This window comes from Bradyrhizobium sp. CAR08, from assembly GCF_052871955.1.
The window spans coordinates 1-56,546 of record NZ_JBIXJX010000008.1 but is presented as its reverse complement, the minus strand read 5'-3'; the positions used below and the strand labels follow the sequence as shown (position 1 = coordinate 56,546).

At 62.0% G+C, this 56,546-nt stretch carries 54 protein-coding genes and 3 pseudogenes (1 of these 57 running past the window's edge); 30 read left to right on the top strand and 27 right to left on the bottom strand.

What is annotated here, in order from left to right; translation table 11 throughout:
* Positions 1-354, bottom strand: the beginning of a protein-coding gene (locus ACIPUD_RS17930; RefSeq protein ID WP_018456404.1) for a fumarate hydratase. The gene continues 1,302 nt to the left of window position 1, outside the view; only the first 354 of its 1,656 coding nucleotides appear in the window; its start codon is at positions 352-354; its stop codon lies off the left edge, out of view.
* 246 nt (positions 355-600) lie between these two features.
* Between ACIPUD_RS17930 and ACIPUD_RS17925 the strand changes: the two genes are divergently transcribed.
* The 3 genes from ACIPUD_RS17925 to ACIPUD_RS17915 all read left to right on the top strand — a co-directional run bounded on the left by ACIPUD_RS17925 (position 601) and on the right by ACIPUD_RS17915 (position 2,325).
* On the top strand, positions 601-1,074 hold the full coding sequence (locus tag ACIPUD_RS17925) for a hypothetical protein (RefSeq protein ID WP_446481248.1): 474 nt from the start codon (positions 601-603) through the stop codon (positions 1,072-1,074).
* A gap of 286 nt (positions 1,075-1,360) precedes the next feature.
* Entirely contained in the window at positions 1,361-1,534 is a 174-nt protein-coding gene (locus ACIPUD_RS17920; protein ID WP_007612258.1) for a hypothetical protein, read from the top strand.
* Between the two features lie 116 nt (positions 1,535-1,650).
* On the top strand, positions 1,651-2,325 hold the full coding sequence (locus ACIPUD_RS17915) for a methyltransferase family protein (RefSeq protein WP_204511677.1): 675 nt from the start codon (positions 1,651-1,653) through the stop codon (positions 2,323-2,325).
* Positions 2,326-2,403: 78 nt separating this feature from the next.
* Here ACIPUD_RS17915 and ACIPUD_RS17910 read toward each other — a convergent pair whose 3' ends face one another.
* The 10 genes from ACIPUD_RS17910 to flgB all read right to left on the bottom strand — a co-directional run bounded on the left by ACIPUD_RS17910 (position 2,404) and on the right by flgB (position 11,448).
* Positions 2,404-3,111: a glutathione S-transferase gene (locus ACIPUD_RS17910; protein WP_377789379.1), complete on the bottom strand. Its 708-nt coding sequence runs from the start codon at positions 3,109-3,111 to the stop codon at positions 2,404-2,406.
* A 185-nt stretch (positions 3,112-3,296) separates the two neighbouring features.
* Positions 3,297-3,974 (bottom strand): lectin, encoded by a 678-nt coding sequence (locus ACIPUD_RS17905; RefSeq protein ID WP_446481247.1) that lies wholly within the window; start codon positions 3,972-3,974, stop codon positions 3,297-3,299.
* A 143-nt stretch (positions 3,975-4,117) separates the two neighbouring features.
* On the bottom strand, positions 4,118-5,125 hold the full coding sequence (locus tag ACIPUD_RS17900) for a Tim44 domain-containing protein (RefSeq protein WP_377789381.1): 1,008 nt from the start codon (positions 5,123-5,125) through the stop codon (positions 4,118-4,120).
* Positions 5,126-5,330: 205 nt separating this feature from the next.
* Positions 5,331-7,913 (bottom strand): cell cycle histidine kinase CckA, encoded by a 2,583-nt coding sequence (cckA, locus tag ACIPUD_RS17895; RefSeq protein WP_446481246.1) that lies wholly within the window; start codon positions 7,911-7,913, stop codon positions 5,331-5,333.
* A gap of 154 nt (positions 7,914-8,067) precedes the next feature.
* Entirely contained in the window at positions 8,068-9,147 is a 1,080-nt protein-coding gene (gene flhB / locus ACIPUD_RS17890; protein ID WP_446481245.1) for a flagellar biosynthesis protein FlhB, read from the bottom strand.
* Between the two features lie 11 nt (positions 9,148-9,158).
* The gene (gene fliR / locus ACIPUD_RS17885) at positions 9,159-9,929 is read right to left on the bottom strand and encodes a flagellar biosynthetic protein FliR (RefSeq protein WP_007612283.1); all 771 of its coding nucleotides are present in this window, start codon (positions 9,927-9,929) and stop codon (positions 9,159-9,161) included.
* Positions 9,930-9,946: 17 nt separating this feature from the next.
* Entirely contained in the window at positions 9,947-10,210 is a 264-nt protein-coding gene (gene fliQ / locus ACIPUD_RS17880; protein ID WP_007612284.1) for a flagellar biosynthesis protein FliQ, read from the bottom strand.
* Positions 10,211-10,274: 64 nt separating this feature from the next.
* Positions 10,275-10,583, bottom strand: a complete 309-nt coding sequence (gene fliE, locus ACIPUD_RS17875) for a flagellar hook-basal body complex protein FliE (protein WP_007612285.1) — start codon at positions 10,581-10,583, stop codon at positions 10,275-10,277.
* 16 nt (positions 10,584-10,599) lie between these two features.
* Positions 10,600-11,025: a flagellar basal body rod protein FlgC gene (flgC, locus tag ACIPUD_RS17870; protein ID WP_007602149.1), complete on the bottom strand. Its 426-nt coding sequence runs from the start codon at positions 11,023-11,025 to the stop codon at positions 10,600-10,602.
* Positions 11,026-11,043: 18 nt separating this feature from the next.
* Positions 11,044-11,448 (bottom strand): flagellar basal body rod protein FlgB, encoded by a 405-nt coding sequence (gene flgB / locus ACIPUD_RS17865; protein WP_204511683.1) that lies wholly within the window; start codon positions 11,446-11,448, stop codon positions 11,044-11,046.
* Positions 11,449-11,796: 348 nt separating this feature from the next.
* On the opposite strand from flgB, the gene ACIPUD_RS17860 reads away from it, so the two are divergent.
* From ACIPUD_RS17860 to ACIPUD_RS17850, 3 genes are all read left to right on the top strand, one after another.
* Positions 11,797-12,768 carry a flagellar biosynthetic protein FliO gene (locus ACIPUD_RS17860; RefSeq protein WP_377789387.1) on the top strand — a complete coding sequence of 324 codons (972 nt, stop codon included), beginning with the start codon at positions 11,797-11,799 and terminating at the stop codon, positions 12,766-12,768.
* Positions 12,765-13,526, top strand: coding sequence for a flagellar type III secretion system pore protein FliP (fliP, locus tag ACIPUD_RS17855; RefSeq protein WP_035994574.1), 762 nt, complete (start codon positions 12,765-12,767; stop codon positions 13,524-13,526). Before ACIPUD_RS17860 ends, fliP begins: the two co-directional genes overlap by 4 nt.
* A gap of 197 nt (positions 13,527-13,723) precedes the next feature.
* Positions 13,724-14,938 (top strand): multidrug effflux MFS transporter, encoded by a 1,215-nt coding sequence (locus ACIPUD_RS17850; protein WP_446481244.1) that lies wholly within the window; start codon positions 13,724-13,726, stop codon positions 14,936-14,938.
* Between the two features lie 157 nt (positions 14,939-15,095).
* Here ACIPUD_RS17850 and ACIPUD_RS17845 read toward each other — a convergent pair whose 3' ends face one another.
* The 5 genes from ACIPUD_RS17845 to fliL all read right to left on the bottom strand — a co-directional run bounded on the left by ACIPUD_RS17845 (position 15,096) and on the right by fliL (position 21,877).
* Positions 15,096-18,881 carry a tetratricopeptide repeat protein gene (locus ACIPUD_RS17845; RefSeq protein ID WP_446481243.1) on the bottom strand — a complete coding sequence of 1,262 codons (3,786 nt, stop codon included), beginning with the start codon at positions 18,879-18,881 and terminating at the stop codon, positions 15,096-15,098.
* Positions 18,882-18,943: 62 nt separating this feature from the next.
* Complete coding sequence (locus ACIPUD_RS17840; RefSeq protein WP_446481242.1) at positions 18,944-19,702, bottom strand: MotE family protein; 759 nt, start codon at positions 19,700-19,702, stop codon at positions 18,944-18,946.
* 9 nt (positions 19,703-19,711) lie between these two features.
* Positions 19,712-20,158, bottom strand: a complete 447-nt coding sequence (locus ACIPUD_RS17835; protein WP_446481241.1) for a DUF6468 domain-containing protein — start codon at positions 20,156-20,158, stop codon at positions 19,712-19,714.
* Positions 20,155-21,357: a flagellar motor switch protein FliM gene (fliM, locus tag ACIPUD_RS17830; RefSeq protein ID WP_446481240.1), complete on the bottom strand. Its 1,203-nt coding sequence runs from the start codon at positions 21,355-21,357 to the stop codon at positions 20,155-20,157. Before fliM ends, ACIPUD_RS17835 begins: the two co-directional genes overlap by 4 nt.
* 19 nt (positions 21,358-21,376) lie before the next feature.
* Complete coding sequence (fliL, locus tag ACIPUD_RS17825) at positions 21,377-21,877, bottom strand: flagellar basal body-associated protein FliL (RefSeq protein WP_018456421.1); 501 nt, start codon at positions 21,875-21,877, stop codon at positions 21,377-21,379.
* A 379-nt stretch (positions 21,878-22,256) separates the two neighbouring features.
* Between fliL and flgF the strand changes: the two genes are divergently transcribed.
* From flgF to flgH, 4 genes are read left to right on the top strand one after another with little or no spacing between them, the layout of a single operon-like run.
* Positions 22,257-23,018, top strand: coding sequence for a flagellar basal-body rod protein FlgF (gene flgF, locus ACIPUD_RS17820; protein ID WP_085349414.1), 762 nt, complete (start codon positions 22,257-22,259; stop codon positions 23,016-23,018).
* Positions 23,019-23,034: 16 nt separating this feature from the next.
* Positions 23,035-23,823 (top strand): flagellar basal-body rod protein FlgG, encoded by a 789-nt coding sequence (flgG, locus tag ACIPUD_RS17815; RefSeq protein WP_007602131.1) that lies wholly within the window; start codon positions 23,035-23,037, stop codon positions 23,821-23,823.
* Between the two features lie 10 nt (positions 23,824-23,833).
* A complete protein-coding gene (gene flgA / locus ACIPUD_RS17810; RefSeq protein ID WP_446481239.1) occupies positions 23,834-24,973 on the top strand; it encodes a flagellar basal body P-ring formation chaperone FlgA in 1,140 nt (379 codons plus the stop codon).
* Positions 24,974-24,976: 3 nt separating this feature from the next.
* Positions 24,977-25,744, top strand: coding sequence for a flagellar basal body L-ring protein FlgH (gene flgH / locus ACIPUD_RS17805; protein WP_018456424.1), 768 nt, complete (start codon positions 24,977-24,979; stop codon positions 25,742-25,744).
* A 294-nt stretch (positions 25,745-26,038) separates the two neighbouring features.
* Here the strand turns inward: flgH and ACIPUD_RS17800 are convergent, their stop codons facing one another.
* The 3 genes and pseudogenes from ACIPUD_RS17800 to ACIPUD_RS17790 form a co-directional block, all read right to left on the bottom strand.
* A complete protein-coding gene (locus ACIPUD_RS17800) occupies positions 26,039-26,818 on the bottom strand; it encodes a 2-keto-4-pentenoate hydratase (protein ID WP_446481238.1) in 780 nt (259 codons plus the stop codon).
* A gap of 1,912 nt (positions 26,819-28,730) precedes the next feature.
* Positions 28,731-29,114 (bottom strand): hypothetical protein, encoded by a 384-nt coding sequence (locus ACIPUD_RS17795; protein ID WP_446481237.1) that lies wholly within the window; start codon positions 29,112-29,114, stop codon positions 28,731-28,733.
* A 58-nt stretch (positions 29,115-29,172) separates the two neighbouring features.
* Positions 29,173-29,313, bottom strand: a pseudogene (locus ACIPUD_RS17790) (CsbD family protein); the annotation flags it as partial.
* A 646-nt stretch (positions 29,314-29,959) separates the two neighbouring features.
* On the opposite strand from ACIPUD_RS17790, the gene ACIPUD_RS17785 reads away from it, so the two are divergent.
* The 11 genes and pseudogenes from ACIPUD_RS17785 (at position 29,960) to ACIPUD_RS17735 (ending at position 41,665) form a co-directional block, all read left to right on the top strand.
* Entirely contained in the window at positions 29,960-30,730 is a 771-nt protein-coding gene (locus tag ACIPUD_RS17785) for an AI-2E family transporter (RefSeq protein ID WP_446481236.1), read from the top strand.
* A gap of 151 nt (positions 30,731-30,881) precedes the next feature.
* Complete coding sequence (locus tag ACIPUD_RS17780) at positions 30,882-31,751, top strand: hypothetical protein (RefSeq protein WP_204511693.1); 870 nt, start codon at positions 30,882-30,884, stop codon at positions 31,749-31,751.
* Positions 31,752-31,882: 131 nt separating this feature from the next.
* Positions 31,883-32,179 carry a SemiSWEET family sugar transporter gene (locus ACIPUD_RS17775; protein ID WP_204511694.1) on the top strand — a complete coding sequence of 99 codons (297 nt, stop codon included), beginning with the start codon at positions 31,883-31,885 and terminating at the stop codon, positions 32,177-32,179.
* Positions 32,180-32,224: 45 nt separating this feature from the next.
* Positions 32,225-33,340, top strand: coding sequence for a YihY/virulence factor BrkB family protein (locus ACIPUD_RS17770; RefSeq protein ID WP_377789415.1), 1,116 nt, complete (start codon positions 32,225-32,227; stop codon positions 33,338-33,340).
* Positions 33,341-33,602: 262 nt separating this feature from the next.
* Positions 33,603-33,896: pseudogene (locus ACIPUD_RS17765) on the top strand (NYN domain-containing protein); the annotation flags it as partial.
* Between the two features lie 516 nt (positions 33,897-34,412).
* On the top strand, positions 34,413-35,207 hold the full coding sequence (locus tag ACIPUD_RS17760) for an ABC transporter ATP-binding protein (RefSeq protein ID WP_231190562.1): 795 nt from the start codon (positions 34,413-34,415) through the stop codon (positions 35,205-35,207).
* On the top strand, positions 35,204-35,944 hold the full coding sequence (locus ACIPUD_RS17755) for an ABC transporter ATP-binding protein (RefSeq protein WP_204511708.1): 741 nt from the start codon (positions 35,204-35,206) through the stop codon (positions 35,942-35,944). The genes ACIPUD_RS17760 and ACIPUD_RS17755 overlap by 4 nt, the downstream gene beginning before the upstream one ends.
* Positions 35,941-36,795 carry a branched-chain amino acid ABC transporter permease gene (locus ACIPUD_RS17750; RefSeq protein WP_204511709.1) on the top strand — a complete coding sequence of 285 codons (855 nt, stop codon included), beginning with the start codon at positions 35,941-35,943 and terminating at the stop codon, positions 36,793-36,795. The genes ACIPUD_RS17755 and ACIPUD_RS17750 overlap by 4 nt, the downstream gene beginning before the upstream one ends.
* The gene (locus tag ACIPUD_RS17745; protein ID WP_204511710.1) at positions 36,792-37,769 is read left to right on the top strand and encodes a branched-chain amino acid ABC transporter permease; all 978 of its coding nucleotides are present in this window, start codon (positions 36,792-36,794) and stop codon (positions 37,767-37,769) included. Before ACIPUD_RS17750 ends, ACIPUD_RS17745 begins: the two co-directional genes overlap by 4 nt.
* A 23-nt stretch (positions 37,770-37,792) precedes the next feature.
* Positions 37,793-38,935: an ABC transporter substrate-binding protein gene (locus tag ACIPUD_RS17740; RefSeq protein ID WP_446481235.1), complete on the top strand. Its 1,143-nt coding sequence runs from the start codon at positions 37,793-37,795 to the stop codon at positions 38,933-38,935.
* A 2,397-nt stretch (positions 38,936-41,332) separates the two neighbouring features.
* Entirely contained in the window at positions 41,333-41,665 is a 333-nt protein-coding gene (locus ACIPUD_RS17735; RefSeq protein ID WP_204511712.1) for a hypothetical protein, read from the top strand.
* A 267-nt stretch (positions 41,666-41,932) separates the two neighbouring features.
* On the opposite strand, the gene ACIPUD_RS17730 is transcribed toward ACIPUD_RS17735, so the two are convergent.
* Positions 41,933-42,145, bottom strand: coding sequence for a hypothetical protein (locus tag ACIPUD_RS17730; RefSeq protein ID WP_446481234.1), 213 nt, complete (start codon positions 42,143-42,145; stop codon positions 41,933-41,935).
* Between the two features lie 346 nt (positions 42,146-42,491).
* Between ACIPUD_RS17730 and ACIPUD_RS17725 the strand changes: the two genes are divergently transcribed.
* The 3 genes from ACIPUD_RS17725 (at position 42,492) to ACIPUD_RS17715 (ending at position 43,969) form a co-directional block, all read left to right on the top strand.
* Positions 42,492-42,797 (top strand): hypothetical protein, encoded by a 306-nt coding sequence (locus tag ACIPUD_RS17725; protein WP_204511714.1) that lies wholly within the window; start codon positions 42,492-42,494, stop codon positions 42,795-42,797.
* A 763-nt stretch (positions 42,798-43,560) separates the two neighbouring features.
* Complete coding sequence (locus tag ACIPUD_RS17720; RefSeq protein WP_446481233.1) at positions 43,561-43,749, top strand: hypothetical protein; 189 nt, start codon at positions 43,561-43,563, stop codon at positions 43,747-43,749.
* Positions 43,733-43,969: a DUF7662 domain-containing protein gene (locus tag ACIPUD_RS17715; RefSeq protein ID WP_446481232.1), complete on the top strand. Its 237-nt coding sequence runs from the start codon at positions 43,733-43,735 to the stop codon at positions 43,967-43,969. The genes ACIPUD_RS17720 and ACIPUD_RS17715 overlap by 17 nt, the downstream gene beginning before the upstream one ends.
* Positions 43,970-44,454: 485 nt before the next feature.
* Here the strand turns inward: ACIPUD_RS17715 and ACIPUD_RS17710 are convergent, their stop codons facing one another.
* The 4 genes from ACIPUD_RS17710 to ACIPUD_RS17695 all read right to left on the bottom strand — a co-directional run bounded on the left by ACIPUD_RS17710 (position 44,455) and on the right by ACIPUD_RS17695 (position 47,875).
* Entirely contained in the window at positions 44,455-44,913 is a 459-nt protein-coding gene (locus tag ACIPUD_RS17710) for a hypothetical protein (protein ID WP_446481231.1), read from the bottom strand.
* 7 nt (positions 44,914-44,920) lie between these two features.
* On the bottom strand, positions 44,921-45,142 hold the full coding sequence (locus ACIPUD_RS17705; RefSeq protein WP_377789449.1) for a hypothetical protein: 222 nt from the start codon (positions 45,140-45,142) through the stop codon (positions 44,921-44,923).
* Positions 45,143-46,279: 1,137 nt separating this feature from the next.
* Positions 46,280-46,783: a hypothetical protein gene (locus ACIPUD_RS17700; protein WP_446481230.1), complete on the bottom strand. Its 504-nt coding sequence runs from the start codon at positions 46,781-46,783 to the stop codon at positions 46,280-46,282.
* A gap of 585 nt (positions 46,784-47,368) precedes the next feature.
* Positions 47,369-47,875: a hypothetical protein gene (locus tag ACIPUD_RS17695; protein WP_231190560.1), complete on the bottom strand. Its 507-nt coding sequence runs from the start codon at positions 47,873-47,875 to the stop codon at positions 47,369-47,371.
* Between the two features lie 878 nt (positions 47,876-48,753).
* Here ACIPUD_RS17695 and ACIPUD_RS17690 point away from each other — a divergent pair.
* Positions 48,754-49,023, top strand: a complete 270-nt coding sequence (locus ACIPUD_RS17690) for a hypothetical protein (protein WP_377789456.1) — start codon at positions 48,754-48,756, stop codon at positions 49,021-49,023.
* A 204-nt stretch (positions 49,024-49,227) separates the two neighbouring features.
* On the opposite strand, the gene ACIPUD_RS17685 is transcribed toward ACIPUD_RS17690, so the two are convergent.
* The gene (locus tag ACIPUD_RS17685; RefSeq protein ID WP_377789458.1) at positions 49,228-49,380 is read right to left on the bottom strand and encodes a hypothetical protein; all 153 of its coding nucleotides are present in this window, start codon (positions 49,378-49,380) and stop codon (positions 49,228-49,230) included.
* 772 nt (positions 49,381-50,152) lie between these two features.
* Here ACIPUD_RS17685 and ACIPUD_RS17680 point away from each other — a divergent pair.
* From ACIPUD_RS17680 to ACIPUD_RS17670, 3 genes and pseudogenes are all read left to right on the top strand, one after another.
* A pseudogene (locus ACIPUD_RS17680) lies at positions 50,153-50,322 on the top strand (NYN domain-containing protein); the annotation flags it as partial.
* Positions 50,323-50,554: 232 nt separating this feature from the next.
* Complete coding sequence (locus ACIPUD_RS17675; protein WP_446481229.1) at positions 50,555-50,704, top strand: winged helix domain-containing protein; 150 nt, start codon at positions 50,555-50,557, stop codon at positions 50,702-50,704.
* 157 nt (positions 50,705-50,861) lie between these two features.
* Positions 50,862-51,203 carry a hypothetical protein gene (locus tag ACIPUD_RS17670; protein WP_446481228.1) on the top strand — a complete coding sequence of 114 codons (342 nt, stop codon included), beginning with the start codon at positions 50,862-50,864 and terminating at the stop codon, positions 51,201-51,203.
* 748 nt (positions 51,204-51,951) lie between these two features.
* On the opposite strand, the gene ACIPUD_RS17665 is transcribed toward ACIPUD_RS17670, so the two are convergent.
* Together ACIPUD_RS17665 and ACIPUD_RS17660 are read right to left on the bottom strand one after the other, a co-directional pair.
* Positions 51,952-52,188 carry a PilZ domain-containing protein gene (locus tag ACIPUD_RS17665; protein ID WP_204511721.1) on the bottom strand — a complete coding sequence of 79 codons (237 nt, stop codon included), beginning with the start codon at positions 52,186-52,188 and terminating at the stop codon, positions 51,952-51,954.
* 477 nt (positions 52,189-52,665) lie between these two features.
* Positions 52,666-52,890 carry a hypothetical protein gene (locus tag ACIPUD_RS17660; protein ID WP_204511722.1) on the bottom strand — a complete coding sequence of 75 codons (225 nt, stop codon included), beginning with the start codon at positions 52,888-52,890 and terminating at the stop codon, positions 52,666-52,668.
* A 1,545-nt stretch (positions 52,891-54,435) separates the two neighbouring features.
* On the opposite strand from ACIPUD_RS17660, the gene ACIPUD_RS17655 reads away from it, so the two are divergent.
* Together ACIPUD_RS17655 and ACIPUD_RS17650 are read left to right on the top strand one after the other, a co-directional pair.
* Positions 54,436-54,735 (top strand): hypothetical protein, encoded by a 300-nt coding sequence (locus ACIPUD_RS17655; RefSeq protein WP_204511723.1) that lies wholly within the window; start codon positions 54,436-54,438, stop codon positions 54,733-54,735.
* A gap of 1,007 nt (positions 54,736-55,742) precedes the next feature.
* On the top strand, positions 55,743-56,546 hold an 804-nt coding region (locus tag ACIPUD_RS17650; protein WP_446481227.1), incomplete at its 3' end, for an ISL3 family transposase.

Sequence of the window (56,546 nt, the reverse complement as noted above, 5' to 3'; positions counted from 1 at the left end):
GTCCTGGCACATCGGCAGCACGCCGCCTGCAGCGATGTTGGCGTTCTTGAGGAAGTCCAGCGCGACGAACTTGTCGTTCGGGCTCGCCTCGCCATCCTCCAGGATCGCGCGGAGCTGCTTCAGATGACCCGGTCGCAGATAGTGGTTGATGTCGCCAAAGGCCGCTTCCGACAGGGCCCGCAGCGCGTCGCGGGACACCACCAGCATGTCCTTCCCCAAAACCTTCTCGACCCTGACGCCCTCGGACGAGACCTTCTTGTAGGGCGTCTCGTCCTTGCCCAGCGGAAACAGCGGCGTGTGCTTGTAGGGCGGAACGGGCTTTGCGGGATCGGGAAAGGCGGTAGGAGCGTTCATGGGCGGGAATCTCGGGGTTTTGGAGCCCTCGCATGGGCCCCGTTCATAGAAGCGTTCTAAGCTTTTTTGCTGCAAAGGGAAGGCGCTCTGGTGCGGTCGGGGCATCCCGATTCGGCGACACGGCGACCTATTTTCGGCGGCTGTCGGCGGACACGAGGCCCTCATGACGCCAGTGAAGACCCTGGGTGCACCCCTTGCGCTACGCGCGAGACGACGGTTGAATGCGCCCGCTAAGGGGCTTTCATCATGACATTGAACTTACACGTCCGCGGCGCGATCCTGGTCGCCGCCGCCATCACCGGCCTTGTGACCATCGCCTCGCCCGCCCGCGCGGACCGCTGCGATGACAGCGCCAACGAGCTGGCGAACCAGGTCGATCGCCTCAAGGTGAATTTCCGCGCCGCCAATGTGGTCTACTTGACTCATCCCGCGGCCAAGGAATTGTCCGTGGCTTGCCGTGGCGACAAATATTCGATCGAGCTCTATGCCAAGGGCGATCGCAAGCCCAAGCCGGAGTTCTTTGCGCTGGTGGGGTCGATGGCCGCGATCGTCTTCACCGTGACCAAGGACGATACGACGACGGGCGCGACACGCTGCCTGAAGCGGATGGGGCTCTTGCGCGGCGACAAGATCAGCATGCGCTACCGGCGTCTCAACATGGAATGCACCCGCACCAAGACGGATGCGTCGATCGCGATCACGCGCGGCAAGGACGAATAGGCGGCTCCCGCGCGGTGTGCGTCTGACAGCACACCGCCCATTTCGGACTCCGTCATTGCGAGCGTAGCGAAGCAATCCAGAATCCCTCCGCGGAGACAGACTGGATTGCTTCGCTGCGCTCGCAATGACGAGGAGAGGTCTGTCCTCTCGCGGAAACAGCGCTTGTGGCGGCACGAAAGCGGCCTCCTCTGCCGCACCAGATCCCTCGCATTTTAACGATTGGCTTGAAGGAAATTTCGCGTCTCGCGGCGCAGGGTCAATTGTTTCCATACGTGAGGATTTGTGGATGAGCGTTTCTACCGTTTCGCCGCCGCCGATCGCGATCGTGGTGCCGAGCTACGACACGACCAAGCAGCAGGACGATCAGATCAAGACCAAGGACAACGACCCGACCTACAAGCCGCCGCCGCCTGCGCCGCTGCCGCCGGGTCAGGGTACGCGGATCGATCAGCTCGCCTGATCAGCCGCGTCGAAGATGAAATGCCCGATCCGGTCGATCGGGCTTTTCGCGTGTCCGGCCGCATCTTCGCCGGATAGCGGGACCAATATCGTGCGCGGCTACCCTGAGACCTGCGCATGATCGCAAGACTGCTGTTGCAGAGCACGATCACCACCGCCGCCATGGGCGCGCTGCTGTTCGCGTGCGCCGGAACCCTGCACTGGCCGTCGGCTTGGGTGTTCCTCGCGACCTCCGCCCTGCTCGGCCCGCTCTGCGGCTGGTGGCTTTACCGGGTCGACCCCGCACTGCTCGCCGAACGCCTGCGGCCGGTCCTGCAAAAGGACCAGCCCGCTGCCGACAAGGCGTTCATGGCCGTCTTCGTCATTACGATGCTGGTCTGGCTGGCGGCGATTGGGCTTGACCGGCGTACGCTGTCCTCCGACATGCCGATGGCGCTGCAGATGCTCGGCCTCGCCCTGTTCCTGCTTTCGACGCTGTTCATCCTCTGGGTTTTCCGCGAGAACTCGTTCGCGGCGCCCGTGGTGAAGCTGCAAGCCGAGCGCGCGCAGCGCGTGATCTCGACGGGGCCTTATGCCCATGTACGCCATCCCATGTACAGCGGCATGATGCTGTTCTTCGCCGGCGTGCCGCTGCTTCTGGGCTCATGGTGGGGACTTCTGATGGCGCCCTTGTTCCTCGTCTTGTTTGCGGTCCGCATTCGCATCGAGGAGCGCACGCTGCGCGAGGGCCTGCCGGGCTATGCCGACTATGTGACGCGCGTGCGCTATCGCCTGCTGCCTGGCGTCTGGTGAGCGCGCGCATCACTCTGTAAATCGCAGAAAAGTGTTCCCTCCGATCGACTGACGTCGGCCGAAGCGTTCGCAGGCGCTCTAGCCATCCAATTCGCGGTAGCGGCGGAAGATGCCCTGCTCGTTGAAGGGAATACGGCGCTCGCTTTCGAGATAAGCCTTGATGTTCGGGCGCGCCGACACGCGGTCGTGCATGCCGACGAGGGCCGGGATATCTGTCTCGAACGCCTTCATCCGCTTCGGAAACGCATAGCGTAGTCCCGCGACGAGCTGGAACAGCGAGAGATCGACATAGGTCAGCTTGCGGCCGGTGACATAGGCGCCGCCATTGTCCTGAAGGAGGTGCTCGAAATAGCCGAGATATTTCGGCACGCGCTCGCCCCAGAAGTCGGCGGTGCGCTTCTTTGCCGGCGGTTTCTGATCTTCGTAGTAGAGCGAGGGCCCGAGCGGGTGATGGGTGTCGTGAATCTCGACCACGAAATCGGTGATCGTCAGCTGGAGCTGATGCACCCAGAGTTGACCCGCTTCCGACTTCGGGGCGAGGGCGTGGCGGGCGCCGAGATAGAGCAGGATGTTCGCGGTCTGGCCGATGACGAGCTTGCCGGCTTTGAGGAACGGCGGCGCAAAGGGCGGCGTGCCCTTGTGTGCGTCCATCATCTTCATCATCGCAGCTGTACCGCGTGGGCCACGCGCCACGTCGATGTAAGCCGCGCCAGCCTCCTCGAGCGCGAGCCGCACATATTCACCGCGGCCCTGGATCTCGGGCCAATAATAGAGCTCGTATTTCATGGAAGGGTCCGTGAGCGTGGAAGCGACAGGACCAATCTATCACGCGCGACAAGGTTCCGTCAGGATCGGGCGGAAGGGCGGCACCACACGCTCCGTCATTGCGAGCGCAGCGAAGCAATCCAGACTGTCACCCTGGAGGGACTCTGGATTGCTTCGTCGCTGCGCTCCTCGCAATGACGGAAGCCTCAATTCGACGCGAAGCAATACAGCAGGCCGTCGCCGCCGGTGCTCTTCAGATCGGCCTGCGAGCAGCCGCCGTCGGGTCCGCGCGAGGGGTGTGCGGTGTTCCAGGATTTGACCGTCGGGTTGGTCGCAGGGCCGTTGATGTCGGAGTGGCCGAGCATCGCCGCGCCTTGCGTACTCGACGTCCAGTTTTTGCAGGTGCGGTCGTCGGGACCCGCAAACGCGGTGCCGTCGGACTGCGATCCCGTGAGAATGTCGTGCCGGTTAGGCTGGTCGCCATAGCCGTTTACAATCTCCCCCTTCTCGGTCAGCGCTGTCTCCTTGCTGATCTTGTTGGCGCTGTGCAAATCGGCCACGTCCTTGGCGATTTCCACGCCCTTGGCGTTCTGCCACGGTCCCTTGCCGATGCGGTCGCGCGCGTTGACGGCCGGCTTGCCGTCGGCGGCCTGCGTGGAGAGATAAGCGCGCCAGGTCTTACTGCCGGCGCCGCCGGCCGGGGCTAGCTTCTGGCACTGCGCATCGGCGCCCTCCAGGCCGCCGAGATCGGCGCCTTTGCCAGGACCGTTGGAAGTCACGAAGAACGTCATGTCGGCCGACTGCGCCTGCGCCGATGGCGCCGCAAGCAAGGCCGCAGCGAGCGCGAGGCCTAAAATCGTCACGGATCTCTCAATGCGGATCATCCTGTCCTCCATTTTGTGGTGTCGTTGGCCGCCAGATTTCAACCCGACGCAGGCCCGCTTATTCCGATGCCGCGATGCGAGACGCCCAAAAGAAAAAGGCGCCGTGCAAGAAGCACGACGCCTTGTTCTCATGTCGTCTGCGGTCAGTTGGTCTGCTGGATCGCCGACAGTTCCCAGGCGCCGCCCGGCCGTCGGGCAAAGGTCCAGACTTCGGTGGCCTCGCCCGGCTGCTCGCTGCCGGCGACAATTGCGCCGGTATTGCGGTCGAGCGTCTTGTCAGTCAGCGCGAAGCGCAGCGCCACCGTCGCGTAATCGGTCTCGCCTTCGCGCCAGGATTCCGCGAGGTCGCCCTGCAACAGCGTGACGTCGCTGACCTTGTTGACGACGTTGCGTGCGCGGTTCTGGCCGAGGTCCTGCTCGAAATAGGAGACCATTTCCGGCGTCGCGAGCGTGTGCAGCTTGGCCACGTCCTCGTTGGACCAGGCGGACTGGACGTCGCCGAGCAGGCGCTCGAACGCCTCATAGTCGTCCGGCTTGATCTCGAGCGGCGCGTTGTTGTTGGCGCCGAAGCCGAAGCCGCCGCCAAGACCACCACCAAGACCACTACGGTTGTTCGCCTGCGGTCCCGGACCGGCACTGGCGTCAGCATTGGCATAGGCCGCCTGCGGGCTGTGGCGGCGCTGCCACCAGGACATCGCCAGCCGAACCACGACCACCACGAGCACGATCTGGATGATCAGGCCGATGATCGACGACAGGCCGCCGAGGCCGCCGAACAGGCCACCGCCGAACAGCATGCCGAGCAGGCCCGCGCCGAGGAAGCCGGCCGCAAGGCCGCCCATGAAGCCGCCGGCCCGGCCGAACAGGCCGCCGCGCGCGGGCGCAGCTGCGGCCGAATTCATGCCTGCACCCGGCTGGGTGTAGGTGCGGTTGAACTGCGAGGTCGAGCCTGGCGCGGTCGTGGTTGACGGCGGGGCCGAATAGGTGCGCGAACCGCGCGAACCCGACGACATGCCGCCACCGACGCGCGCGTCGGCGGACGAGATCGCCAGCGCAGTCGGCAGCGCAAGCGCCAGCACGACGGCAATCGTCTTGAAGAGACTGCGGGAGCGTTGCGAGAAATTCATGTTGGTTTCCCAGATCCCCGGCATGGGGACGTGCCCCTAAGATGGGCGGCCTTCCGTAAAAAGGAAGCCACTATCGGAACTTGTGACTGCGGCCCTCAGTCGCGGGGATGTGGCAAAAGCCCATCTTTGGCGGCAGCTTGGCCGGGTATGCGAAGGCGCCGCGGTCGCGGGTTACCGGTGGCTTTTGCGACGGGAATTCCGCTTTTCCGTCGTCATTGCGTTGAGGCCCTCACCCCGCCTTCGCCATCGTCTCCTTCACGGCCGCCACGAGCTGGCTCAGCGTGAACGGCTTGGGCAGGAAGTCGAACTGCTGACCTTCGGGCAGGCTCTTCTCGAATGCGTCTTCCGCGTAGCCGGAGACGAAGATGAACTTGATGTCGGGGTTCTTCTCGCGCATCGCCTTGAGCAGCGTCGGGCCGTCCATCTCCGGCATCACGACGTCGGACACGACGAGATCGATTCCGCCACTCTGCTCTTCCAGCACCTCCAGCGCCTCGACGCCGTTCTCGGCCTCGACCACGGTGTAGCCGCGCGAGCGCAGGCCGCGTGCGTTGAGCGCGCGCAGACCCTCCTCGTCCTCGACCAGGAGGATGGTGCCTTGTCCGGTGAGATCGGTGCGGGGCTTGGCGTCCGCCGCGGACCCGGCGTCCTTCGCGGCACCATTGCTGGCGCCCACGACCGGCGCCGGCTGCTCGACCTGCACCTCCGCCTCGGCATGATGGCGCGGCAGGAAGATCTGGAACGAGGTGCCCTGCCCCGGCTCGGAGTCCACGTAAATGAAGCCACCGGTCTGCTTTACGATGCCGTAGACGGTGGAGAGCCCGAGGCCGGTGCCCTTGCCGACTTCCTTGGTCGAGAAGAACGGCTCGAAGATCTTGTCGCGGATATCGGCGGGGATGCCGGTACCGGTGTCGGCGACCTCGATCCGCACGTAGTCCGCTGCCGGCATGCCTTTGTAGGCCAGCCTGGCCGCTTCTTCGGTGGTGACGTTGGCGGTGCGGATGATCAGCTTGCCGCCGTCGGGCATGGCGTCGCGCGCGTTGACCGCGAGGTTGACGATGACCTGCTCGAACTGGGAGACGTCGACCTTGACCGGCCAGAGATCGCGGCCGTGGATGGTCTCGTGCTTGACCTTCTCGCCGATCAGGCGGCGCAGCAGCATGGCGAGATCGGAGAGCGCATCGCCGAGGTCGAGCACCTGCGGCCGCAGCGTCTGCCGGCGCGAGAACGCCAGCAATTGCCGCACCAGCGTGGCTGCCCGCGTCGCATTCTGCTTGATCTGCATGATGTCCTGGAACGACGGGTCGGTCGGCTTGTGCGCGTTCAGCAGGAAGTCGTTCGCCATCATGATGGCGGAGAGCACGTTGTTGAAGTCGTGGGCGATGCCGCCGGCGAGCTGGCCGACAGTCTCCATCTTCTGCGACTGGTTGATCTGGTTCTCCAGCGCGCGCCGCTCGGTGGTCTCGAGCATGTGCACGATGGCGGCTTCCGCGTCGTTCTCGGCCGCGTCCACCGGCGTGACGAAGAACTGGCCCCAGCGCTCTTTGGTTCCTTCGAGCGCCACTTCGACCGGCGCGACGTCGGCCTGGCCCTCCGCGGCCTGGTTGATAGCCGCGATCAAGAGATGCCGGTCGCGCGAATTGACCGCGCGGAAGATCGACTTGCTGGCGCTGTCGAGCCCCAGCGCCTGCCCGAGCTTGGCGTAGCGCGCATTGGCGCGCACGACATTGCCGCCACGGTCTACCGTCGCGATCGCCATCGGGGTATGATCGAAGAAGCGCATGAACCGCACTTCGGCGGCGCGGTCCGGATCGCTGCGCTCGTCGCGAGCACGGCTGATCACCAGCGTGCGCGACGGCCCCGGCGCGCCGTCGGCGCCGAAGGCGAGCTTGTGATAGAGCCGCACCGGCATGGTCTTGCCGGTGCGCATGCGCAGGTCGATATCAAAGACTTCCGTCTTGACCTCGCCCGGCACCGCCACGATCGCGGTGAGCAGCGAAGCGCCGTCGCCCGAGACGATGTCGGTGAGCTTCAGCCCGCCCGAGCCGATCTCCGCGAGGTCGTAGTCGAGCCAATTCGCCAGCGTCGCGTTGACGTAAGCGAGTTCGCCGGCCGGATTGACCGAGAAGAAACCGCAAGGCGCGTGATCGAGATATTCGATCGCGTGCTGGAGTTCCTGGAACACGTCCTCCTGGCGCTCGCGGTCGCGGGTGATGTCGGCGATCGACCATACCGCGTATCTCGTCTCGCGCTTGCCGGTGCCGAGAGGCCGCACCCGCATGCGCAGCCAGCGGCCCTGGCTGCCGTCATGGCCGGAGATGCGCACCTCTTCCTGCTGCCGCTTGCCTTCGCGCGCGGCTTTCAACAGGCGGAACACCGCTTCGGAGACGTCGGGGTTGCCGATGAAAACGCGTTCCACGGGGCGCACGTCCTGTGGCCCGGCGGCGCCGGTCAGCGTCAGATAGGCCGCATTGGAATAGACCACATGGCCGCGCGGGTCGGTCACGGCGAGGCCATCGAAGGCGTGGTCGGCGATGCGCCCCATCACGGGATCGTCGAGATTGCGGTCGACGAAGCGGATGATGCCGGCGGCGAAGGCGAACAGGTTGAACAGGCCGACCATGGCCAGCACGGCGAGGATGCCGAGGATATAGGGCTGGGCCTGCGCGCGCCCGAGCGTCATCAACCCCACGGCAACGGCGACGAGGCCGGCGGCCACCAGCAGCACCAGCGCAATGCTGCCCGAGCGCGGCGACGGCTCGTGCGCCGCAACGGGCTCGCGTGTGAGGTCGTGGTCGGTCTCGGCAGTCATCTCAAGCTGGCACAGCCTGTCGGCAGAGAATCAACGCGCTACAGGGCGCGCAGGGTCCTCCCTGCCTGAATCGGACCCGCAGGCGCAAGGGCAGCAGGGGCGAAAGGTACGCTGATTCCCAGATTACGGCCATTTCCAGTACTTTTCAGGGGTTTTATTGCCGGCTGGCACCGAATCCGCTCTTCAGACGCATGACGTAGCCGATGACTTCGGCGACCGCATGGTAGTGCTCGGTCGGGATTTCCTCGTCGATCTCGACGGTGGCGTAGAGCGCGCGGGCGAGCGGCACGTTCTCGACGATCGGGATGTCGTGCTCGCGCGCGATCTCCCGGATCTTGAAAGCGAGGTTGTCGACGCCCTTGGCGACGCAGATCGGCGCCGACATGCCGCGCTCGTAGGACAGCGCGATCGAATAGTGGGTCGGGTTGGTGATGATCACGGAAGCCTTGGGAACCGCCGCCATCATGCGCTTCTTGGAGCGCTGCTGGCGCAGCTGCCTCAGCTTGCCCTTGATGTGCGGGTCGCCTTCGGACTGCTTGTACTCTTCCTTGATCTCCTGGAGCGACATCTTCTGCCGCTGGAACCAGCTGCGATACTGGAAGAAATAGTCGCCGATGGCGATGATCGCGAGCGCCGCGACCACCGCGGCGAGCAGATGAATGGTCAGGCTGGTGGAGGCGCCGAGCAGGGAGGCCGGATCGAGCCTGACCATCGCCTCCATGCGATGCCGCTCCGGCCACAGGATCACGGTCATGACCGCGCCGAGCACGATCAGCTTGCCGAGACCCTTGAGGAAGTTCGCCGCCGCTTGCTTGCCGAAGATGCGCTTGAGGCCTTCGGCAGGCGACAGCTTGCTGAACTTGGGCTTGAGGGATTCGGCCGACCAGACCAGGCGGTGCTGCAGCACGTTGCCGGCAATTGCCGCCAGCACCAGCATCAGTAGCGGCACGCCCACCGCCGCCAGCACCGCGACTTCGATCTGCTGCATCAGGGCGAGCAGAGCCCTGCCGTCGGTCTTGATCATCCAGGAATTGGCGAGCAGGTTGCGCATCGGCGCCAGCAGTCCGCTGCCAACCGATCCCGAGAAGCTCGAGACGACGAGCGTGGCGCCCGCGATCATGAACCAGGTGTTGATCTCCTGGCTCTTGGCGACGTCACCGCGTTCGAGCGCCTCTTCGAGACGTTTTTGCGTCGGGTCTTCTGTTTGACTCTCTGGATCGTTGTCTTCCGCCATCGATCACCCGGTCACTTGAGAGGCATCATCTGGTGCATGACACCGATGAAGTAGTCGAGAAAGGTGCCCATCATCGCCGTGAGCACGACGGCAAGCACCAGGAAGCCGGCGAAGATCGACAGCGGCACGCCGACGAAATAGACCTGCATCTGCGGCATCAGCCGCGCCAGCACGCCGAGCCCGATGTTGAAGACGAGGCCGAACACCAGGAACGGTCCGGAAAGTTGCAAGCCCAGGCGGAACGCGGCGGCAAAGGCGCGCGTCGCCAGTGCGGCGACATCGCCGCTCGACACGGTCTCGCCCGGCGCGAAGATCGTGTAGCTGTCGTTCAGCGCCGCGATCACCAGATGATGGCTGTCGGTGGCGAACAGCAATGTCACCCCCAGTATCGTCAGGAAGTTGCCGACCAGCACGCCCTGCTGTCCCTGAGTCGGATCGACCGAAGTGACGAAGCCGAGCCCCATCTGCTGCGCGATCACGGCACCGGCAACCTGCAGCGCCGACAACGTCACCCGCGCGGTCGCTCCCAGCACGATGCCGATCACGATCTCATGCAGCATCAGGACCAGCAGCGGCGCGATCGAGCCCATGTCGACCTGATAGGCATTGCGATGCAGCGGCAGGATGATCAGCGTGAGCAGCAGCGCGATCGACAATTTGATCCGTGTCGGGATATTGGTCTCGCCCAGGCCCGGCAACAGCATCACCATCGCGCCGACCCGGGCAAAGGCGAGCATGAAGGAGGCGGCAAGCGCCGGCAGCAGCGAGACGTCGATGCGCATGATAGGCGCATAGTGCCTCAGCCGCCGATGATTCGCGACGATATCCGCAGCATGTGGGAATGCAGTGCGTCTGCCATGAATGGCAAGGCCAACAGCATTGTGGCAAAGATGGCCAGGATTTTCGGCACGTAGATCAGCGTCTGCTCCTGGATCTGCGTCAGCGCTTGGAACAGCGACACGACGACGCCGACCACGAGGCCGACCACCATCAGGGGCGACGACACGATCACGATCGTCCAGATCGCATCACGCGCGACGTCGAGGGTTTCCGGTCCGGTCATTTCGCAGTTCCTTTATTCAACTCTCATCCCCACCGCTTGATGAGGACCACACGAACCAGAAAAATCAGATCGGCATTTTCATGATGTCTTCATAGGCCGCGATCACGCGGTCGCGGACCGAGACCAGCGTGGACACGGCGACGTCGGTGTCTGCGACCGCCGTCACCACGTCCATCACGTTGGCCTTGCCGGCGGCCATCGCCACCGTCTGCGCATCGGATTTGCGGCCGGACTCCAGGACGCTGCCGACAGTGTCTTTCAGAAGAGAGGCGAAGGACTGCCCGCTCGGCTCGCTGCCCTTGCCGGCACCGCTGTTCTCCAGCACGCGGGCGAGGTTTGCATAGGCATTGGCGGCAATTGTCGGTGTTGCCATGATTCAAATGTCCTGTTCAGCTCTTGAGGATGTCGAGGGTGCGCTGGATCATCCGGCGCGTCGCGCTGATGATGTTGAGGTTGGCCTCGTACGACCGCTGCGCGTCGCGCATGTCGGTCATCTCGACCACCGAGTTCACGTTGGGATATTTGACGTTACCGGTCGCATCCGCCGCCGGATTGTTCGGCTCGTATTTGGTGCGGAAATTGGACTGGTCGGGCTTGATCCTGCCGAGGGTGACGACCTGCGCGTCGAGTGTACGGTCGAGCGCGGAGGAGAAGGTCGGCACCTTGCGCCGGTAAGGATCGCCGCCGGCGGTCTGCGAGGTCGAATCCGCATTTGCGATATTCTCCGAGATCACCCGCATGCGCCCGGCCTGCGCCCGCAGACCGGAGGTCGCGATCGCCATCGAACGGGCAAAGTCGCTGCTGTCATTCGCCATGATGCACTTCCTGTAGCTCTAGCCTTTGCCGATCGCGGTCTTGAGCAGATGCAGGCTCTTCGAATAGAGCGAGGTCGCCGCCGCATAATCCATCTGGTTGCTGGCGGCCTTCATCATCTCCTCTTCGAGATTGACGGCGTTGCCCGCGGGGCGGGTCTCAAAACCCGCATTCTTGTTCTGGTCGAATCCGGAGGCCGCGCCTGACGGCGCCATGTGGGAACCGCTGGTGCGGGTGAGCGCCAAGGGACCCATCGAACCCGTCACGGCGCCGCTCTTGTCCAGCTTCGGCTCGACCAGGTCGCGCGGACGGAATTTGGGCGTGTCGGAATTGGAGACGTTCTCGGACAGGACGCGCTGGCGCTCCTGGTGCCATTGCATCTTGGTGCGAAGCGCCGATAGCACCGGAAGATCGTTGATGGACATCGTTGCGGCTCCTTCCGCCTCTCGGACCAGGTCCGAAGCTAGGCAGAATTTGCCGCCTGTATGGTTAACAGCCGGTTAAGGAGGTCGCAGGCAGTTGTCCCCCGGCGGGACACCACTGCGCGTGCCCCGTGATTCTACGCCTCCAAAAGCGGCATTAACCCAACCGCTTGGCGGGGCATGCACAGGCCAAGAAGTCGTTTTGGATCGAGCGATTCATGGGTTATTAAGAGTTGGGGACGGCAAAACTTGCCGTGGGACGTTAAGAAATCGCAGTTTGGGCAACGTAAGCCGGTGGTTGGCGCATCTGACCACTGGCCCGAGACAAGCCGCCATTTGTCGGGGACAAGTATGCAAGGCAGCCCTATCACCTTCATCGTCGCGTTCATCGTCGTTCTGGCGTTGATCGGCGTCGCTGCATGGCTGGTTCGCCGATTCGCCACCAGCCGGCTTGGCGCAAACACCCAGCGCGGCCGGATGCCCCGGCTCGCCGTGATCGATGCCGCCGCGGTCGACGGCCGCCGCCGTCTGGTGCTGGTCCGGCGTGACAATGTCGAGCATCTTCTGATGATCGGCGGCCCCACCGACATCGTCGTCGAACCCAACATCGTGCGCGCAGCACCCGGCCGCGACCAGCTCCCGCAGCGTTCCAATGCCGCCGAGCCGCCGCGTCTTGCGCCGATGCATGATACCAGCAGCTGGGCCGACGAAGCACCGCGGCCCGAGCTGCTCGATCATCCCGAGCCGCAAATGCCCGAGCCGCCACCGCGGCCCGCGCGCCCCTCCTTCGCCGACGAAGTGCGCCGGCCCGCTCCCGGGCTGGCCGAGCGCCGCAACGAGCCGCCACTGGCCGGCTTCACCTCCGAGCCGATCGCGCCGCGCCCCGAGCGCGAGCTGCGTCCCGATCCTATTCCGCCGCGCGTTGCGCGCAACGAACCCCCACTGATGCCGCGTCCGCCGCGCCACAGCGAGCCCGCGAAGGCGCCTCAAGTGCGCGCCGAGCGCGTAACCGCGCCACCTCCGCCTGTGCCGCAGGGTCCGCCCGTTCCGCCCCCGGCGCCCGCTCCTGGGGCACCATCGAGCGCCGAGCAGAATCTCGCCGAGATGGCGCAGCGGCTCGAAGCAGCGCTGCGCCGCCCCGCTGGCGAGACGCTTGCCCCTCCGGTCGCCCCGGAGCCCCCGGCCGCTCCTCCGCGTGTGGCCCGCAGCGAGCCGCCGGCACCACCGGCCCCTGCCGCAAAGCCAGCCCCGGAAAAGACCAGCTTTGAAAATCTCGAAGACGAGATGGCCTCGTTGCTCGGCCGTCCGAAGCCGTCTTCGTGAGGCTGCCGGCCCTCCCGCGTAGAGTTTTTCTTCTTTCTGTCCTGATCGGCGCGGCTTCGCTCGCGATGCCGGCGCATGCGCAGGACATCAGCATCAATCTCGGCGGCGGCGGCGCTGGCGGTGGCGGCGTCACCGAGCGCGCGATCCAGCTGATCGCGCTGCTGACGGTGCTGTCGATCGCACCGTCGATCCTGATCATGATGACGTCGTTCACGCGCATCGTGGTCGTGCTGTCGCTGCTGCGCACCGCGATGGGCACAGCGACCGCCCCGCCGAACTCGGTGATCATCGCCCTGGCGATGTTCCTCACCTTCTTCGTGATGGGACCCGTCCTGCAAAAATCCTACGACGAAGGCATCCGTCCGCTCGTCGCAAATCAGCTCGGCGTCGAGGACGCGCTTCAGCGCGCCTCCGTCCCCCTGCGCGGCTTCATGCAGAAGAACGTGCGCGAGAAGGACCTCAAGCTGTTCCTGGACCTCTCCGGCGAGCCGCCGCCGGCAACCCCCGACGAGCTCGGCTTACGCATCCTCGTCCCCGCCTTCATGATCTCGGAGCTGAAGCGTGCCTTCGAGATCGGCTTTCTGCTGTTCCTCCCCTTCCTGATCATCGACCTCGTCGTCGCGTCCGTGCTGATGTCGATGGGCATGATGATGCTGCCGCCGGCAACGATCTCGCTGCCGTTCAAGTTGATCTTCTTCGTGCTGGTCGACGGCTGGTCGCTGGTGGCAGGCAGTCTGGTGCAGAGTTACGGGGGGTAGCGGTCCTGGGCAGCGGTCAGCGACCCTATCCTCTCTAGCCCGATGCTTGTAGGCGTGCACTTGAGCTTACCAGCGCAAGGCGGAAGCCTGCCATCGTCAGCGCGTTCGGCGGCTCGTGACATATCGGAATATGCTCAGGTTGCGCATTCAATGGGTCATTGATATGATGGTCATCATCCCTAGATCCGAAGCGGCTTATGACCAGCAACGTCGAAAACCATCTGCTCGCTCGGGTCGTGCCGCTTGGTCTTCAGGTCGCCGTTCTTGCTGCGTTGTCTGCGAGTGGCACGTTGGCCACCAACATTCTGTTGCCTTCGCTACCGAGTATCGCCGTCGCGGTAGGCGTCACCAGCGCTCAGGTAACGTCAACTATCACCATATTCCTCGCCATGTTCGCGGTCGGACAACTCGTTGTCGGTCCGTTGTCGGATCGTTTCGGCCGGCGCATACCCGTGATGATCGGGTTTGCTGTATTTTTCGCAGGTAGCATATGGTGCGCGTTAGCCAATGATTTGGCGGCACTATTGATTGGTCGCGTTGTGCAGGCCGGTGGCGCATGTGCCACGTCTGTCCTTTCGCGAGCTATCGCAAGAGATCTTTTTCAGGGCGAAAAGCTAGCGCGCGTGCTCACCTTTGTTATGGTTGCGATGGCAGCGGCGCCCGGATTCTCGCCCCTGGTCGGTGGCGCGCTGGATCATTTTTTTGGCTGGCGTTCAGCCTTTGTGTTCGTCGGAATCTTCGCCGTCGTCGCCGCTTTAGCATTTCTTGCGGCTTTCGGAGAAACGCACCACGCGCCACGCGCCGAGTTCGATTTCTCGACGATCTCCAAGAATTACTGGTCGCTATCGACTGACCGCCGTTTCCTGGTTCCTGCCGCAACTGTTAGCCTCATCTTAGGTGCGCTGTTTGCAATGTTTTCGGCGTTGCCGCGTGTCTTGATAGAAGGCCTCGACTTCACACCCATGCAACTCGGCCTGTTCTTCGCAGGCACTGTCATGATCGTCTTTAGTGCTGGCATTATCGCCACCAGAATTGTTCCGCACCTTGGTCTCGACCGATCGATTTGCATCGGTCTCGCGCTGGCCTGTGTCGGCGGCGGCATGGTGTTGCTATTCGCGCTTTTCGACGAGCGCTTTTTGCCATTTCTTGTCGGCGCATGTGTATTCCTGCTGGGCATGGGCATGGTCAATCCGCTCTGCAGCGCGCAAGCTCTTTCGCCATTCGGCGATCGCGCCGGTGCTGCCTCGGCCCTGTTGGGTTTCTGGCAGATGTTGGCCGCGGCGCTGGGCGTATCGCTTGCGGCGGTGATTGCAAGGAACCCCATGATCGGGCTTGGTCTTGTGCTGGTGCTTGCGTCGACCTTGGGCTCGGCAATTTATCAGGTCCGGGCAAAGCTCAATCAGGCCCGTTAACGTCGCTTGCTGGCCTTAGCTGCTTCGCTGTTTCTCCGCGCGGGCTGATCAGGTTGATGAGTACGCGCCCCCTGGGCGATCGTCTTCGGCCCCTGCCCGTCGCTTCGAGGAGCTTGCTCACGGACACCTCTCGCGAGGCCCAGAAGGAGCAGCGATCCTACCGGTTCATCTTGATCTGGCGCACCACAGGGATCGTGGGCAGCGAGCCGGTGTGGTCGGACTCGTCCTTGGCCTGCGGCGAGGCCGGCGCGCGGGCGGTGGCATCGGGGAAGCGCTGCTTCATCTCGCGCAGGAAGCCATCGAGCGTGTCGACGCTGGCAGCCAGCTTGGCGATATCGGCAAATTCGGCGCTGGAGGCGCCGGTCGGTTTGCTCGCGATGTCGAAGGCGAGCCGATCGGCGCTCTCGCTCATCAGCGGCGCATATTTCTCGCGGAAGCGCGACATGCCGATCGAGTCGTCGGCGAGCGCATAACCGACGGCGGCGCGGATGATGTCGCTTTTCTCCACCGCGTTGAGCGGCTTGAAGTCGCGGAAGCGCTCGCCGTAATAAAGCTCGATCTGCTCGGCGGATTCACGCCAGCGCCGCGCCGCCCAGAAGATGTCGGAGCGTAAGCGCAGCACTTCGCGCCCTGTAACGTTGGAGACGATGTCGAGCGCGAGATCGTGGCGGCCGACGTCGCTCTGCGCACGCGCCTCCAGCAGCAGGCGTTGCTGCCTGAGCTCGCCCGAGAGGTCGCTGATACGGCTCGCGCGCAACGCCGTGATCGCCATGTCGGGTCTGCGATTGGCGAGATAGATCATGGACAGGCGCGCGGCGACCTGTGCACGCGCCGCGCCTTCGAGGCGATGGTCGACCTGGTATTGCAGGAGCTCGGCGGCCTGGTCGAGCAGATCGATCGAGGCGAGGCGGTCGGCGAGGCGTCGGATCAGTTCGTCGCCGCGGCGGCCGATCGGCGTCAGCTCACGGAACTCGTAGAACATCCCGAGCGATTCGATCGGCGGCAGCTCGTCGCCCTTGGGTCCCAGGAAGAGCTGCGTGAACAGGTCGGAGGCGAGGTCCTGCGCCTGGCGCGAGGCTTCCGCGTTCGGCTGCAACTTTGTCGCGGTACGCGCCGCGGTGAGCGCGTCCCGGTAGCGCCCATTCTCGGCAAACATCTGCGACAGCATCTGCAGCGTCTTGACTTCGATCGAGTCGCCGCGCCAGGTCATCGAGAGCGTTTCGAGCTCGCGCAACGCGTCTTCCTTGCTGATCTCGTCGCGCTTCTGCCGCAGCGCGACCTCGAGCTGCTTGGCCTCGGCCGCGGCCGGCCGGTCGGACGAGCCGACCGCGAACTTGTAGTCGTCGAGCGCGTCCCTGTCGTGGCCGAGCGCCTCGGCAAGCCGGCCGCGCAGCACGGCAAAGCCGGGCGCGGCCTCGGGCGAGACGCCGACCACCTCGAGCTCGCTGCGGCGCTTGGAGGCGCCCGCATAGTCCTTCACCTCGAGCGAAGCGCGCATCGCCTCCATCGTCACGATGCGCTGGATGTCGAGCGGCAGCGAGGCGATGGCGAATTCGACGTTCTTGAACTTCTCGCGCGCGTCCGCCCATTTGCCTTGGCGCGCATAGGCGAGCGCTTTCCAGAGCTGGGAATCGTGGCTGTTGCCGATCACGGGGTTAGCGAGGTCCTTTAGGCCCTGCGCCGGCCGGCCGATCAGGATGCTCGCGATCGCATGCATGATCAGCGCACCGCTCTCCTCCTTGTTGAGAGGATCGGCGAGCATCAATTCGGTGACGGCCTTCGCCTCGTGATACATCGCGCGCGACATGTAGAATTGCGCGAGGTCGAGCCGCGGCAGCGAACGCATCGCCGGCTCGACGTTGGAGATCGCCGTGATCAGCTCGTTCTGGCGCGCTATGAAATTTTCCGACTGGCCCTTGCGCCAACCTTCGGGGCTGAAGACCGGCCGCACTGCAGTCGGCGCGCGCTCGGCCGAGATGTCGACCGGCGACAGCGTCAGCCCGCCCTTTTTGCCGAGGATGACCTTGTCGGCCCCGACCTCGACGCCGACCTCGTCGGAATTCGGCCGGATCGCGATGCCATGCGCGGATTCCAGCAGCGCGAGATCGACGAGGTCCTGCCGCTTGATGAAGCCGCGCACCGGCCGCTGCGCGGTGATGACATAGAGCGTGTCGCCGGCATCGGGATCGGTGAGCTTGTGCAGGAGCCCCGGATTGGCGAAGGGGATCGCGATGTTGGCGAGCGCCGGGTCGGTGATGTTGCGCGAGATCATCAGCGGCAGCGGCGTCGCCTGGATCTTGTCGGCGAGGGTCAAGAGCCAGTTGGTCTGCTTGCCGACCTCCTCGCTCGACAGCGAATAGACCAGCGGCCGGGTGAGACGGATGCGCACCGCCTGTCCCTTCTCGAGCGGGACGCGGCCGACCTCGCCGATCATCGCGCCGCCCTTGGTGCGGATCGCCTCGACGTCGATCGGCTTTGCCGTATCGAACACCAGCCAAACGGTGTCGCCGCGGCGGAACGCCGCCGCAGGGGTTGCGACCTGAAGCGGGAAAGTTACCCGCAGGCCGTCGCTGTCGCGGCGGACATCGACGCTGGCACCAGTCGGCTGCGGCGCAGCGGGCGCCTCTGCTGGCGCGGCCTTGACGGGCTCCTTGACCGGCTCTTTGGCAGCATCCTTCACGACCTCTTGAGGCGCTTCGGCCATGACCGGCTTGGCGGGCGCGACCGCAGCGTCTGCAACTGGCGCGACAGACTTCGAAACTTCCTTGGGCGCTTCCTTGGGCGCTGGCGCAGCGGGCGCGGCTTCGGATGCAGGAGCCGGCACCGATTTCGGCGCTTCAGCGGGCGGCATGGCGGCGGGCGCTTCCGGCTTCACCTCGGGCTTGGCATCGATCCTGGCTTCGCGCGCGATCGTCTCGGACGTCGGCGGCGCGATCTCGCGATGCGCGTCCTTCGGCTTCTCGGCCGCCGGCTTTTCAGGCGCAGGCGCCGGTCCATGAGCGGCGGGCTTGGCCTGCGCGATCGCAGCTTCCGCCGACGTGGCCATCTTGCCCTTGTCCGGCTGGAAGGAGATGTCGACGACGTAGTTCTTCTCGTCGCGGAACGAATGCACGTCGGAATCGCCGATCAGCGCGATCTCGACACTGGTCTGGTCGATGTCGGCCTTCTGCTTGATCGAGGCGACGTTCGGCGGCGCTGCGACGACCGCGTCCGCCAGATCGAAATTCAGGTTGGCGTTGAAGGCGAGCGTGAGCTTCTGCTCATTGAGCACGGAGGATACGCCGACGCCATCCGGCATCTCGAACACGAAACGGACGAAGGTCGGCTGCACCGACGCGCGCACGCGGATCTGCGGCCGCTTCTTGCTCTCCGCCGCGGCGCGCTGGGCGCGCAACGCGCGTTCGGCGACGCGCGCGCGCTCGGCGAGTTCCTTGACCACGTCCATCGGCAGGCTCGGCGGCGGCCCCTTCCAACCCTCCGGCAAGAGGTCGATGAAGGTGCGTTCGCCGGCATTCATGGTGTTGACGGTGACGCGCCGCGCCAGCGACAGGCGGATGGCGCCGCCATCGGGATCGCGGCGGGCGGAGTTGACGTAGTCGGGCGCGCCTTCCGGGACGCGATCGACCGGAACGTCGACCGCCCGGTCGAAACGGATGACGAGAATGGAGCCGGCCGTCGTCACCTCGGAGGGGACGTCCTCCCCGAGCTTGATCACGAGACGGGCAAAGCCGCCGCTGGCCGAGAAAGTCGCCTCACCCCGGATCGCGTCGGCCGCCCGGACAGGCGCCGTGAAGCCGATCAGCAGGCTGGCTGCCAGTAGCGGCGCCGCGCGGACATGACGCGACAGCCTCCGCGCCAGGGCGCGGGCTCGCGACACAAATCCAGCGGCAGCCTCTCGCGCCATTGGCGGCATTACTTCCGGTTCGACGGTCCACGCCGGCATTGCTGCCGACCCCTGCCCAGACTGTAGATTTTGGCAATTAAGGACTTCTTAAGTATGAGCCCTCAATTCGGCTTTTGCGTCGGCTTGCCGTCGATCTTGGGCAGCTCGCCGGCAGAGGCGGACTGATCGCCGCCGCCATTGGCCCTGCGGGCCATCTCGACCGTCAGCCGCTCGGCGGCCTCCGGGGACATCAATCCCATGATGTCCGACATTTTTCGCGGCGCGATCTGCGAGGCGATCTCAATCAGCACGCCCATCTCGAGCCGGTCAAAGACCCGCGCGGCGTCCTTGGGCTTCATTCCCTCATACATGGTGACGAGGCCCTTCATGCGCTGGGCTTCGGCGGCCTTCTGCTCGGCCTGCGTCGCGGAGATACGCGTTTCTACCGCCTTCATCTCCTCGACCTTGTTTTCGATGCGCTTCTCGGCGGATTTCAACAGGCTCTCGCGGATGTCGATCTCGCGCTGGCGGGCCTCGATCTCCTGGCGACGCGACTGCAGGCGTTCCAGGATCGCGCGCTCCGAGGCGGAGATCTGCGGCTGGGCTTCCTCCTTGACCGCGGCGCCTTCGGACTTGGTGTCCGGTGCGGCCGGCTTCGGCGCCTCCTTCGGCGCGCCATGGGTCGAGCCCGTGATATCGGAATCCTCGCGGCTGGCCGGGAAGTTCAGATTCTCCTGCGCCCAGGACTTCTTGGTCGGGCTCGGCTTGTAGTCGAATACATAGCCGCCATTGATCACAAGACCCGTGACCTTCAGCGTGGCCAGGCCAGCGACGGCAACCAGCACGATCGGAATGACGCGGATGTTGCGAAAAGACTTCATACCCTGACTTTATGCGGCAAGACCGTTGGATCGTCGGCGTTCGGAGAAGGCTTCGGCCGCAGCCGCCACCGCCTTCGCCGACGAAGGCTTGGCTGCGGGCGCGGCGACCGTTTCCGGGTTCGTCATCGGGCGCGCGGCGATCGCGATCTTGGACAGCCGCCGCACCACGTTGTCGGCTTCGCCGAGCTGCTTGTAGAGCTGCTCGGACATCTGGGTTGCCGCCGCAAGCTGGCTGCCGAGGTTCTCGTTGACGTCGCGCACGGCGAGCTTCAGCCCGCCGATCGCGCGCTCGGCGATCTCGGTTGCGGTGATCAGCTCGCCGATGACCGCCTTCAGCGAATGCTCGTCCGCCTTCAGCCGCGTCAATCGCTTGTTGAGCGTGACGCAGTAGACGATGGTCAGCATCAGCAGGATAGCCACCAGCGTCTCGATCGCCATTCCTAGGGAGTGGTTCATGGGGCCTCCATCATCTTGTTCTGCTCGTCGACCTTTTCGAACATCGCAAGTGTCGTACTTGGCTTGCGCAAGGGTTTCGTCACCCGTATCGCGACGCGGTCGCCGACACGGCCCATGCGTCCTTCGGTGATGGTGACGTCGCCGCAGCGAACGGTGACGCTGGCATCCGCGCGCATGTCCAGCGGCAGCGTGTCGCCGACCTTTAACCGCATCAGCTGCTTGAGCGGAATGTAGGCTTCGTAGAGCACGGCGTCGACGGAGATCTCGGCCTGGACGATCTCGGTGGCGAAATGGCCTTCCCAGATCTGGTCGCGGCCGAACTTTTCGCCCATGAACATCTGGAGCAGGACGCCCCGGATCGGCTCGATGGTCGCGTAAGGCAGCAAGAGCTCGATGTTGCCGCCGCGATCTTCCATGTCGATGCGCAGGCGCACGAGGATCGCGGCGTTGGCAGGACGGCTGATCGCGGCGAAACGCGGGTTGGTCTCGAGCCGGTCGATGGTGAAGGTCACCGGCGACAGCGGTCGGAACGCCTGTTCGGCATCGGCCATCACGACCTCGACCAGCCGCTTGACCAATTCTGTTTCGATCGTGGTGTAGGGCCGGCCCTCGATGCGGAGCTGGCTCGAGCCGCGGCGGCCGCCGAGCAACACGTCGATCATCGAGTAGATCAGGCTTGAATCGACCACGGCCATGCCGAAATTGTCCCACTCTTCGGCCTTGAAGACGGTGAGGACGGCGGGCAGCGGGATCGAGTTCATGTAGTCGCCGAAGCGCACCGAGGTGATGCGGTCGAGCGAGACTTCGACGTTGTCGGAGGTGAAATTGCGTAAGGAGGTCGTCAGCAACCGCACCAGGCGGTCGAAGACGATTTCGAGCATCGGCAGACGCTCGTAGGAGACCATCGCCGAATCGATGATGGCGCGAATGCCGGAATGATCGTCGAGCGTGACGTCGCCGACCGCGAAGCCGAGGAGGTTGTCGATCTCCTCCTGCGACAGCACGCGTTCGCCGGAATTCTTGCCGGCGCCGAGATCGCGGCTGCCATCCTCGACCATGGCCGCCCATTGCAGGGCCATGGTCTCGGATAGTTCGTTTTCCGCAGCAGCCTTCGCGGCCTCAGCGGGATCCTCGGAATCGAGCGAGGCCTCCCATTGGGCGGCAATTGCATCCTGGTCTGGTTGGTCGGTGCCTGCCATGATCCCTAGCCCGTCATGCTCACTGGATCACAACTTCCTTGAACAGCACCGCGCTGACCTGGACCGGAGCAACCGCGGCGTTGACGCGCTTGGTCAGCTCTTCCTTGAGGCGGAAGATGCCGGCGGAACCGTTGAGGTCGGAGGAGCGGAGCTCGCGCGCATAGGTCTGGAAGATGTCGGTGATGCGCGGCATCGTCGGCTTGATCGCCTCGACCTGCTTCTCTTCCTTCAGCTCCAGCACGATCTTGAGCTTCAGATATTGCACGCGCTCGCCCGGCGCGCCGGCGAGGTTGACCATGATGTCGGGAACCTCGACGAAAGACGGCGGCTTCGGCGGAGGCGCCGCCTCGGCGTGATGCTCGTCGTCGCCGTGACGGAAAAAGAAGAACCAAGTCGCGGCGCCGCCGCCGAGAACGGCGAGCAGGCCCACCACCATGATCATCAGCTTGAACTTGTTCTTGGGCGGAGCGGCTTCCGCGCCGTCGGCGGCTGCGCCGCCTTCCGCTTCATTCTCTGCCATGATCGCCGCGCTCGCTCATCTCTCAAAGGGGTCGAAAGAGCGAAGCTCCTGGCAGACAGTGACGCGATACAAATGCCCCAGCGCAGTGCTCCTCTTACGCGCAAACGCTACGGTAATAATGGTTAACGGAACCTTTCTATTGGGCCTTCGCTAGGAAAAATCTGCCGGGCAAACATGGCTAACAGACCCTTTCTGCCGCCTCTCCGCGCCCTCGAAAAACAATCAAGATCCTGAAATTACACAATTTTCCAGCTTGGCACGAGTTTCGCTGAGAAAGGACCGAGACCCAGGGTTTGGGAGAACCCGAGGTCTCGTTCACGGGATCGGCCAATGCGCTTGGGAGAGCGAGCTGGCAGATCTCACTCAGGGGAGATTTCCGATGCAGAACGCGCTTCTGATCGGCTTGTCACGACAGATGACGTTGGAACGGCAGATGGATGTCATCGCCAACAACGTCGCCAACGCCAACACCAACGGCTTCAAGGCCGATCATTCGCTGTTCGAGGAGTACCTCAACTCGAACGCGCGTGAGGACAATTTCGTCGGCTCCGACCGCCGGGTCTCCTATGTGCAGGACCGCGGCACCTTCCGCGACGTCGGCCAGGGGCCGATGGAGCCGACCAAGAATCCGCTCGACATGGCGATCAGCGGCAACGCCTATTTCGCGGTTCAGGCCAATGGCGCCGAGCGCTACACCCGCGACGGAAAATTCTCGCTCAACAGCACCGGCCAGCTCGTCACCTCCGACGGCAACCTCGTGCTGGGCACCAGCGGCCCGATCACCTTCCAGCCGACCGACCACGACATCAACGTCGCGCCGGACGGCACCGTCACGGTGCTCGAGGGCACGGCCAAAAACGATTCGATCCGCGGCAAGATCCGCATGGCCTCGTTCGACGATCCGGCCAAGCTGACCAAGCTTGGCGCCAACCTTTATGACATCGGCTCCGCGGTCCCGCAGGCCGACACCAAGTCGACCGTGCAGCAGGGCTATGTCGAGAAGTCGAATGTGAACTCGGTCGGTGAGATGAGCCGCATGGTCGAAGTCATGCGCAGCTACACCGCCATCGCCAACCTGCTCCAGCAGCAGAGTGACATGCACAAGTCGGCGATCGAGAAGCTCGCCGACGTTCCGGCCTGATTGAGGGAGAACTGACATGCAGGCGCTTCACACCGCAGCAACCGGAATGGCGGCACAGGAACTCAACGTTCAGGTGATCTCCAACAACATCGCCAACCTGCGCACCACCGGCTTCAAGAAGCAGACCGCGGCGTTCCAGGACCTGATCTACGAACACGTCCGCCGGGTCGGCGCCCAGTCGTCCGACCAGGGCACCATCCTGCCGGTCGGCGTCGACATCGGCGGCGGCGTCAAGACCGTCGGCACGCCGCGCAGCATGACCCAGGGCACGCTGTCGCAGACCGGCAACGACCTCGACATGGCCATCACGGGCGAAGGTTTCTTCAAGATCCTGATGCCCGACGGCAGCTACCAGTACACCCGCGACGGCACCTTCCAGATGGACAATCAGGGGCGCATCGTCACGGCGCAGGGCAACCCGGTGCAACCGACGATTACGATCCCGAACAACGCCTCGGGCCTCACCATCAACGTGCAGGGCCAGGTCTCGGTGACGCTGCCGGGTTCGTCGACCTCGGCCGTCCAGGGCCAGATCGGCCTGACCCGATTCATCAACAAGGCGGGCCTCCAGCCGGTCGGCAACAATCAGTTCACCGAGACGCCCTCCTCCGGCCCGCCGCAGGACGGTACCGCGAGCTCCGAGGGCTTCGGCAACATCACCCAGAGCAGCCTCGAGCAGGCCAATGTCGACGTCGTCTCGGAGATGAGCGACCTGATCGCCGCCCAGCGCGCCTACGAGATGAACGCCAAGGTGATCAGCGCCGCCGACCAGATGATGCAGTCGACCACGGCGTTGTTCCGCTGAGGTGATGACGATGATCCGCACCACCCTCGCCACGATCTCCGCTCTCCTCGTGCTGGCGCTGCCCGCACGGGCCGCCGACGACTTCATCGCGACGCCGACGCTGCGCGCGAGCATCACCGTGACCTCGGACGTGGTGCGGGTCGGCGATCTCATCGACAATGCCGGCTCGGCCGCGCTGATCCCGGTCTACCGCTCGCCCGATCTCGGCACCACCGGTGCGCTGCCGGTCGCCCACGTGCTGGCGGTGTTGCGCGCAAAGCAGGTGATCGGCGTGATGACCGGCGACATCAAGGAGGTCCAGGTCACCCGTCTCGCCCGCACGCTCGTGAACAAGGACCTCGAGACCGCGGTCGCCTCGGCGCTCGAGCGCCGCTTTGGACTTGGCGATGCCGCCAACATCACCGTCACGTTCGACCGCGGCATTGCCGACATGCGGCTGGATGCCTCCAACACCGGCGTGCTGCAGCCGGTGGCAACCCGCTACGACGCCCGCAGCGGCCGTTTCGACATCGCCTTCGAGATCAACAACGACAACAATCCGGCACCGACCAAGCTGCGTTTCACCGGCACCGCGACCGAAACGGTGGAAGTGGCCGTGCTGACGCGCGACATCGACCGCGTCGATCTCCTGAAGGCGTCCGATGTCGCCATGGAGCGGCGGCCGAAGGCCGAGGTCACCGGTGAGGCCGCCTCGCGCGACCGCACGCTCGGCATGCAGTTGCGCCGGCCGATGCGGGCGGGGACGCCGATCCGCGTCGCCGACATTGTCAAGCCCGACTTCGTGCAGCGCGACCAGAACGTCACCGTCATCTACCAGGTTCCCGGAATCTATCTCACCACGCGCGGCAAGGCGATCGAGAGCGGCGCCGAGGGCGATACCATCAGCGTGCTCAACCTGCAGACCAAGCGCACGCTGAGCGGCGTCGTCACCGGCCGCGGCCAGGTGACGGTCCAGGGCGCCAGCCAGGCCGCGCCGATGCCGGCCGCGGTCGAGCAGACCTCCTCGCTCAAGCGCGACGAGGCGCCCGCCCCCGTCGATACCGCAGCCCTCGTCCGGAACCTGGTCCAGACCCCGGCATCCCCGGCCCAGATCGCACAAGCCCAGATCCCGCAAGTTCGCGTCTCGCAAGCTGCAGCCAAGTCAGAGTAAGTCATGTCCACGTTCAGTTCGGCTTTTCGTCCCCGTCGCATCGCGATCTCTGCCCTGCTGCTGGCGACGTGCGCGCTGGCGAGCGGCTGCTCCTCGATCGACCGTCTGTCGCAGATCGGCGAGCAGCCGAAATTGTCAGCGATCGACAATCCGACGACGCAGCCCGGTTACAAGCCGGTGCAGATGCCGATGCCGAAGCCCGAGGTCGCCTCCTACAATCCGAACTCGCTGTGGCGCAGCGGCAGCCGGGCCTTCTTCAAGGACCAGCGTGCCCATCAGGTCGGCGACATCCTGACGGTGGCCGTGAACATCACCGACAAGGCCAATATCGAAAACGACACCCAGCGCAGCCGCACCAACAAGGAAGATTCCGGGATCACCGACTTCATCGGCGCCAAGACATTGGGGGCCCAAGCGCAGAAGGTGTTGCCCGGCCGTATCCTCACCGCCGACTCGACCGCGTCCAGCGAGGGCAAAGGAAGCGTGGACCGCAAGGAAGCGTTGCAGACCAACGTCGCGGCGGTCGTCACCCAGGTCCTGCCGAACGGCAACCTCGTGGTCGAAGGCAAGCAGGAGATCCGCGTCAACTACGAAATCCGCGAGCTCATCGTCGCCGGCATCGTCCGTCCCGAAGACATCCAGAGCGACAACACCATCGATTCCACCAAGATCGCGCAGGCCCGCATCGCCTACGGCGGCCGCGGCCAGATCATGGACGTGCAGCAACCGCGCTACGGCCAGCAAGTCATGGACGTGCTGCTGCCCTTCTAGCCTACTCCCGAGCTCCCACATCGTGTTCGCGAACCTAGGCGCGGACGACGATGTACGACGCGGCCCTCGCTAGCTCCCCTGGCGAGGGCCGCATGTATTTTGGCGATGGCTGCATACAGCCCTCAGCGACGCGCGATTGTAGCGACGCCGCTATCCCCCTCTCCGCCCCCTCGACTGTCATCGCCCGCGAAGGCGGGCGATCCAGTATTTCGAGACGTCAGCGATGAACGGAGAAGCCGCGGCGTACTGGATTCTCCGCCTTCGCGGGGAATGACGACGCAGTGCCCGCGGCGCCTACGTAAACTCCGCCTCCACCGTCCCCAGGCCGTCCAGCTCCATCCGCACCTTGTCGCCGGCCTTCAGCCACAGCGTCTTCACCAGGCTCCCCGTCAGCACGAGCTGTCCCGCGTGCAGGCCCTTGCCCTCGGCGGCGAGATGGTTGGCGAGCCAGGCGAGTGCATTGTGGGGATGGCCGAGCACGTCGGCACCGGTGCCGTGGCTGACCTCTTCACCGTTGACGATGGCGCGGCCTTTGACGGCCTTCAGGTCCGGCACCGACGAGCGCGGCACGATCTCGCCCAACACGCAGCCGGCGGCGAAGAAATCGTCGGCGATCAACGTCGGCGCGCCCATCGTTTCCCACTTCACATAGCGGTCGTCGACGATCTCGATCGCGGGATGATAGGCCTCGACGGCTTCGCCGACCCATTCGGCCGTGAACGGCGCCTCGCCGGCGGCGAGATTGCGCTTCAGCCGCACCGCGATCTCGCATTCGACGCCGACGCGGACATAGTCGGCAGCCGCGAGCTGCACGCCGCTGTCGTGCACGCCTTTCTGGAACACGCCGCCGCCGCATGGGTGTGGAATCCCGATGTAATCCTGCATCACCTGGCTGGTGCAGCCGATCTTGTAACCGACCAGCGGGCCGGCATGCGGCAGCAGCAGATCGTGCAGCGCCCGCTGGACCTGATAGCCCTCGGCTTCATCGGCCGGAGGAACTTCGAGCGCCGCGAGCGGCGCATGGTTGCGGCGCGCCAGCGCGATCGCCTTTGCGGCTGCGAGAATTCTGTCCATCGGCACCGGCTCCTACACACCACAATCGAGGGCGGCACTTCAGCATCCCCGCCGGGGCGTGACAAGCGCAGGGCGCCGCGCGGCAGCACGTCATGCCAGCCCAGGCTGGATGAGCTGCGGACGCTGATCGTCCACATCATGGCAAGCCTCACGGGCGCGCCGGCGTTTAAGGAAATATTGAGCTGGTCCGGGCTTTATGGGGATGCACGCCTTGTAGCGTCGCAACAGGCCTGATTGCAGCAATGTGTGAAGCTGCTGGATCAGCGCCTCAGCATTCGAGTCGATGTCCTTGATGCGACTCGCAAAACCTGCCGCACCTGAAGTGAAGGCTGTTTCTCATCCGAACTCACGTGAGCTCGGAGGAGTTAAGTCTAGCTCATTGATTGCGATTCATTTTTCGCGATTGCGCCCGCGCGCCGAAACGCGCGGTTGCAAGCGACAGGCAAAATGCTGATCACGGCGCGAAAAGGCGCACCTTGCGTTCAAATATGCCCGCACCACAAGACCGCGTCGACTAAGTACTTGATTTCGCACGACCGTGTTCCGGAAGAATGGATCGGTTGGCACAATAAGAACGGGGCGATTGACGAAAGGTCGCTAAGACCGGGTCGAGGCTAGTAAGCGTCTCGTTTACCCGCACTTTTCGTAGGGCGGCTTTTGGCCCGAACCGAGCCGGCAGATCCGCCTCCTTGCCCCGGCGGCTCCAAGGGTCCTCTGTCAGTAGCGTCGGGCATTCCGGCTTGCTGGACGGCCTTCTAGGGGGACTCCCAAAGAGGAGATTGCCATGGACGCCACGACGTTGCTGCGCATCCAGGAATTCAACTGGCTGAATTTCGACTGCTCACGCGGAAGCACGATGATCCGGAATGGGTCGAGATCACGACGCCGGAGCAGGCGGAGTTCGCCGACCGTGCCTCGAAGACATCGGTGCCCCCTCACTTCGGGGCGGAGCGGCGCGACAGCGAGGTCGGCCGGCACCCACCGCTGGTTCAAGCTCGCACTCGTCCATCCGATCACGGGCGCGGTCCAAGGCGACGTCGTCATGGCGGGTGCCCGGGCCCGGCACCCGCCTGCGGCATGCGATCCGCCACCTCGGGCCGTCGCACAGCGTCGCCTTCGGGGGGAGGATCTATATCCCGGCAGCCGAACGAGATCGACGAGCTGGTTAGGCGAAATCTCATCTCGGAGACGAAGAAATCGGCATCCTCGTCCAGCAGGACGCCATACGCCAGAGGCGGGCGACCTGCCGAAGCCGACGAACGCTTCGGATGCCTGCCGTCTTTGAACTTGGCGGCGCCGTAGGCATGCAGGAGTTCGTACAGCCGGGGGGTGCGGCTTTCGATCACGACACCGGCGAAATTGGGCTGAACCGGATCCCGGTTACGGCGAGGAGACGTTCGGAAAAGCCTGGGATCCCCGCCAAGCAGACGAAGCGCCGGGCAAGGTGAAGGCCGACGAGCTGCGCGCCCTGTTCGGCTGGATCGACGCCACCGACGAGATCAGGCTCAACTCGGTCGCCTGAGCCCGCGCGTGGTTGCCCCGGCCGCGGACTCTCTAGTTTTCAGTTCCGCCCCGCTCAGCGGAGCTTCCGGGCGGTGCCTTTGCGGTCAGGCGACCCGCAGCGTCCCGTTCGTATCCGAGATCCGCGATGAACTTGGACATGATGCCATAGCCGACCTTCGCCCGCTCCTTGTTGAACGTCTGCCAGAATGCATGCACGCTGATCGATGGATTGGCTTCGATCGCTGAGCGGATGTAGTCCTCATGGCCCTCGAGCTTGCTCGCGGCGGGCAGGTCCCCGTGCTCGATGAAGTAGGCGACCCATTCGGTGACTGCCTTTGCGCTGACGCCGAGCCGTCGCGCGACGAATTAGGCGCTCAACCCCGTCCTGACCTGTTGACTGCTTCCCGCCTCAGGTGCGTCGGGATCGATCGCGTAGCTCAGTTGGAGTCGCGAATTGGTCAAACCGGTCGCAAAGGACGTCGGAGAAGCCGTCCGTCATCACGCACATCGAATTGATGTACCCCAGCGCAATTGCCAGCACGCCGTCGACATTCAAGCTGTCCGTTAGAACTGCGTGATCAACGAAATCATGGCGGCGGCCGACGTGAACAACGCTGGCCGTATCGAGGCAAATTGAAGGCCGCGTACCACAGGCTGCGCGAGGAAGACGAGGAGCGGCCTGACTAAGGACTCCGGTCTTCTTTCGTGCGCTCTCGAGCAGGACGGCGAGCGCGGGCGCGCCAGTCGTTGGTAAGTCGAGGTCCAAGATCTCGAGCAGCGAGGCAGCGAGCATAAGATTACTGGTAGACAACAAAAAGCCCCCGCTTTCGCGAGGGCTCTTGAGGTTAAGACTACTCGCCGTTCAATACTTCGCGGGCTTTGTCTTTCACTCCGCCGACGGCGTTCTGGGCCTTGCCCTTCACCTGGTCCGCTTGACCTTCGGTTTCTGTCTTAGCATCGCCGGTCATCTTGCCGACGCCTTCCTTGATCTTGCCCCGAGCGCTTTCTCGTGAAGACGTTCGACGATGGTTCCGAGGAGCGTCAGCCGATCGTCAAGGAGCCGCGCAAGAAGCAACCGCGACGCATTGACTGGAGTCGGAAGCTGAAGTCGGGCCTGAAGAGAGGGGTCTAGGGAGACATAGCGCCGCGCTCGTTATTGAAGGGAGCGCGCTCATTCAGAACAAACCCTGGTCTGGCATTTGTACACGCTACGGCTGTGGGGGAATTAATTTTCAGGCATTCCGGTTTGCACTTTCCTCACCTCAGCGAAGCGATCACCGCAGTGGGCTCGACTGCGGGAGTGCCTCCATGCCGGGATGCTGTTAGGCGGCAATCGCGAACATCCCACTAGGGTCCGTCATTCATGGCGTTTGCGGCTCATGGCCGACTCCCGCAAGCGGTGGTGGAGGGGCCGGACGCGGTCCGCCGCTCCGGGAACAATTTGTGCGTCGAACTGTTCGCCGACTACCTTCAAGCTGGTGCCGCGTCAGCGGTTAAGGTGCTTCGTGGCAGAGTCCGAGAGTTCCGACGATCTATTGCAGGAAAGCGTTCCGGCCGCGGACGCGCCAGCCATCACCTCACTTCTGTCGTTTCAAATAGGGATCGTCGTAATAGCGACGCTCTATTTCGCGCGTGCTCGTGCCGATCACGGCCGCAATACTTCTTTCGTTCGTGCTGGCCCCACTCGTCGATCTACTCCGAAGGTGGCGACTGGGACGAGTACCTTCTGTACTGATTGCTGTTTTTGTTGCGATTGCCATCATCGGTGCGATTGGGACGGTGATCGGATCGCAGGTCGCACAATTGGCGCCCCGCGCACCTGAATATGCAGGCACGATCGAAAGGAAGATCGAGGCCGCCCGCACCTACATGGCTGAGAAGGCTTCTGGCCTACTTGAGCGCATCGGTTACGATGCAACGCCGCTGCAGACGGTCCCGCAAGGCTCGGCTGGAGCCGAGACCTCGGTCAAGGGTGACCAGCCCGGCTCAAAACCAGCGACGTCGAGCCCGCTCGAGCTACTTCAAAAGTATCTGTCCCCTATCCTGTCGCCGTTCGCAACGCTGGGAATTGTCCTCGTGATCTCGATCTTCGTGCTGCTGCAGAAGGAAGATCTGCGCGATCGGATGATCCGGCTGTTCGGTGCCACGGACCTCCATCGGACGACGGTGGCGCTGGACGACGCCGCTCAGCGGCTGAGCCGATACTTTCTGGCTCAACTCGGATTGAATTCGGCGTTCGGTGTAATCATCGGCGCGGGATTGTTCTTCATCGGCGTGCCCAATCCTGTGCTGTGGGGCATTCTTTCCGGGCTGCTGCGCTTTGTGCCTTACATCGGCTCGTTCATATCAGCAGGCTTGCCCATCACGCTCGCGACAGCCGTCGATCCGGGATGGTCGATGGCGATCTGACAGCGATCCTCTATATCGTGGTCGAACTTGGAGTAAGCCAGGGCATCGAACCGATACTTATGGCCACAGCACCGGCCTTTCGCCATTAGCGGTTGTGGTATCTGCGATCTTCTGGAGCTGGCTTTGGGGCTCGATTGGCTTGGCGCTTTCGATGCCCCTTACGCTGTGCCTGGTTGTGCTCGGCCGATATGTTGATCGGCTAGAGTTCCTGGACATCCTGCTTGGAGACCGACCGCCGCTCACGCCCGTCGAGAGTTTCTATCAGCGATTCCTGGCGGGAGACGCGGACGAGGCCCAGGATCACGCCGAGCTGCCGCTGAAGGAACGATCGCTGTCTTCCTATTACGATGAAGTCGCTCTAAAAGGCCTGCAGCTGGCTGCCAACGATGCCGAACGTGGCGTGATCGGGCAAAGGCATCTGGAACGTGTGCGGAATACGATAGAGGGGCTCATCCGCGAACTGGCCGAGCACGAGGACCAGGATCCTTCTTCGCTGGACACGCAGCCTGCCGGCACGCCTAGAGATCAACGGGGCATCCCCAGCAATGCGGCGCCCGAAGATTGCCCGCACAGATCCGCGCTTTCGGCCCCATGGCAAGGAGCAGCCCCCGTTCTATGCCTTGCCGGCAAGGGACCGCTCGATGAAGCAGCGTCTGCGATGTTGGCGCAACTTCTCGGGAAGCATGGTCTGGGCGCGCGGGTCACGAGGTATGACGCCGCCTCGCGCGAAGCCATCAACGCGCTGGAGGTGACAGGTACCGTCATGATCTGCATCTCCTACCTCGATATTCGGGGCAGCCCTTCGCACCTGCGCTACCTTCTGCAGCGATTGAAGCGAAGAGCTCCAGGCGTACCCGTCCTTGTCGGATTGTGGCCAGCCGAAGATGACGTTCTGAGAGACCGACAGGTTCAGACTGTGATCGGCGCCGATTACTACGTCACCTCGCTCCGGCAGGCGGTAAACGTCTGTGTATCGCAAGCTCGTAAAGATACGCGGTCATCCAGCACCGCCGGGGCGTAAGCGCGCTAGAGCGAAGCGCAGCACCACTCCTTTGCCCTGACGTCCTGCGCACCTCAGCTGCTTAACCCTCCTTGGCGCCGGAACCCTTCCAGCGGAGGTCCGTTCAGCCGGTGCACCGGAGAGGTAACCAGATGTCACACGATCTCACCACCTATCTGGGCGGACTTGCTGCCTTCCTTGCTTCGCTCTCCTACGTCCCACAGGTCCGAAAGGCGTGGCCCCGCGGATCTACCGCCGATCTCTCCATGGGAATGTTGGTAGCGCTGACCACGGGGTTGGCTTTGTGGGTCGTCTATGGGGCGATGCGCGGCGATTGGGTCATCATCGCCGCAAACGCGGTCGGCGCTTCTTTGGCCGGGATCGTCCTCGGTTGCAAAATCCGCGACTGCCGTGCGTCGACGCGCGAAGCGGTACAGGAACGATCGTGACTGGAATACAGTTGTCCCGGCTCGAAAGGCAAGGACGACAGAAGCATGACTGAACACCCAGACGTTTCAGAGCGGCAGTCGATCGGTTGGTCACTGGCGTCCACATTGGCGGTTCTCGGCCTTGCGCTCATCTCGGATCGCTTGTTGCCGACGCAACAGGATCGGGAGGAGAGCCCATCCATCGTTCCTTCCTCGCAGACGCGACCAGATGGCGCTGACGAAGACCGAGGCCGCCAGGCCACAACCCCCTCGGAGATCCCGCCACGCGGCTGGAAAGACATCCTTCGGCGAGTCTACGCGAACATCTCCAAGCACCGCATTCTGGCGCTGGCGGCCGGCATGACCTACTACAGCATCCTGGCCATTTTTCCCGCCATCGCCGCGCTTGTCGCCGTATACGGCCTTTTCTCGGACCCCACTACCATAACGCGACACCTCGATCAGCTGGGCGGATTTCTCCCCGGCGGAGCGATCGATATCGCACGCGACCAACTCACCAGAGTTGCGTCCAAGGGCTCGCAGACGCTCGGCATTACCTTCGCCATCGGCCTTGGTACTTCGCTTTGGAGCGCCAACGCGGCCATGAAGTCTTTGTTCGACACTATGAACATCGTCCACGGCGAGAACGAGAAACGTGGGTTCTTCAAGCTCAATGCCGTCTCACTAGGTTTTACGCTCGGCGGCATCGCCTTCGTCGTCGTCGCTCTCGGATCCATTGTCGCAGTACCCGTTTTCCTGGACTATGTCGGCCTGTCCGGCGCAGGCGACCTTCTGCTCCGGATCGGGCGGTGGCCGGCGATGTTTCTCATCCTGACCCTCGCGCTCGCAGTGATCTATCGATATGGGCCGAGCCGGCAGACGGCCCGCTGGCGTTGGGTCACTTGGGGCAGTGCCATCGCGGCTCTGCTGTGGATCGCGGTTTCCGGGGCCTTCTCCTGGTACGCCGCAAACTTCGGCAAGTTCAACGAAACTTACGGCTCACTTGGGGCGATCATCGGCTTCATGACTTGGCTGTGGATCTCCGCCATCGTCATCCTGCTCGGTGCGGAGGTCGACGCGGAGATGGAACATCAGACCGAGCGCGACACCACCACCGGCACATCCAAGCCAATGGGGTCGAGGGGAGCGAAGGTCGCCGACACCGTAGGCGGCAGCCGCTGACGGCATTGCTCCAGTTTCGCAGCCTCCATTCGCCAGCCTGGGTAACTTACGCAACGCATCTGTTAGAGATCCTGCTAACCAAAGCCACGGGCACCCGCAAATTCGTCCATCAAGAATGGTCTGAAGCGCCGCTCGGGCGAGTTCGGTACCGGACATGCCCGGCATGAGGTGATCCGTCACGACGAAATCGGGAGTGAGCCCCCGGTTCAGCAGTCGAAGCGCCTCTTCGGCCGATCCCGCTTCAACCACATCGTGCCCGAGCGCCGAGCACATCGACCAGATGGTGCTGTTCTCGGGCGACGGCGACTTCCGCTCTCTGGTCGAGGCCGTTCAGCGCCGCGGCGTGCGGGTCACCGTGATTTCCACGATCGCCAGCCAGCCGCCGATGATCGCCGACGAGTTGCGCCGCCAGGCCGACGTCTTCATCGACCTCGTCGAGCTGCAGTCCAAGCTCGGCCGCGACCCGTCCGAACGTCCCGCTCCGCGTGATCGTGAACCGCGTAACCACATGCCGAAGTTCTTGCAAGAGCCGAAAGGAAATGACCCTCTCGAGTGAGACAGCCTTCCTCAATGGCCTACTTGCGGCTAAACCAGGACCCATAGCTGGATTGTTATTGGGGCATCACAATCGACGTCCCGTCTCGATGCAATCGCGCCGTTTCGGCGAAGATCGTAGAACTCTTCGCGTGACCTGGCGCGCATCATGGCTTCGTTAGTCTTGCAAGCGCGATGTGCATGCGGTGCCCCAACTTCTTTATTCTCGGCCTCGCGACGCGCGCGCTCGGTGTCCTTTTGCCGTACCGTCCCTCGAACCTTTGCTCGAGCGACCGTTCTGCAGGAGCTTGCCGACGAACCAGGTTTTTTCCGTGCAGGTTGCGGGCCTCGCAGTAGCTAGACCCCAGGGTGTCGAAGGCAACCAGTCAGCACAAGTTTTCGCTGTCTGTCAGCGATACGATCCCTATGCGAGGCAGCTTCTCCTGCGATTTGATCCCCATCGATTGCTCCGTTAGCTGCCCGCCAATAAGACCGGTCGCCACCGCTGCGATCAGAACAACGAGGGATGGACAGCCGGGTGGCAAATTCCGGGGAAACCCGCACGAGTGCCGGCGAGGTGCTGCGCGTCGAAGGTTTAACCGTCCAGTACGGCGCGCTGGTCGCGCTGCGCGACATGAGCTGGTCGGTTCACAGCAACGAGATCCTCGGCATCATTGGCCCTAACGGCGCCGGCAAGAGCACCTGCTTTGCAGCCGTTACCAACGCCGTGACCTATCGAGGCCGTGCCTTCCTCGATAGCAGCGAAGTCTCCGCGCTCCAAACATTTGATCTCGCCAGCCGCGGCCTGCGCCGAACCTTCCAGCAGAACTCGTTCTTCGGCGAGTTAACGGTCCTGCAGAATGCCGTTTCGTCGATCTTCCGCGACTTCTCGACCAATTTGATGACTTCGCTTTTCGCACCGTGGCGCGAGGCCACGACCCGCCGTTCCGCCGAGACCGCCGCCGCACAACTACTCGACTTCTTCGGCATCCCACGGCATTACCATGGCCAGCTTCCGGGCGACATTCCCTACGGCGTGCAGCGGCTGCTGTCGGTGGCGCTTGCCTATGGCACCGGAGCAAAAGTGCTGCTGCTGGACGAGCCTGCCGCCGGCCTTAGCGGTGGCGACATGAAGAAGCTTGCCGACGTCCTGATCGGGTTGCGCAAGCGCGGGCTGGCCCTTGTGGTGATCGAGCATCACATGGACCTGATCATGTCAATCGCCGACCGCATCGTCATGATCGACCAGGGCGCGATGCTGGCGACGGGAACGCCGACCGAGATCCAACGCGATGCCCGGGTTCGCGAAGCTTATCTGGGGCGGGACGAATGACCGGCGTGCTGAGCAGCGACAATCTCTGCGTCCGCTACGCCGGCAATGTTGCGGTGTCAGGCGTTAGTATCGACGTTCCCGCCGGCCGGATGGTCGGCCTCGTGGGCGCCAACGGTGCCGGCAAAACCACGCTGGTCAACGCGCTGGCCGGCTGGTCACGCGGCCACGCCGTTGTAACAGGTCAGGTCCAGCTTGAGGGCCGCAACATCGAGAGGCTCGCGGCCCACGAGCGGGTGGGACGCGGCCTCACGTTGGTACCGGAAGGCAAGAACATTTTCGCCGAACTGACGGTGGACGAGAACCTCGAGCTGGTGCGTCCCCCGGCCGACGCGACCGGCAGGCACCTCTTCACCACCCCGGAGGTCTTCGACTTTTTTCCACGCCTAGCCGAGCGCCGCTCGCACAAGGGCGCGGCACTGTCCGGCGGCGAGCGGCAGATGCTTGCTGTGGGACGCGCACTGCTCGCTGGACCGCGCGTTCTGATGCTGGACGAGCCCTCCGCGGGGCTCGCGCCTCGACTGATCACCGACCTGCTCTCCCGCATCCGCCTGCTGGTCGATCGCGGGCTGCCGGTGCTGCTGGTCGAGCAGAATGTGAAAGCGGCGCTTAAGGTAGTCGATCATCTCTATCTGCTGGAACGCGGCCGGGTCGTCGGCGAAGGTGCGGCCGCGGTAATGGCGGCCGATCACCGCATCATCGAGGCCTACCTCGGCACGATCGCGGATGCACCGCCATGAACGTCGCGCAGCAGATCATCAACGGCATCGTGCTCGGTTCCGGCTATGCATGCATCGCCCTCGGCTGGACCATTTTGCTAGGCGTGGCGCGCCTCGTGAATTTCGCACACGGTCAGCTCTATATGCTCGGGGCGTTCGTCACCTGGTACGCCATCACCAAGCTTGGTCTGCCCTATCCGCTCGCCATCCTCGTGGCAATTGTGGTGCTCGGAGCAACCGGCTTTTTAATGCAAAGCGCGATGATGCGCCTGGTGATGACCCAGAACCTAACCAGCCTGATGATCGTGACACTCGGGCTGGGCTATGTACTCCAGGGCGTAAGCGCCCTGATCTTCGGCGGCAATCCGCAAATCCTTCCCGGAACATTGGCGCGCGCCAAGGTGGATCTTGGTACGCTGTGGTTCACTTGGCAGGACGTGCTTGTGCTTGTCGTGACGATTCTGCTCTATGGCGCCGTTTGGGTATTCACGCAGCGTACCCGCTTCGGCGCAGTCATTCGCGCCGTCGCCGAGGACCCCAAGCTCGCGGAGCTGTTCGGGATCAACGCCAAGACGGTCTATCTGCTCGTCTTCATGTTCGAATGTTCTGCGGTGGCTCTGGGCGCGGCGCTGGTTGCGCCCCGTTCACCGATCTTGACCAGCATGGGCTTTAACGAGGTTATCATGACCTTCGTCGTTGTCGTGCTGGGCGGTATCGGTTCGATCGGCGGCGCGCTCGCGGCCGGCATCGGGCTCGGCCTGTTTACGGCTTTCTTCGGCGCATTCGTTGCGCCCGCCTACACGACGGCGGCTGCCTTTGCGCTACTGCTGGCTTTGCTGGTGATCCGTCCCGCGGGGCTTGCGACCAGATGACCACTATCGAAGCCCCCCGGCCGCTATCGATCCCGTTCCTGCGCCTGGTCGCAATCGCGGCTTCCGTCGTCATCGGCTTCTTCCTGCCGCGCCTGCTCGGCGGCACCTCGGTTGCCTATTCGACGCTGACCACGATCGCGATCTTCGCGGTAATGTGCTACGGTGCCGATATCATTCTGTCTTATCTCGGCGAGGTCAGCCTCGGGCACACCGTGTTCTGGGCCATCGGCGGCTATGCAGCCGCGAACCTGTCCGTCAGCTACGGCGTTAACGGATGGATCACAGCTGCGACGACAATCGCGCTGTGCCTCGCGGCAGCTGCTTTCCTCGGCGCAGTCACCTTGCGGACCCGCGAATTCGTTTTCTCGCTCGTGACCTACGCGGCCGCCGTCGTCGCCTACGAGATCGCCTTCAACTGGGACGCGGTGGGCGGTTCCGATGGCATCGTCGGCATTCCGCCCTTAAAGTTGCCTTTGATTTTCACGAATTTCTCCGGCGCGATGCAAGAGGATCTCTGGCCGATCGCCTTCGCTCTGCTTGTGTTGACTTTGGCCTTCATCGCACGCTTTCGTCGCTCCCGCCTCGGCACCACTGCGCTGATGGTGCAGATGAACCCGGCACTCGCCGCGAGCCTTGGCGTCGATCCACGCCGGATCAGGCTCGCAGTATTCGTGATATCCGCGCCGATCACGGGGCTCGCCGGCTGGCTGTACGCGTATCAGCGCGCCTATGTCGGCCCGGACATGTTCGAATCCTACTTTCTGGTCCTTATGCTCACCGCCATCGTGCTGGTCGGACGCCGCATCCTGCTGGGGCCCCTGATCGGCACCGCACTCCTGATCGCCCAGCAGAACCTGTTCTCGCTCGGCGGTGACTGGAACAAGATCGTGCTGGGATCCGTGCTCGCACTGGTCCTGATCTTCTGGCCCACCGGTCTCGTAGGCCTCTATCGCCGTATTACCAAGAAGTCCTAAAGACACATATTGGGAGGAATAGCATGCATAAGACGAAACTGGCTCTCGCGCTGCTGGCGGGTCTCGCATCAATGCCGGCGATGGCGCAGGACATCAAGGTCGGCACCATCTTCCCGCTGAGCGGCGGCGCCGGCCCAGACGGACAGACCGTGACTAATGCGGTCAAGTTGATGGTGCAGCAGATCAACGACAAGGGCGGCCTGCTCGGCCGCAAGCTCACGATCATCTCCAAGGACGACGAGAGCACACCCGCAGTTGGTGTCAGCCGCGCCAACGAAATGATTGCCGAGAAGGCCGACGTGGTCATTGAAGGCTGGAACTCACCAGTAACGCTCGCGATGCAGCCGATCCTCGCTCGCGGCAACGTTCTCGACATCACGGCGGTCTCGAAATCGGAGCTGATCCTCAGCGGCGAAACCAATCCGTACGCGATCCGCATCAACAGCTCGAACGGCTTTGACGCTGCCGTGATCGCCAAATATGTGGTCGAGACCATGAAAGCGAAGAAGGTGGCTTTCCTGACTCAGAACGACGTCTACGGCAACGGCTTCCAATCCGCGGTCGAAGCCGAGTTCAAGAAGCTGAATTTCTCCGGCCAGGTCGTCATGACTGAGAAATTCGCATTCAAGGATACTGATTTCCGCGTCCAGCTCACCAATTTAAAAGGCGCTAATCCGGACGCGGTTATCGTCACCAACTCCTCGAACTCTTCGGGCCTGCCGGCGATGGTCGAGCAGTACCGCCAGGCCGACATCAAGTCGACCTTCGTCGGCGCGGTCGGCATCATGTTGACCACGGTATTCAAGGTCGCCGGCGATGCGAATAACGGCGTGATATCGGCGGACATCTTCTTCCCCGACCTGCCGCCGTTCACGACCATTCCAGAGAGTAAAGCGTTCGTGGCCGCTTACACGAAGGCCTATGGGGCCGCTCCCGACAAGAGCGCCGCGTTGGGCGCCGCTGCCGTGCAGGTGTGGGCGCAGGCGGTGGAGTCGACAAAGTCGCTTGATCGCAAGACCGTTGCGGAGGCGATCCGCGGCAAGCCAGTCAAGGGGACGGTGTTCGGCGACGTCCAGTTCCTGCCGAACGGGCAGATGGAGCCGCACTATGTTATGTTCAAGGTAGTCGACGGCAAGAGCGCCAAGCTCGAGGCGCTGCAGCCATAGCTTCGCACGCCCACTGGACACTTCTAAGCCCGCCATCCCGTGACGGGCGCCTCGACCAACCGCAGCGTGATACGGTGCGCTCACCGTCTCATTGGCAGTAGTAATTTGCTCTCTGCGTGCTCGATTGCCTCCGCAGGTCGAGAATTCTGTGTCCGCATCTGGCTTCGTCCGGTGCTTCCGTGGAGGTCGCCGTCCAATCGCGGTTTACTTGAAGCCTACTGGCGGCGAAAACCGCCTCCGTTTGCATAACACTGAGCCATCACAGCTGCGGCTTCATTGGCCCTGCTCATTCACTGTAGGATCGCTGTTGCCCCGATTCGGCCGTCTCGTTCGAGGCCAAGCAACGCCGCGCCCGCTCTATCTGGACGTTGGTGGCACCCTGACTACGGGCATACATTTCAGCCACCGCTGCTGAATACCTTGCAACGTAGTATCTGACTTCCGAGCAGGAGATCCGGTCGCCGGGCCTGTGTTGGCGTGCGGCATACGCGGCAGAGCTCATCGTGATGAGGAACAAAACGGCAGCTCCGATTCCCGACGCGACCTTCATTGCTACCTCCGTACTTGGTGGTTCATTGCACAGAGGTGGCCTGACTCGCGGTCGTTGCGCAAATTAACATTTGTAGTCTCGCGCAACGCCGTGCGGGGTGTTGCTCTCTTGCGCCACAGTCAGGGTCGTAGAAATGTGAGCGTCACGATGGCGCAGCATCTGGGATGGCTCGTTGCTCCGACGACGGCCGGCTCACAAGCGCCCGACTTGCGTCGGCGCGGAAATCCAATCCCCCCACAGACTCACCAGCCGGTAATCAGTAGCAACCGTATTGCCACATTGGCATCATTCGGCCCCTATCATTTGCGCGCGAACGCCTGACAAATTCCGAGACAAAGGCTTCGTTGCTAAGTCGCCGCATTAAGCCGATGGGTTCCTCGATTAGGTCGCGTGTGGATTCACGACTGTATATCCGCGCAATAAACGAGCATGAACCCGTGTTGCATGCCCGCCAGAGTTGGAGTCGTACGCCATCCACATGTCGCCACCAACGTGCTGTTCCAATACAAACACGTGGCCGCGGCGTGCGGCGACCATCCCCGGTGCTGGCGATGTACGGGGAAAACGGAGCCAATTCGCCGCAAGGTTCAGCTCCGGAATCACCCGACCGAACACGCGGAGCGCGGCGCCACAACCGCAATATGAGGAAGGGCAGCCGGCCGGACGACCGCGGATCACGCGCCCCCTCCGGCTCGCTCGCGATGGCGTGTCGCAGCCCGATCCTACCGGAGAACTGCCGGTGACCACCGCAAAGCCGCCCGCCCGCTACAGCGCTATTTGAGGGCACGCGTCCGGCCGGCTTTGCTCTACCGAGCTACACCACCACCTGGGACACGACCGCATCGACACGTTGCATTCGGCGATTTGCTGATTGCGGAAGGGACGCGCTTCAGATGGGATTGAGCCGGTGATGAAAACAAGCGAAGTGAAAAAGACTAGTTTCAACATGCAGGACTCCTACGCGTGTCCTGCCCGCCTGCACAGGCAAAAAAACAATTTGGTCAATTGAAGGCTATTCGGCTTCTGCGGCCGTCCTGCTTAAGTTAAACCTGCTGCTGACCGATAAGGATTGCCAACAATGCTTGTCGGTCTAGAACAGTATCTCCGCTTCGGATTGATACAAGCAAGCCGAGTGATGCTCCGTCCTTCAAATTGTCATCAGATTGGGTGCCACTTTCCGTCGCTGCGCTCGGCTTCAGGAACGGATGGCGTCAATCGCGTGAGCTATCAGGACCGCAACGCTGGCCGCGATTATGATGACTAGCAGCCAACTGATCACGCTCGTCTCCATCAACGTCATGGAGTGAATGCGCTCAATCCCGCACAGTCAAAAAGAACCCGCCGGAAAGCTTAATTTCTGCGAGGGGCTGAGGACTTAAGGCAACTCTTGCGTCCGCAGTCGGTCCTATCAGGGAAATGCCAGTAACCGGGTCTCAACCGAGCCCACCATGACCGGGACTCTGTGCCGCGCCCTCTCGCTTCGCAGCCGTGAAAAACGGAATTGTTCCGCCTTCGGAACAGAATGCCCGCCTTGGTGTTTTTAACCCGGCTTCATTTGACGACGCGTGGGCCGCAGCGATTTAACCTCCCGCTGCGGCCTTCGCCGCACGGGACGCCCGGCGAGCGCCCCTCAGGTACGCCTGTCGTTGGGGCCTCAGAGTCGGAGGACCGTGAGAACGGCTCAAGCGTCTCCAGCCGCAGTTTTCCGTCTGCTCCGCTGATCGAGTTTCGTGGGAGCGGCTCGCCCTGGGCATTTAGCCGTTGGGACAGTTGGCGCCCAATCGATGCCGGTTGCACGAAAGGGGCGGAATCCGCATTATGGTTTTGCTGGGCGAAGCGGATCTACCGTGGCTCTGAAGAACCCCGACGCTATTGCGGCAGTCGTGACTGCGCTGCGGCTTACTTACGGCGACGAAACGGCACGAGCCATGCTGGTCGGCGGCATGAACCTGGCCGCTCTGATAGAGGCGATGTTCTCCGCCTCGGTTGAGCGACGCGATGCCGTTCGATACGTTGCGTCTGCCTTGGACGACTTCGCCATCTCGCCGGAACCCGGCCCCGTCTGGCACCTTCGCTACGTTTACGAAAGTCATGGCTCGTTTCGCGTCGTCGATATGGAGATTGCGACGCCGACCGGCACACTGTCCAGTAAAGACGTCTGGCTTCGTCTGCCCGTCTAGCTATCTCGCCACCTCTGCGATGTGGCAGGTGCTGTCGCCAATCAGCGAGCGCGCGGTGCCTTGCTTGACGGCCTTGTAGGTCTTTATCTTTCCGGCTGGTAGTTCCTGGATGTGCGAATAGCCGGCGGCGCGAAGCTTAGCGATAATCTCCTCCGACGTCAGGCTGAGCGCGGACGAGGATCCCAAACCAGTGCGAGGGCAGCCATGATGAACGATCGCAGCACTTGGCTCCTTGCGCGCACGCCGCCGTCGGGTTGACTCCTTAGCTTAGCCGCCGACCGGACCCGACAACGTCTTCAGTCCCGCCTCGATTGCTGCGATGTCCTGCTCGATCTGCGCAATCGACAACCTGCAGTCAAAGCCCACCCAGGCTTTCAGGTCTCCGGCAAGTCGCCGGCGATGGATCCTCAGCTCTTCAAGCGACTGGCGGTCCTTCACTCCCGCGTAGCCGTCCACAATCAACTCAATCGCACTCGACATGACGCTACTCCACAAAAATAATTCGGATCTAATGAATGAAGCTTATTGCAAGCCGCCCGGTCGGCGCAACTTCGGCGCTGGCTTTGTACAGGATGCCTCTCCGCCGGCTTGCGCTTCAGCAATGGAGCGGCTGGGGAACAACAAGAGCCAGAGAGCGCCTCGAATGCCCAACCAGGCCGTCGTCAAAATCGGTCAAGATCATTGACGGGTTGGCATTGCACTCAGCGTCCAACGGCAAATTCTTCGAAAACGGTTGAGCACAGGGTTTTGTTTTTTTCTAGCTTTTCCCGAACTCGGGGCGTCAAACTTGCGTCCATTGAGAACGTATTTTTTTAGGGACATTGCGATGGGAAAACCTGCCGTTTCCCGTGATGCCTTCCGGGGACTATTCGCTTTGTATGCCGCGAAGGCTCATCACGACCATAAGGCCGAGGCCGAACATTCCCTTTTGCGGATGTTCGGATCTGCGGACGATATACCCGATACGTTGCTGCAGCAGTGGTCGGACAGAGCTGAGATGCTCGGCTCCGAAACCGTTGGCCGCTTATTGGATCCGCGCGTCCGTCAAATCACGAACGGCAACGCGCAGTATGACCATGCCAGCGACTTTCTTCACACGCTGCTGAGAGACCTCGGGCAGAAAATGCAGTGATCAAACCGCCACGCCTTGGCGCCGCAGTCGTCAGATGCATAGACTTGACGGCTTTTTTCCTGCGCTTTTGATCGACTTGGACTTCATAAGAAACCATTCTGGCCTTCAGCCAAGCTCGATGACCCGGCGCGCCCCACTGTGCTAGGCATCCATACCGCTGTTATCGGGCTGATGCAGCCGACCCACGCCCGCTAAACCAACTGGACTATGTCTGCTGCCACCTAGGCGACAATCGCAAGGCCGTGTGAAATAGTTCACAGATTGGGAAACCAAAGCTCGCTACCATGGAGAGTGCGGCGGAGATGCTCCGGGCTGTTGCTCGTTCGCCTGCCCATCCAGCTTGATCATGAATCGTTTTTTGTCTCAGTAGCGGAAAAGGCGACGACGATGATTGACGACGATTTGGTCCGGGCACATCGCAACAATATCCAACGCTATCACCTCTTATTGCAAACCACTCTGACGGACTTCGAACGGCAGTATGTCGAAAGACGTCTGAGCGAGGAGCAATCGAAGCTGGATAGGCTAAAGACTCGTGCTCAAGCAAAGCGAGACGGCCAATCGGCTACAGACCACGCAGGGTAGGACACCCGATGGGGCACACGGGTTGCTGTTAAGGGCTGCGGCAGAAAAGCTTATGCGAGCAGCTGCGCGGCTTCAGCATTCGGAGCCGAGAGACAACTAGCCGAAGCACGGCAGCACGACCTAAACACTTGCGCTCGCCCTTCGGTTGCGGTTGGATCGTCTTTTTAGGATTGATCCAATGGCAATTCAATTGCTTGTGGCGAAGGTTCTCAGGGACGAGCTATCTTCAAGGGGCATTCAATCATTAAGCATTGAAGACTCCGAGGCGATTGCTGCTCGCATCTTCGAGCGGATCACTGAGCTTGAGCTGGAACTTGCCGCCCGGGGGTTCAACATCCCCGCAAGCGGCGATGATAGACCGACGTGAGGAGCCGAGCGTCATGTCCGTTTACGATCCGCTATCGAGGGAGCTGGGGCGCACAAGGGCGCAAACTATTCGGCTCACGTTCTCGGAAATCGAGGAAATTCTCGGGAGGTCGTTACCGCCGTCAGCTTACAAGTTCAGTGCCTGGTGGGGAAATGAGAGTTCGCGCAAGGCTGGGGCACACGCGGGCCATGGCGTGGCTGCAGGCAGGCTTCGCGGCTAGAGTTTCTCTGAAACAGCGGGCGGTGGAATTCCATCGACCCTGAAGGCTTTCACGTCGCGCCGCCTGCGAGCTTTCCCGCGCGTCCGGGCACTGTCACTGCACGGAGAATCCAATTAGAAGGCGGCGGACTGTTCTAGCCCGTCGCCGCAGCCCTTCAGCTCTTCGGCCCTTTTCATCCAGGGCTGCGTTCAAGAAAACGAGGTGCAGAACGGCATTGTTTGAAACAAAATAGCTCCCGTTCGAACGCCCAGTCCCTGGCTCGTCGGCTCAGGCCGAATAGCGGCTTACGCAGCAGATGACGAAGACTTTTCCCGTATTGCCGATTTCAAGAGCCAATCGGTCAGGGCTGCAATCCGAATCAATAAGGCAATGGGCGCCATCGGTGGTACCGGACAGATGATCCAACAGTCGTCAGCCATCGAGGTTGTGGTGCAATCGAGAGGCCGCTGTAGCGTCGCCGCATGAGCAACACCGTGGCTCGAATTCTAGCTCGGGGAAAGGCGTACGCCCGAGCTCCTAGCATCTGCCGGGCGACGCCTGGGCAGGCGCCAGCCTAGCAGTCCCGGAAAGCTGTTGGCGATGCTCAACGCGCGGTTCTCGTCGGTTTCAAGAGCTATTTTCTGGGCAAGCATGACGTCGCCCTGAGCCAAGCCACCTAACGGGACGAAGCAGCGCCCCGTTCCGAGCCGCCCGTATTCGTCTATCTCGTTGACGTTGGCGGACGTCCCGCGCCGGATTCGGTACCGCTTCCCAGTATCGCATCCCACGACATCAAAATATCCCTTCCTATCAAAGTCCGCCCTCTGCTGAGGCGAAAGCCAAGAACGAAGGAGGCGTAGCGCACGAGCGTGAATCGATTTCTCGTCCTTGGATGCTTCATAGAGCTTCCCAATAGAGAGGCTACGGAGGGGCCACCGGCTGAGTCGAGCTAAGTTCCTCTTCACCTGGCCATCACCCACCGACTAGGCGCGGAAAAAACAATGTCTCTTCGGCGGTCGGATCAAACGTGGTGATCCTGGTTACCTCCTCCGGGCTACTCCGCACCGCTGCAGTGTATCCTTTCCCGGTGAACTCCAGAAAACGTCTCTCCGCCTGTACCAGAGCATCAGCGCTGGAATTGTCGAAAAAGTAGCGGCTGTCGCCGCTGTGATCCATCACGATCTGCGTTGCCATGCTGAGGCTCCCGATTGCACTTCGGAAGGAATGTGAAAGCGGAGACCTCGTTCCTATTTTCGTAAGCGCCGAGTGATTTTTGGTCGTGCGCCTCACTACCGGAACGTGTCTCCAGCCTGGCACGACGTGCCGGGCTAGAGCTCGCGTCGTCAATGTCGTCAGACTGAGCACGATTTTGGAGCTGACAGTGCCCGAGCCTGAGCGGGACGAGATCCCACCAGCCCGGTGCAGCCGTTGCGAGCCGGTGCGATTTCCGCGAGACGCCGGGCGGTCCAAAACAGTCGAGGGTTGGCGGATGTGCCCAGTGTCATGTGAATACTTGCGCAGGGCGCGCGCCCGCGATGGAGAGACCATCGCCAGGTCCGGGACGGCACGACTCAACCAGCGTCGGAGGGGCCGCGCCGTCCCGTTGGGCGCAACACGAGAGCCGGCGGCACCTGGGAGGAGCACCTCGGAGAAACTGCCAGCGTCAAGGTCGCGGTATGTGGATGTTGCCGCATTCTCACCCGCATCTGCATTTCACTATGTGAATCAGGTCGACGATGGCGGCTCGCAAAAGCGAGCTCAGGAGCCGAGACCTGTGGCCGAGGGTTACCTTCCCTCAGCTCAGCCTATAATCAACTGTTCCTGCGGTCAGAGGCCTCCTTGGGCAGGGCTGCCCGCGTAAACGGTCTCACCATCGTCAGCCGGGCGGAGAACCGGCTCGCGCATTCTGCTGAATCCGCAACAGCTTGCCGACGACCGGCCACGGCCCCAACCCAGGCGCCCGACCGGGGCCGTCTTTCCACGATTCGTAGTGTCGGAGTAGGCGTAATGCTTCCCTCGCCGTCGATCGTGCCCGCCGATTGGCCATCGCGACGTCTATCTCTGCCGCTCTACGACAAGGCGCCCTTCCAAAGAAGCGGCTTACGCGGGCGGGGTTTTGCTGCTTCCGCGAGCCCGATGCCGCCGACGTGGCGCTATTCGACTTCGGACTAAAGCCGTTTTGTGCGGGCTTGCGCCAGCCGCCCCGGTGACGCAGCGGGCCGATTTGCTGCCGGATGCCATCTTCAGAGGCAATTTATCGAGACGGTCAATCGAGCCGGGGCGCGTCCGCGGTGAATGGCGCTCGCCGAGGTCCTATAGTCGGCACCGTCATCAGTTCAGCTTGAAAAACGTCTGCTCTAGCCGCTCCTTGAGTGTTTCCAGTAACGACAGTCTTGTATCAGGCGCCGCAACTTGCGCTCCCGCTGCCGGTTCGGGAATAATATTCAACGGTTTCGCTGCTCGACGGTTAGAGACTTTTTTCGCAGATTCTCCTTTTGCAGCATGCTTCGGCTTCAAGAGCTCGCCGCCTGATTTCGGAGTGACCGGTTTTGGGGCAACGTCAAGTTCTGAGAATGCGCTCTGCAGAACCCGAGCAGATTGCATTGACGTCATCGATGCAGAAGGACTGATGTTCGACGGAGCCACAATGGTCGGCAAGCTGGCATCGATTATTACCCGTTCAGGTGCCCGCTCGGCGGAGCTGATCTTTATGGACGGTCGCTCTACGTCACTGTTACCCGGGTCCATCGCCTGCTGCGGGAAGCACCAGCTGATTGCGATCAGCAACAGGACGAGAGCGCTGCCGACAAATCCGAAATATTTTATCAAAGGCACAGCCGCCTCCGTTTGGCGACGACCTTGCGACCTCGATTGTTAGCAAAAAGCTAAAGGTAGATTAAAACAGAAGACATGGTTATCACGCATGCTGCGACGCAGCGGCTATTTCGCGGGCGTCCGTGACTTCGATGCTGCATCGTAGATCTCGATCTTCAGCATCGGATACTTAGCCAACAGTTCAAGGGCCGCTTTAGTCGCGGCGTCCTGATCAAGAAACTCGGTCTTGAAACGACCATCGACGAGAATCGCATAACCGGTGGCTGGCGCGACGTCAGCACGCCGACTTGGCTTGGTTGCGGACGTTCAAGGTGAAGGGTTGTATTGTTCATTCCTTACTTATCCGGTTGGAGAACGCCCTTGTTGCTGAGGTTCTCGCAATTCGCGAATTGAATGCCTGGGGTTTCCCAACCGGCGTAAGCAGAGAACAAGAGAACAACGATCCGAAATGCAATCGACATGCCGCCCACCTTTTCTTGTTGGTGACGACGGTACAAACAATGCCTTACGGCCAGCTTAGGAGAAAGGGTTTGCGCAAGGTATACGCCAGAGCGAAGAGGGACGTTGGCTTGGCCGAAGCCACATTCACATTTCTGTCGGTGATCGCTCCGATTCAGCATTCATAAATGAATTCGCTATCGTGACCAGGTGTACTGCGGCGGTGCCCAGCTGCTCCATTTCCTTGTCAGCAGTGTAGGCTGAAGCCGCTCGTCGATAGGCGATTGCAACGGTTGCGTATGCATCCGTGATCAGTACAGCTGAATGGTCGTGCGCATCCTTGGCTTTCCGATCACGTACTTGGACGACTTTTGTCGCCGCCTGAGCGGCTAGTTCAGCAAGCTTCTCGTTACTTAAGCTCGGATCATCAATACCAGGCTGACATGCAGAAGCCGCGCCGGCGATTGCCTGATAGTATTGGCGCTTTTGCCACTCATTCGCCGTCAGGTAACTCTGCAGCAGGCGGCGAGCCCTCACTTCAAGCTGCTTTCGATCGCTTCGGATCTTTTGATGATCTGAGCTAAGCCAGCGGAGCATCGTTTGCCTATTCACTTCGGCGCCTAACGCAAAGATCATGGGGCTATAAAGTTCCATCAGAACACTTGAGTTCGTTCGCCCAGCGCCCTCGGGAAATGTTGAAGTCGATTACAGCCTGCAGGTCTCGCGAATGAGACCGAATTCTACGATGAATCAACTGAGGGAAAGAGGGAATTGAGCGTAGGTCGAAAGTAATTTGCCTCCATGTTGCTTTGTCCGCCCTGAGATGGATGCGTGCCGTCAGGGTATAAAGCTTGGTTTGCGGCAACGGAGTCAGGGCCCCAGGTCGGATCGATAGCCCAATCGACGACAAAATCGCACTTTCCTTCACTTGGAAAAAGCCGCAGAGCCCCACGGCGGTGACCCGATTAACATTGAAGCCACTATCGTCACGGGAATTGTGCGTGCTGATTCCCAATACGACAATTTACCTCTAAGTGCTTCTTTCTCGCGTTCGCGATCCATATTCTTCATACGTTAGCGGCTGCCTTGCAGATCACCACCACCGCCAGCAGGAACTCGATCGTAAATCTCCCAATGTCCACGGCGCTTCCTCACCCACGACAGCCGGTGGCAGGAGCACGGCCGGACCTACCAGGAAACGATAATTTGCGATGTACTTACGATGCCGCTTGATGGCGGCGTGCGCACTCGCCGATACAACATATGGTCCGGTCATTATCCGCCCGGCAGCCCCGCGGAATCGTTGGCTGACGGGCCGCGACCTGCAGCATCCAGTGCTTGAACGGTCCCTGCCATCGCAGGGTCGGCGTGCGACTCGACGCACTCTCCCAGATCAGCCGTGGATCCCGCGTCGGCTTGCGCCTGGTCTGCTCAAGATGCGGCGCGGCAGGATCTGTGCATATCGTCCCGAACTGGCATGACAGTCGCGGGCAAGTCAGGCCAAGCAGGGACGTGAGGTTTTGATTCCAGCGATGAAGCACGTCACCGAACGCCCTTTTGCCGATCCACAAGCCGCAGCCCGCAAGCTGATCGAGCTCGCCGCCAGCATCGAGCCGGTCCAGGATGGGCGCATCCACATTGAGAAGATCAACTATCCCTTCGTCTCCACGCTCAAGGGAAGCGGCCCGGAGTTCGGCGCCGGCATCAGGTGCGCCATCGAGAAGGGATGGCTAGAGCTGCATGAGAGTGGAACATACGTGCGGCTGTTGGCACCTGGGAATGACCTCATGGCGCTCCGTTAGGAACGGGCCGGGCACATTCGGCATGAATCCGCGCTGGCTCGGCGCCCTGAGCTGGCGGAGCGGCCCCGGCCCCTTAACCCCAGGTCTCCCCAAAGCCGGGGCCGTCTCTCGGCGAAACCACGCAGCTGGGAGCATCCGCGCTTTGGCTGGTTTTTGGGAGGTTCGCTCTTGCTCACGGGCGACATGGGACGCTAAGGCGCTCGCTTAGGTGGCGGCATTCTTCCTGACGGTCGACACAGCTTCGATGAGGACCGAGCACTTTTCATATTCCTTAGCATCGCCCGCGACGGTACCGCGAAGCTCCCTACATTCGCCGCCGTCGAAGAACCACTTAGCTTTGCCAATGGCGACGATCACCTTGCATTTTGGGCATTGCACCTGCATCTGCCTACCATGCGCTCAGAGTCGGCGCATTTCCAGTCACAACCTCAGCGAGTTCGGATGGAAAGCTGCCAAAAAAAGCCTCGAAATGAAGGTCGGCCCATGGGAAAAGCCGCAGCGTGGTTCCAGCCCCACTGCGGCATTCCCGGGCAACTTGAAATTGGTTGGTTTTTAAATCGCGCCGGTGTTCTCACAGTAGAACACCCCGTTCCGAAAATGGAGTCGGTATAACTACCGGAGTCTGCCTCGCTACGAATTTTCGCCACGGGGCGAACATGGCAGGCTTAAGTTTCCAGCCCCATGCTCCCGGCTGCCAATCCAATTGCGGATCAGAGCGCCGGAGCCTCAAAGTGGAGGTCGCAGGAACGGCTAAGAAGCTGCTCCTGCGACCAACGCCGTGGCCTAGTCGGTATTGACCCACCCAAGGTGGACCCGCGGACGCAGGTCGGGCCAATCCCGGAATTTGGTGCAGGCGCCAGCGATGCAAGAGCCTCTGTCAATAAAGGCCAATTTATGATTGGCTATCGCATCGAGGTAAATCCCTCAACGGGGCCACGGTTGTGCGGCAAGAACGGAACGGTGATTGGTCCTGGGTATCATCCCAAGAGTCTCCGTGTCATTCTGGACGGTTCAAAAACACCAATAACCCTGCACGTTACATACGTCGCAATTGTAAATGCGTGATTCGAATTGATGATGCGGCAGCTCGCGTGACCAGCCGCGCAGGGACAAATTAGCTCATTAATCGTTGATCGCCGACGAATTGCGCCGCCAGGCTGACGTCTTCATCGACCTCGTCGAGCTGCAATCCAAGCTTGGCCGCGATCCGTCCGAGCGCCCATCCCTACGCGATCGTGAAGCGCATGGACACATGCCGAAATTCTGCAAAAGCCGCACGGAAACGACCCTCACACCTAGATCATTAAGGGGCGCCCAGTCGACGCGCTTGGGCGGACTGAGTTCAATAAAACAACATCAGCGACATCCACGCCGCTAGCGACGCGCAGAGACCAATTCCTAGATAAGGCAATACAAGGCGCATCGGGTTTCTCCTCCGAGACGCGAAATATGTCTTAGCTTCGCATATCGGCCAGCCAATGACTACGAATCTGCGGTTGTGTCGCGGCCGACGCCGGGCGGTGACTTGCCGATGCACTCGGAAGCCGGCGTGTGTCGCAAGCTCGGCGCCGTCATCGACACACTGCAGAACGCGCACAGTGGTCCCTTTGCTGGGTTTCACGCGCGTTACATGTTGCGCAGTAGCGTAACTGTGCTGGAAATCATCGGCGGGCCGTCCTGATGCCCATTGCTGACCCACAGAACGGCACTGGTGCGGTTTCAGCCCCGCCGGGCCCTTCAGGTACGCCTGAACTCGCGAACAATCACGGACCGCATTCTGAGGCAGGAGGCGCGTGATGCGATGCCGCAGGCGTAACAAGCGACTTGATGCACCCCACGTGCGTTTGTATCGCTGGCTGCTCGACTCTCCGGCTTATTTGTCGCTGACATGCCCGGCGCGGGCGGTGCTGATCGAAATCGCGCGAGCATACGACGGATTTAACAACGGACGAATTGGGCTTTCAGTCCGACGTGCTTCTGAGCGCTGCAATATTGCCCGCGGAACGGCATCCCGGGCATTTGTTGAGCTTCAGGACCGCGGATTCATTGAGTGCGCGACCAAAGGCGGGTTCAATCGCAAGCTCCCTCATGCCAGCGAGTGGAAACTTACGTTCTGGGGCTGCGACGTCACGGGCGAGCTGGCGGGCAAACAATTTATGAGCTGGGGCAGAGAAAACTAAAACGCGGTATCAATATATCCCGGCGCGGTATCAAATCAGAGCCAGCGTGCACCTTATAATAGCGCGAAAGGAGCCTCACGGTGCCTCCTTTTGATACCGCAAAGCTTGATCCACCGACGATCGCGGTATCAATCTAGGGCACACATATAGTTTACCATAGGGTGTAGCCCACGATTAGCCGGTCAGCGCGCACCTCAAGGTGAGCTGTATCGCGAACTAGGACTGCCGGCGCTGGGCTTTCGGAACTGGCAAGCCGGTCCGAACGATGAAGCGAGCCAAGGAGCGGAAGACCCTGTTTACCCGCATTTCCGCAAACGGCCGGGGCTTGAGGTCCGAGCCGATAAACGCACCAGCGCGTAAGTCTGAAAACTGCTAATGCCCACGGCGTCGGGCGTAGTCAGCTAGCCGCTGATATCGATGGTCTTTACGCAAAGGCGGCTTCGCTTGCGCTATGGCTTCCAAGCAGTCCGTTAGCTCTCTCGGTGCCCAGAACTGATCCGCCAAGATCGCGACGAGCAAGCGTAGTGAAGACTCTGGGAATCGGGCGCATATGATTTGGTTCCGGTCTGCGAACTCCCATACGGGCCCGCAGCTTCATCGCTGCACCATCAGAGGCCGGACAGATGGCAGCATCCGACTACGCCGATCTTCTTCAAAAATCGCTTGCATCTCGGGGGCGTCCACAGCTGGGTACACTGCCTAGATGATCGGGATCGGCATTCCGGCCCGTAATTGAGTGACGCATTAATTAGTAGAACGCGACAGCAACTCGTTTCTCTTTACGCCAGACAACTGCGCAGCGGCGCCGGTCACCGTCGGGAATGACAGTCAGCGCAAATTCGTCGGGAATTTTTTCATCTGCAGCAAGATCGAGGGCTGCGCCGAACGCAGATATGCTGCGAATGGTGCAATCTGCCTTCGAATGGCCGAAGCTGATCAAACCCAGTCTTGCAACTTGTTTCAAACGAGGGTTCTTCTCATCCATAGTGTCCTCCAACGTCCGAGGAGCGCAAATCACGCATCGGTAATGATTCGGCGGCGATGGTGCGTGCCTTCCAGTGTCACCGAAGAGTTGGTTCACATAAGCCAACCCACTTTCAACGCCCTTGCGGCAGCGGCAGGGGCTTGCTTGCCTTAAAGAAAATCCCGCAGCCGAGCGATCTCGGCTATCTGTTCTGGGCCCAGTACGGCGGTAATAACTTGCGTTTGCGGGGCAGTATGTATTTCGTAGAGATGACGCTGGCTGGCGGGCTTCGCGAAGAAACCCCGGATGCATGCGTCTAAAGTGCCCTCGATTACAAGATAAGGACCAAGCGATGCCGCTGCGCGTTGGTTTCCAATTGAAGGCCATTTTTTTAGTGCTGCTGCCGCTGTGAAATCGATCCGTGCGCGCTGCTTCGAGCCGACCGGCGCCCCAGACGCGCCTCTCCGGCGATCCGCCGATTCCGTTCTTTTCGCAGCTCTAATCATTGGGCCAATCAAAACCTGAGGGGCCAGGGTCCGGACCAGAATGGTTGCGCTTTAACTTTTCCGGCTTCGTCAATAACAGTTTTAGAAACTCAACCGGCGGTGCTGCGGGCCTTCGACCGAATTGAGCAGCAATCTCTGCGCTGGGCACTTTCACGACCATCGTTTCAAGTTTGCCTATGTCGCTTTCGGTCGGGAGCCTGATGTCACGTTGAGGCATTGTCCTCTCCTCAAATGCACGCGGTTCCTTGCAGGAATCTAGTGTCAGAGCTAAAATGAGGCCCAAATTAAATGTCTTAATTAAACGTGATTTAATATATAGCATTATAATTGGATAATAAAGATAATAATCGAGAAATTGACAAAAGATCGCGTTCCCGCCGACGAGCCTACCTTGTCTTGTTGGCCCCAACGGATCGCTGACTGACCCTGCGCCCCCGGGAGAGACACGCTAGCTGCCTTGGCAGTGGAGAACGGCATTCAATTTGTCGCAGACAATTAAATTGACTCCGACCATGGCGTCTCGGCCTGCAGCGGGGAAAGTTCTAGCCAGCGGCCTATACGATGGTTACACGAGGAGGTCTCGCCAGACCTCTCTTGGCAGTTGAGAGTTGTGCGGATTCGCGCGACAGGATGACGGCCTATCTTCTCCGTGCCCGCTTGTCTCCTTGATAGGCCCGCGCGCTTTTTTCGAGGCACTATGCGCGCCTCTTACGGCGTCGCAATCAATCCGCTCGCGGTCGCAACTATCCAGCGATTGCCCCAGCGCACGATAGAGTCGATCCGCCCGACGCCGGGGACCACATCGCCCCGTGCTGCCATTCGAACCCCATCGGGCCCTTCAAGCACCGCCGTTCCGCCGCGAACGTCAAGCACAGCCCAACCTGCAATGGTCGTTGGTCTTGTCTCGGGGATCGACAGCAGCGGCCCCTCAGGCGCGAGCGAGCCAGTCACAGACACCTCTGTGTCGACAGCGGAAGAAGCTGGATTCAAAGTTTCCGCCGTTTGCGCCCCACTCGACGCTTTGGCCAGAGGCTTCGGAGCAACGCTCGCGATGACTGTGGAGGGTTGCCCCAAACCAGGCGCTGTTCGCGAGGCTGACACTGACCCAATCTTCCGGCCGCTTTCGGACTTACCTCCTGCCCTTGGATCCGGCATGCGACGCGAAGCCGTTTGAGCAACTGGGTTGAGAGCCGAGATAGCTGCAGGACCGTACCACGCACCAGCCCAGCCCAATCCGAAGCCTCCCGCCAAGGCGGCCACGACGAAGCAAGTAGTGGGTATTGAGTGACCGCTTGGCGCCAGTAGCGCCAGGACCTCGGCTCGAGTAGAGGTCGATAAATCAAGGTGATCGAGAGTGACGGGCTGTGTCGCGACCTCGCCACTGCCCTGATCCGCGACGGTCACGGTCCTCTCCAAGGTATTCGCATGGTGCAATTGCATGCTCAGGCCCCTTTGCGGTCGCCAATGATCATGCCGGGAACTAAATCAACCCTTAACAGCCGATGCGCTCCGCACGAATAAGGCAGCGGTGGATAACGAACAGCTGCCGAGGGATAAGAGCGGCCGGCCTGCCAGGCTGCAGCCCACCGCTCACTTCGCGATGTAGATGGAAGGGAATGAAATCATGCCAGATGGTTGCGAGACTTGATGGGTGCCTTCGAAGACAGGCGAGTTTTAATCTTCGAAGCTTGAAACTAAGCGGTTTCTGCCGGGGTTTGTTTTGAGACAGCGAAGAAGAAACGCTGTCACTGAGGAGGGAAACATGAACGAGCTGAACCGGTCATTGGGCAGGAACGCTCTTCTAGCCGCGAGCGTTGCTGCCGGTCTTCTTGCGCTCTCCAGCACGGACGCCTCCGCCGCTATTGCGTGTAGGGGAGAGGTTTGCTGGCGTGTTCATACGCCCTATGTCTACCCGCCGTCTCCGACAATAGTCATCCATCCCGACTATTGGAGGCCCCCGACGCCGACAATCGTCATTCGCGAGCACTGGAGCCCGGTCGAGCGCTTCACGCGGGAGTACATCGTGCGGGAGTATGGCAGCCTCGACGATCCCGAATGGTAGCAAGTGGCCAGTTAGACCGACTGGAAGTCCTGGCTGTAGGCTTCGGGATGCGCTTGAAATGAGGGCTGACCTCGGCCTGGAGGGCGACCTGGGTTGCCTCGCCATGGCGTGGGTTTTACGACAGCAAACCTAACGCATGTTTCCTCATGGCGCTAAGAACATTGGGTCCAACAGCCGCCCACCATTGGCATGATGCTTCGCGGGGAGCACCCGCGTGCCCAGGCGCTTACCTAAGGCAAGGGATCTGAACCAACGGCCCGATTTTATCGACAAATATCTGAACCGGTTTATCCTCCGCGCTGTGCAAGCTCACGACGATATTTGGAGAGCACTCGGCCCGAAGCTCTCGAGCGAAGCTAAGACGCCGCTGCGGAGCTTAGTTGGGGGCTGCTCAGCTGCCAGGCCGTCTGTGGAGTTGCTCATGAGTACTGAGCGGAAACCCGGCCCTGTGATCCTGTTGTTCGGGATTGCCGTGATAGTGGCGTCCATCGCGGCATTCCTCACGACGTTTGAGCGGGTCCAGACCACCACAGCTCATGGCGAGCCTACCTCCGGCACCACTGGTTTAGCCAAGCCCCGCCCGCCTCTACAGCGGGCCCCGGGCCAGCCAGCAGTAGGGAAGTAAGCGCCACACCGATACCGGGCATGGTGCCCACCCTTGTGCTGCGGGCGTCAGATCCGCAGCCTGCCAAGCGACTCAAAATCTGATCTTCTTAACGAATTCAGCTCGTCAATCGGCCATTTGTCCGTCGGGCGTAATCAGCTATCCAGCGAATTCAGGGTTTTCGAAAGCCGGCGCACATGCGGAGCGTGGGTAGAGCGCCGCGGATCGCTAGGCGCTCGCTCGGGATGCGCGCTTGCACAGTCGCGTCCTGTTTTTGCAACAAAATCGGAAGTAGAACGGAAATACCCGCGACACGTTGTGTTTCGGCATGGAATAAGGGGTCTGACTCATTTCCGATGAAGTTTGCCGGGCGACTGTGGTTCTCAAACGGAGAATCAGCGCCATGCGGACGGGCTTTCAAATCTCATCGCTAGTACCGAGTGGTTTGGTGTTTGATGGTGTAAGTGACTCAATGGATTCGGTTATTCTGGCTGTTCGGTCAGAGGCTGCGGAGGCCCAATGCCCTTTGTGCGCGACAGCGTCGCGCCGAATCCATAGCCGATACATCCGGCACGTGGCTGATTTGCCGTCAGCGGGCAGAAGGGTGCGCCTCCGATTGCTCACGCGGCGCTTCACATGTGAGGTGCTGCATTGCCGCCGGCGGATCTTCGCGGAGCGGTTTGGAGAAGACATCGTCCCGCTTCGACGGCGCCGGACGGCACGGTTGGAATACATCGTCCATCACTTGGGGTTGGCGCTCGGCGGCCGGCCGGCGGCAAGCTTCGCCAAGCGGCTCATGCTGCCCGTCAGCAACGATACCTTGCTGCGGGTGGTCCGCCGGCGGACGGCGATGCCGACAGATCCATTGCTTGTTGTGGGCATCGATGACTGGGCGTTCCGGAGAAATCATCGATACGGGACGATCGTGTGCGATTTGGAGCGCCGGGGGATCGTTACCCTGCTGCCCGACAGGGAAACTGCGACCGTTCGGGCGTGGCTATCGAAGCACCCAGCGATCAACATTGTGTCGCGAGATCGCGGTGGTGGATACGGCGAGGCAGCAGCCAAGGCGCTGCCGAGCGCCATCCAAGTCGCCGACCGCTGGCATCTGATGGAAAATGCGAGCGCGGCCTTCCTTGATGCGGTGCGCCGCTCCATGAACAGAATCCGAACCGCAATTGGAGCGACGACGATCAACCCGGAATTG

Coding starts and splice junctions, on each gene's coding strand:
- flgF (WP_085349414.1), top strand. CDS start 22,257: ATGCAGAACGCGCTTCTGATCGGCTTGTCACGACAGATGACGTTGGAA.
- ACIPUD_RS17910 (WP_377789379.1), bottom strand. CDS start 3,111: ATGAAATACGAGCTCTATTATTGGCCCGAGATCCAGGGCCGCGGTGAA.
- ACIPUD_RS17660 (WP_204511722.1), bottom strand. CDS start 52,890: ATGCCTCAACGTGACATCAGGCTCCCGACCGAAAGCGACATAGGCAAA.
- ACIPUD_RS17745 (WP_204511710.1), top strand. CDS start 36,792: ATGACCACTATCGAAGCCCCCCGGCCGCTATCGATCCCGTTCCTGCGC.
- fliE (WP_007612285.1), bottom strand. CDS start 10,583: ATGGCAACACCGACAATTGCCGCCAATGCCTATGCAAACCTCGCCCGC.
- ACIPUD_RS17850 (WP_446481244.1), top strand. CDS start 13,724: ATGACCAGCAACGTCGAAAACCATCTGCTCGCTCGGGTCGTGCCGCTT.
- ACIPUD_RS17775 (WP_204511694.1), top strand. CDS start 31,883: ATGTCACACGATCTCACCACCTATCTGGGCGGACTTGCTGCCTTCCTT.
- fliL (WP_018456421.1), bottom strand. CDS start 21,877: ATGGCAGAGAATGAAGCGGAAGGCGGCGCAGCCGCCGACGGCGCGGAA.
- ACIPUD_RS17835 (WP_446481241.1), bottom strand. CDS start 20,158: ATGAACCACTCCCTAGGAATGGCGATCGAGACGCTGGTGGCTATCCTG.
- ACIPUD_RS17795 (WP_446481237.1), bottom strand. CDS start 29,114: ATGCTCGCTGCCTCGCTGCTCGAGATCTTGGACCTCGACTTACCAACG.
- flgA (WP_446481239.1), top strand. CDS start 23,834: ATGATCCGCACCACCCTCGCCACGATCTCCGCTCTCCTCGTGCTGGCG.
- ACIPUD_RS17705 (WP_377789449.1), bottom strand. CDS start 45,142: ATGGCAACGCAGATCGTGATGGATCACAGCGGCGACAGCCGCTACTTT.
- ACIPUD_RS17915 (WP_204511677.1), top strand. CDS start 1,651: ATGATCGCAAGACTGCTGTTGCAGAGCACGATCACCACCGCCGCCATG.
- ACIPUD_RS17925 (WP_446481248.1), top strand. CDS start 601: ATGACATTGAACTTACACGTCCGCGGCGCGATCCTGGTCGCCGCCGCC.
- cckA (WP_446481246.1), bottom strand. CDS start 7,913: ATGACTGCCGAGACCGACCACGACCTCACACGCGAGCCCGTTGCGGCG.
- ACIPUD_RS17715 (WP_446481232.1), top strand. CDS start 43,733: ATGATAGACCGACGTGAGGAGCCGAGCGTCATGTCCGTTTACGATCCG.
- ACIPUD_RS17800 (WP_446481238.1), bottom strand. CDS start 26,818: ATGGACAGAATTCTCGCAGCCGCAAAGGCGATCGCGCTGGCGCGCCGC.
- flgB (WP_204511683.1), bottom strand. CDS start 11,448: ATGTCCATCAACGATCTTCCGGTGCTATCGGCGCTTCGCACCAAGATG.
- flgH (WP_018456424.1), top strand. CDS start 24,977: ATGTCCACGTTCAGTTCGGCTTTTCGTCCCCGTCGCATCGCGATCTCT.
- ACIPUD_RS17900 (WP_377789381.1), bottom strand. CDS start 5,125: ATGCCGGGGATCTGGGAAACCAACATGAATTTCTCGCAACGCTCCCGC.
- flhB (WP_446481245.1), bottom strand. CDS start 9,147: ATGGCGGAAGACAACGATCCAGAGAGTCAAACAGAAGACCCGACGCAA.
- fliQ (WP_007612284.1), bottom strand. CDS start 10,210: ATGACCGGACCGGAAACCCTCGACGTCGCGCGTGATGCGATCTGGACG.
- ACIPUD_RS17905 (WP_446481247.1), bottom strand. CDS start 3,974: ATGATCCGCATTGAGAGATCCGTGACGATTTTAGGCCTCGCGCTCGCT.
- ACIPUD_RS17740 (WP_446481235.1), top strand. CDS start 37,793: ATGCATAAGACGAAACTGGCTCTCGCGCTGCTGGCGGGTCTCGCATCA.
- ACIPUD_RS17770 (WP_377789415.1), top strand. CDS start 32,225: ATGACTGAACACCCAGACGTTTCAGAGCGGCAGTCGATCGGTTGGTCA.
- ACIPUD_RS17750 (WP_204511709.1), top strand. CDS start 35,941: ATGAACGTCGCGCAGCAGATCATCAACGGCATCGTGCTCGGTTCCGGC.
- ACIPUD_RS17695 (WP_231190560.1), bottom strand. CDS start 47,875: ATGGAACTTTATAGCCCCATGATCTTTGCGTTAGGCGCCGAAGTGAAT.
- ACIPUD_RS17720 (WP_446481233.1), top strand. CDS start 43,561: ATGGCAATTCAATTGCTTGTGGCGAAGGTTCTCAGGGACGAGCTATCT.
- ACIPUD_RS17725 (WP_204511714.1), top strand. CDS start 42,492: ATGGGAAAACCTGCCGTTTCCCGTGATGCCTTCCGGGGACTATTCGCT.
- ACIPUD_RS17755 (WP_204511708.1), top strand. CDS start 35,204: ATGACCGGCGTGCTGAGCAGCGACAATCTCTGCGTCCGCTACGCCGGC.
- ACIPUD_RS17840 (WP_446481242.1), bottom strand. CDS start 19,702: ATGAAGTCTTTTCGCAACATCCGCGTCATTCCGATCGTGCTGGTTGCC.
- fliR (WP_007612283.1), bottom strand. CDS start 9,929: ATGCGCATCGACGTCTCGCTGCTGCCGGCGCTTGCCGCCTCCTTCATG.
- ACIPUD_RS17860 (WP_377789387.1), top strand. CDS start 11,797: ATGCAAGGCAGCCCTATCACCTTCATCGTCGCGTTCATCGTCGTTCTG.
- ACIPUD_RS17780 (WP_204511693.1), top strand. CDS start 30,882: ATGCCCCTTACGCTGTGCCTGGTTGTGCTCGGCCGATATGTTGATCGG.
- ACIPUD_RS17655 (WP_204511723.1), top strand. CDS start 54,436: ATGAACGAGCTGAACCGGTCATTGGGCAGGAACGCTCTTCTAGCCGCG.
- ACIPUD_RS17845 (WP_446481243.1), bottom strand. CDS start 18,881: ATGCCGGCGTGGACCGTCGAACCGGAAGTAATGCCGCCAATGGCGCGA.
- fliM (WP_446481240.1), bottom strand. CDS start 21,357: ATGGCAGGCACCGACCAACCAGACCAGGATGCAATTGCCGCCCAATGG.
- ACIPUD_RS17675 (WP_446481229.1), top strand. CDS start 50,555: ATGCACTCGGAAGCCGGCGTGTGTCGCAAGCTCGGCGCCGTCATCGAC.
- ACIPUD_RS17665 (WP_204511721.1), bottom strand. CDS start 52,188: ATGGATGAGAAGAACCCTCGTTTGAAACAAGTTGCAAGACTGGGTTTG.
- flgC (WP_007602149.1), bottom strand. CDS start 11,025: ATGGCGAATGACAGCAGCGACTTTGCCCGTTCGATGGCGATCGCGACC.
- ACIPUD_RS17730 (WP_446481234.1), bottom strand. CDS start 42,145: ATGTCGAGTGCGATTGAGTTGATTGTGGACGGCTACGCGGGAGTGAAG.
- ACIPUD_RS17920 (WP_007612258.1), top strand. CDS start 1,361: ATGAGCGTTTCTACCGTTTCGCCGCCGCCGATCGCGATCGTGGTGCCG.
- ACIPUD_RS17690 (WP_377789456.1), top strand. CDS start 48,754: ATGAAGCACGTCACCGAACGCCCTTTTGCCGATCCACAAGCCGCAGCC.
- flgG (WP_007602131.1), top strand. CDS start 23,035: ATGCAGGCGCTTCACACCGCAGCAACCGGAATGGCGGCACAGGAACTC.